The following is a 57671-nucleotide window of genomic DNA, read 5'->3' on the forward strand; positions in this document are numbered from 1 at the left end:
AAACTAAGCTACAACACTTCCATTTTTAACTTTAGTTTCTGGATTTAAAAGAATGACGTCTTTGCCATTAACTGCTCCAAGAACCAAACATTCACTCATAAATTTAGCAATTTGTTTTTCAGGAAAGTTTACAATAGCTACAATCTGTCTTTGAAGCAAATCTTCTTTATTATAAAGCGATGTAATTTGTGCTGAAGATTTTTTAATTCCTAAATCTCCAAAATCTATGGTTAATTGATAGGCGGGATTCCGAGCTTCAGGAAAATCGTTAACCTCAATAATTGTTCCTACGCGTAAATCTACCTTGGTAAAATCTTCAAAAGTAATTGTGCTATCCATTTTTTAAAAATACAAATTTTAACGAACTTTGATAAAAATAATAACTATGGCGCGTACACCCTCAAATATGCTTCCTTTAGGAACTAATGCACCGGATTTTTCACTTATTGATACTGTTTCAGAATCTAGACTTAACTTAAATGATTTAAAAGGTGAAAAGGGCACCGTAATCATGTTTATATGTAACCACTGCCCTTTTGTAATTCATGTGAATTCTAAATTGGTTTCAATCGCAAAAGACTATCAGTCTAAAGGAATTTCTTTTATTGCTATTTCAAGTAATGATGTGATTAATTACCCACAAGATTCGCCTGAAAAAATGAAAATTCATGCTAGAAATGAAAGTTATTCTTTCCCCTATTTATATGACGAAACACAAGAAGTAGCAAAAGCTTATGATGCTGCTTGCACGCCAGATTTTTATGTTTTTAATACAGAATTGAAGCTTTGCTACAGAGGTCAATTAGATAATTCAAGACCAGGCAATGGGATTCCAGTCACTGGAAAAGATTTAAAAAATGCTTTGGATTGTTTAATTGAAAATAAAGAAAGCACACAATTACAAAAACCGAGTATAGGGTGCAATATAAAGTGGAAAGATTAAGTTAGTTTTAATTGCCAAATACCAACATTCTGCCACTCACCAAACTTCTTCCCCACTTCTTTTAGGTTTGCTACTTGCTCAAAGCCTAATTTTTTGTGGAGTTTTATACTTGCCTCATTTGGTATGGTTAAAACACCTAAAATCGTATGTAGGTCGGTTTCTTTAAGTATTCTAATTAATTCAGTATAGAGTTTTGTGCCAATTTGCTTACCATGTGCTTCATGCTTTACGTAAACAGTAGATTCCGCAACATAATTGTAAGCCGCTCTAGGTCTAAATCTACTTCCATAGGCGTATCCTAGTATCTCATTATTTTCCTCGTAAACGATATAAGGATAATTAGGAATAATTTGATTTAACTTATTAGTAAAAGTTTCAAGAGACAAAGGTTCAATATCAAAATTAGCAGTTGTATTTATAACATAATAATTATAAATATCAAGTAATTCTTGAGCGTCATTTATATGAACTGGTCTTATCATTTACTTCCAACCTTTGCGTATCATTAGATTTTCAATATGTGCATAATGATGATTACTATGCCATGCATAATTACCAACGTTATAATTTAATTTTACTTCACTATTTGATTCTGGGTGAATAAAATGCTTATTAAAATCATCAACAGACATAGTCTTTAATAAATAAACAAGTTTATAATGAATAACCCTTAGATGATTTAAAGACATTTCTATTGGGGCATTATAATCTTGAAGTTCTGCCCAATCTGCTTCATTATAAGCCTTAATAAGAGGCTTGTCTTCTGTTAACGCCCATTTAAAACGCGTGTAACTATGATGATGGCTATCTGATACATGATGCACCACTTGTCTGATAGTCCACCCATTTGGCCTATATGGTGTGTTTAATTGCTGATCGGTTAAATCCTCTACAAGATTTTCTAACCGATTTGGGAAATGCTCCAAAATGGATATCCAACCATTAATATGATCTTGAGAAATATTATTTGGACAATCAAATTGTCCGATTGGGTATTTAAGTTTTTCTAGTTCTTGATTTGTCATGCATAAATATAAAAAAAGCACTTCGAATGAAGTGCTTAAAATATGATTATATGAATAAGATACTTCGACTGCGCTCAGTATAAGTGACTCACACAATTTCGAGAAAATTCGGGATTGGTTCTTAACATGTCCTTTAAACCATATAAAAATACTTCGGCTACGCTCAGCATAAGTGATTCACGAACTTTTAATGAATAAAAAGTTGTTCACTACATGGTTCTTTAAACCATTAAAAGATACTTCGACTGTGCTCAGTATAAGTGATTCACACAATTTTTAAATAAAAATTGGTTCACTACTTACTTTACATTCATTAATTCTACATCAAAAATCAATGTAGCATCTGGTGGAATAACGCCTCCAGCACCTGCACTTCCATAAGCTAAATGACTAGGGATAACAAAACGTGCCTTGTCACCTACTTTAAGTAAACCAATACCTTCATCCCATCCAGGAATAACTTGACCTACACCTAAAGGAAAATCAATTGGTTCATTTCTTTTATATGAAGAATCGAAAACAGTTCCATCTGAAAGTTGACCTTTGTAATGTACAGACACCGTTTTACCTTTTTCTGCTTCGTTACCATCTCCTTTTTGTAAAATTTGGTAGCGCAAACCACTGTCCGTTTTACTAAAACCAGCAGCAATTTTATCAAGCTCTGCTTCTGCTTTTGCTTTTTCTTCTGCTAATCTTTTTTCTCTTGAGCCTTCAAAAGTTCTAAAAGATTCAATAGCATTGAAAGCTTCCGCTTCTTCGCCAACTCTTACAATTTCTAAACTTTCTATTTTATCTCCTTGAGCAATAGTATCAACTATATCTTGTCCCTCTTTAACTTTACCAAACACAGTATGTTTATTATCTAACCAAGATGTTTCAATATGTGTTATAAAAAACTGACTCCCATTTGTTCCAGGGCCTGCATTTGCCATTGACAAAACGCCTGGACCATCATGTTTTAAATCTGGATGAAATTCATCATCAAATTTATACCCTGGGTTTCCAGCGCCTGAACCTTGTGGGCATCCACCTTGAATCATAAAATCTGGAATCACTCTATGAAATTTTAAACCATCATAATAGGGTGTTCCTTGAGGTTTTACAGAGTTCTCTAAATTACCTTCAGCTAAAGCGACAAAGTTGCCAACTGTTCCTGGTGTTTTTTGATATTCTAAAGTGACTAAAATCTCTCCTTTAGTTGTATTAAATTTTGCGTATAAACCGTCTTGCATTGTTCTAATTTTTAAGAAAGTGCAAAGATAGAAAACTAAGTTAGAAGTATATAGGATGCATTAAAAGTATTTATTAAAATTTAATATATTTAAATAATCAAAAAAGCATGGAACAAATTGTAATTAAAAAAGCGACAGTAAAAGATGTAATTTCCTTAGCGCTATTGGCACGAGTGACATTTAGAGAAGCTTTCGGTCATTTATTTACTGATAATCAAAACCTAATTGATTATTTTGCAAAGTCCTTTTCTATACAAGCATTGACTAAGAAATTAAAGGATGAAAATAATATTTATTGGATTGCCTACATAGATGACCTTCCTGTGGGATATGCTAAATTAATTAAGAATTCCCCATCTAAATTTATTAGTGATAAAAAAGTCTCAGAGCTACAGCGTATTTATGTTCTCAATGATTTTTTAAACAGAAAAATTGGGCACTTACTACAGAACAAGGTTTTTGAAGAGGTAAAAGGAATTAACTCAAATTATTTATGGTTATCGGTTTATGTTGATAACACCAAAGCTATACGATTTTATAAGCGCTATTGTTATGAGGAATTAGGCAGTCACACCTTTGGAATTTTAAATCAGTATTTTGAATTTTCTGTTATGAGCAAAGCTTTTAATTAGCTACTTCACTAATAAATTTAATTCGGTATAAACGAAGTTCTTCATCGTCATAATCCCCGTCAAACTCTTCAATAGCATCATCAATCGAATCCGTTTCAGATTCCATAAAATATTCATGAATTTCTTCTTGCTGGTCTTCATCCAAAATATCGTTAAGCCAATAATCAATATTCAATTTTGTTCCAGAATACACAATAACTTCCATTTCTTTAATAAAATCTGTCATAGACATACCTTTGGATGATGAAATGTCGTCTAGTGGTAATTTTCTATCAATATTTTGGATAATATAAAGCTTTAACGAAGAATTGCTTCCGGTGGATTTTACTACCATATCATCTGGACGAATAATATCGTGCTCTATCACATAGTTAGCAATTAATGCCACAAAATCTTTACCATACTTTTTAGCTTTCCCATCGCCAACACCATGCACGTTACCTAATTCTGCAATTGTAATTGGGTATTTTAAAGACATATCTTCTAAAGATGGATCTTGGAATATAACAAATGGTGGTACTCCCAATTTTTTAGCGTTTCGCTTTCTCAAATCTTTTAGCATACCCATTAAAACTTCATCGGCCACTGCTCCACCTCCTTTTTGTGCAGTAATAATACTACCGTCTTCTTGGGCACCTTCAAAAATATGATCCTCTGTCATCATAAAAGACTTTGGTTTCGTAATAAAGTCGCGACCAGAATCATGTAGTTTTATAACGCCATAGGTTTCAATATCTTTTCTTAAATAGCCTGCGACTAATACTTGTCTTAATAAGGCCATCCAATATTTGTTGTCTTTATACTTTCCTTTACCAAAAAAGGGTTGCTCGTTGGTTTTGTGCGAATTTATTAATGCGTTTTCTTTTCCAACTATGACATTAACCAAATCTTTAGATTTGTATTTTTCATTGGTATTATCAATAGTTTCTAATAAAATTTTCACCTCATCTTTGGCTTCATGTTGCTTTTTAGGATGTCTTACATTATCATCCATTTCGCCTCCCTCACCTGTTTTAGTATCGAACTCTTCACCGAAATAATGAAGGATAAATTTTCTTCGTGAAATAGATGTTTCTGCAAATGCGACAACCTCTTGTAATAAGGCTTGTCCTATCTCCTGTTCGGCCACAGGCTTACCAGACATGAACTTCTCTAACTTTTCGATATCTTTATAAGCATAAAAGGCCAAACAATGTCCTTCACCTCCATCTCGTCCAGCACGACCGGTTTCTTGATAATAACTTTCTATACTTTTTGGGATGTCATGATGGATAACAAAACGCACATCTGGTTTGTCAATACCCATACCAAATGCTATGGTAGCAACAACCACATCAACATCTTCCATTAAAAACTTGTCTTGATAGCTCGATCTTGATTTAGCATCTAAACCCGCATGATACGGCACTGCTTTAACACCATTTACTTGCAATACTTGCGCAAGTTCTTCAACGCGTTTTCTACTTAAGCAATAAACAATTCCCGATTTACCATCATTTTGCTTTATAAAACGAATAATGTCGGCATCCACATCTTTAGTTTTAGGGCGTACCTCATAATACAAATTAGGTCTATTAAAAGAAGCTTTAAATGTTTTAGCATTACCAATACCCAAGTTCTTAATAATATCTTCTTGTACTTTTGGCGTTGCAGTAGCTGTTAATCCAATAATTGGAATATTATCGCCAATCCTACCTATTATATTACGTAAGTTTCTATATTCTGGTCTAAAGTCATGCCCCCATTCACTAATACAATGCGCTTCATCTATGGCCATAAAGGAAACTTTAACAGATCTTAAGAACTCTACATTTTCTTCTTTTGTTAAAGACTCTGGTGCTACATAAAGTAATTTGGTAACCTTATTAACAATATCCTCTTTTACGCGTTTAACCTCTGTTTTATTGAGCGAAGAATTTAATACATGTGCCACGCCTTCTTCGTCAGAAATACCACGAATGGCATCAACTTGATTCTTCATTAACGCTATTAAAGGGGATACTACTATTGCTGTACCCTCTTGCATCAATGCGGGGAGTTGGTAACAAAGTGATTTACCACCACCAGTAGGCATTATTACAAATGTATGATTCCCTGATAGTAAACTCTTAATTACACCTTCTTGAAGTCCTTTGAATTTATTAAACCCAAAATATTTTTTTAGTGAAGCGTGTAAGTCACTTTTTGCCGTCAACATGAAATACAAATAATGAATTTATGTGTTTAAATATCAATTAAACACCCAAATGCTATTAATTAATTTAGTAATCTTATTAGAGAACCCTCGTTTTTTTTTCGTTAGTTTTGTAACGAAATTTTTTAAATCAAATAAGTTTTTATTTGACTAACATTAAAGATAACAAAATCTTTAAAAGCATCAACCAAAAAAATAATAAATTTTGAACTACAAAGATTCTATTATTCATACGGCCAAACAAACTATTGAAACGGAAAGTCAAGCTATTTCAAATTTGTCTCACCTTCTTACTGATGATTTTTCCGATGCAGTAGAATTAATTTATAAATCGAAAGGGCGGGTTATAATTACCGGAATTGGTAAAAGTGCCATTATCGCTAACAAAATTGTTGCGACTTTAAATTCTACTGGTACGCCATCTGTATTTATGCATGCAGCAGATGCAATTCATGGGGATTTAGGACTCATTCTAAAAGATGATGTCGTTATATGTATATCAAAAAGTGGCAATACGCCTGAAATAAAAGTATTAGTACCTTTAATTAAAAGCGCAAAAAATACGATGATTGCCATTACTGGTAATAAAGATTCTTTTCTGGGTCAGAACGCAAATTATGTTTTAAATACGTATGTTGAGAAAGAAGCATGTCCGAACAATTTAGCACCTACTACAAGTACAACTGCACAATTAGTTATGGGTGATGCGCTTGCAGTTTGTTTGTTAGAGCTACGAGGTTTTTCTAGCAACGACTTTGCTAAATACCATCCCGGAGGCTCATTAGGGAAAAAATTATATTTAAGAGTACAAGATATTTCGTCTGTAAATGAAAAACCAAGAGTTACCAGCAACACTGGCATAAAAGATGTGATTGTTGAAATTTCAGAAAAAATGTTGGGTGTTACAGCAGTCATCGAAAATGACAAAGTAATAGGTATAATTACAGATGGAGATTTAAGGCGTATGCTTTCTAAAGTTGATGATTTTGCTTCATTAACTGCTAAAGATATTATGAGTAAAAACCCTAAACTTATTGAGGCAGAGGCTATGGCAGTTGATGCACTTGAGGTTATGGAGAATAATGGTATTTCACAACTGCTTGTAGAACATCATGGGAAATATGCTGGAGTGGTGCATTTACATGATTTAATAAAAGAAGGAATAATATAATGGCTAGAAAGAACATTAATGAGATGTCTTTTTTAGATCATCTTGAGGATTTACGCTGGCATTTAATAAGAATTATTACGGCGGTTGTTGTTGTTGCAACTATTGCTTTTATTTTTAGCAGATTTATTTTCAACACAATTATTTTTGCTCCATTAGACATGAGTTTCCCAACTTATGATTTCTTATGTAATGCAGCTAAATTTATAGGACTTAACACAACGTTTTGCGCGGAAAAAATGCCAATGATTATACAAAATCGGACGATGGCTGGACAGTTTTCGGCCGATATATGGACAGCCATTTTAGCAGGTTTTGTTATTTCATTCCCCTATGTTATTTATCAATTATGGAAGTTTATCAGTCCAGGTTTGCATAGTAACGAACGTAAACATTCAAGAGGTTTTATAATCATATCATCACTTTTATTTTTTATAGGAGTTTTATTTGGGTACTATATTGTTACACCGCTTTCTCTAAATTTTTTAGCGAACTATAGTATATCTGATATAGTTGACAATCAAATCGATATAAGCTCATATATCGCCTTAGTACGTTCTTCTGCTTTGGCATCAGGTTTAATTTTTGAGTTACCTATAATTATCTATTTTTTAACTAAAATAGGCTTGGTAACGCCTGAAACACTTAGAAAATATAGGAAATATGCCCTTGTAATAGTTCTTATACTTTCAGCAATAATTACACCGCCAGATATCGCAAGTCAGGTAATAGTAGCGATTCCTATTTTAATATTATATCAAGTAAGTATTTACATTTCTAAAGTTGTAATTAGAAATCAAAAAAGAAAAGAAAATGTCTGATATTGTTAAAGAGTTTAATGATTATCGAGAAAGAATGAACGATAAAATTCTTTCAGATAACAATAAAGTAATAAAACGTATTTTTAATTTAGATACTAACGCATTTTCCGAAGGCGCTTTAGATGTTAAAACAAAAGAATTGCTTGGTTTGGTAGCGTCTACTGTATTGCGCTGTGATGATTGTGTAAAATATCATTTAGAAACGAGTTATAAAGAAGGTTTGACAAAAGAAGAAGTCGTTGAAGCCTTAAGTATTGCGACCTTGGTTGGCGGCACTATAGTCATTCCACATTTGCGACGTGCTTATGAGTTTTGGGATGCTTTAGAATCTCAAAGTTAAACAAAACATAAATTCAAATAACGCCTAACAAAGTCTATATGATTTTACTATTTTTAGCGTTCATTATACGAGTATGATTTTAAGAGCCGAAAATTTAATGAAGTCCTATAGCGGACGAAAAGTTGTAAAAGATGTTTCACTTGAGGTAAAGCAAGGTGAAATTGTTGGTCTATTAGGCCCAAATGGGGCTGGAAAAACAACCTCTTTTTATATGATTGTTGGCTTAATAAAACCTAATGGCGGACATATTTTTTTGGACAACCAAGAGATTACTAAATACCCTATGTACAAACGTGCTCAAAACGGGATAGGCTATTTGGCACAGGAAGCTTCGGTTTTTAGAAAATTAAGCATTGAAGACAATATATTAAGTGTGTTACAACTTACCAAGCTTAGCAAGAAGCAGCAACACGATAAAATGGAATCACTCATTGAAGAATTTGGATTAGGTCATATTCGAAAAAACAGAGGCGATTTACTATCTGGTGGTGAGCGTCGTCGTACAGAAATTGCACGCGCACTGGCTACCGATCCAAGTTTTATTTTATTAGATGAACCTTTTGCTGGTGTAGACCCTGTAGCAGTTGAAGATATTCAGCGTATTGTAGCACAACTTACTAAAAAAAATATAGGTATTCTTATTACGGACCATAATGTACAAGAAACATTAGCTATTACTGATAGAACTTATTTAATGTTTGAAGGCGGTATTTTAAAACATGGTATCCCTGAAGACCTTGCTAATGATGACATGGTGCGTAAAGTGTATTTAGGTCAAAACTTCGAGTTACGCAAAAAGAAGATACGGGATTAGGTTGTTTGCTGTTATAAAAATAAAAATCTTTATCATTCATACCTGCGCAGGAATGGCAAAAGATTAGAATTTTGAATTACTTAAAACACTATTTAAATAAATTTGCTACTACTATTAATTATCCTTAACCTCTTGTTCCTGCTCTTTCAATAATTTCTTTTGATAACGACCTTGTACAAGGTCTGTTATGACTAAAATGGCAATCACAAAATAGAATGTTGTTTTACTCATATGCTCTACATGATTTCCAAAGAGTTCTAAATGCGCCAGTTCACCACCTTCGGTCACCAACATAATTCCAACAATAAAAAGTATAAACAGACCCAAAACTTCATACATTCTATTTTTTGCTAAGAAATCTGAAACTTTATCGGCTAGCCAAATCATCATCACACCACTAGCAATAATGGCTACTGCCATCACCCATATAACATCTGTTAAGGCTATAGCACTTAAAATGGAATCGAATGAAAACACAACATTCATTATTACAATCATAGTTATCACTTTTCCCACAGAGCTTTTAGAACCATCCTCTATATTATGTCCTATATCGTGAATGGCAATCATATGCCAAATTTCTTTCATTGCTGTGTAAATAATAAATGCGCCTCCACCAAGCACAATTAAACTGTGAATGTTAAACTGTCCAACTAAAACATCTTCAAAATCAAATCCAAAAATAGGATCTTGAAATAAATCAATAACCTGCAATAAAACAACTAAAAGTATAATCCGAAGTGCAATGGCTAAAAGAATCCCGATTTTACGCACGTAGGCTTGTTTTTCTTTTGGAGCACGCTTACTTTCCAATGAAATGTATAATAAATTATCGAACCCTAAAACAGCTTGTAAAAGCACTAACATAAGTAGTGTAAAAATATTTTCAACCATTGTAATAAATTATTTGGATGTTAAGTTATCTAAAATTGACATGATAATATACAGTAGAATAATAATTGGAATTGCGGCAAATTGAACAACTGCTAAAAGCACTATGCATAATATGATAAAAATATACCTTGTAGCATTACTTTTAAAATCCCAACTTTTAAATTTTAGTGCAAATAGTTTAATGCTAGAATTAAGCAAATAGCAACTCAATAAAGTTAAACCAATTAAAAACCATTTATTAAGTATAATGGCATTAATAGTATCACTATCCTGAAACTCCATTATTAACGGCAATGACAATATTAATAAAGCATTTGCAGGTGTTGGAAGTCCTTTAAAATAAGTTTGCTGCTCTGCATCTATATTAAATTTTGCTAATCTATAGGCCGATGCCAAGGTTATTGTTAAGCCAATTAATGGTATTGCAAGCAGTTCGAAATTACCCGATAAATATAACTCTCCCCAATCCGACTCCACTAATTCTAAAAGTTTATACATAATAATGCCAGGAACCAATCCGCTAGTAACCATGTCTGCTAAAGAATCTAATTGAACCCCCAGTTCGCTTTGAACATTCAGTTTTCTGGCTGCAAAACCATCAAAGAAATCGAAAAAAATACCAAGAAAAACAAAAAATGCTGCAGTAACAAAATTGTTGTTTACAGCATAAATGGTCGCGATACATCCGCAAAACAAGTTTAAAAGCGTTAAGGCATTTGGTATGTAACGAGTCATAAAAGGTTCTAATTATTTATGTAAAAATAACAAACTATTCACGTCTTAAACAAGCCTCAGACAATATCTATTATAAATTCCAGTTTATAGACTATAAAATCAAGGATTTAAAGCGATGCTACCATTTTATATAATTTACCTGATGTGTATTTGATTAAAATTTGTCAATTCGAGTGAATTTAACAGATTTTCAATCGTTAAATTCACTCGAACTGACATTCTTTGGTTATAAAATTCAAATTGCACAATAGGTATTATGATTAAATTGGTATTATGTGCATCTTTGTAAAAAAATTGCGATTGAAAGTTTACATAACCACAATACTTTGTGTTCTATCACTCACACTATGTGCGCAAACCACTAGAAAATACTCTAATGAGTTCATGAATATTGGTGTTGATGCTGCTGCATTAGGGATGAGTAGTGCTGTAACATCCCATACTTCCGATGTGAATTCCGGGTATTGGAATCCAGCTGGTCTTTTAAAAATTGAAGACAATCAATTGGCACTAATGCACTCTAGTTACTTTGCTAATATTGCAAACTACGATTATGCTGCATTCGCCATGCCTTTAGATGATAGAAGTGCAGTAGGCGTCTCATTAATTCGTTTTGCTGTGGATGATATTTTAAATACAACACAGTTAATTGATGAACAAGGAAATATTAACTACGACCGAATTAGTCTATTCTCTACCGCCGATTATGGACTTACATTTTCTTACGCTAGATCACTTCCAGTTGATGGTTTAAATTATGGCGTTAATGCCAAAGTAATAAGACGTATTATTGGTGATTTTGCATCTTCTTGGGGTTTTGGACTGGATGTTGGAGTCCAGTTTGAAACGAATAACGATTGGAAATTCGGATTAATGGCTCGTGATATTACAACTACATTTAATGCCTGGGCTATCGATGAAGATGAATTTGCGAAAATTCGCGATGCTGTGGCAGGACAAAATCAAGAATTACCAGAAACTACCGAAATCACGATTCCGAAACTTCAATTAGGTATTTCGAAGCTCACGACTTTTCATTACGATTATACACTCTTAACTGCAGTAAATTTAAATGTTCGATTTGAAGAAAATAACGATGTTTTTTCATCTTCATTTGCGAGTATAAATCCAGCATTAGGATTTGAATTCGGCTATGTTGACATGGTTTATTTACGCGCTGGGATGGGTAATTTTCAAAATGAATTACAAATTGATAATACCGAACAGTTAACATTTCAACCTAGTTTTGGTGTTGGTTTTAAATACAATGGTGTTCAAATTGATTATGCCTTTACAGACATTGGTGACCAAAGTGTGGCATTGTATTCTAATGTATTTTCTCTAAAACTAGATTTCAGTATCTTTAGATGATGAATTCCTTTAAACTTTTTTAATTTGAAGCAAATTAGCATCAAACTATTGGGTCTCGATACGATACCGATATTCATCGAAATCACTCGACCTGACAACAACTCTTTCAAAAATTGTCAATTCGAGTGGTTTTTCGCAGAAAAACTGTATCGAGAAACTTTTTCTTTTAAAGGTTTAAATTATTTCTACAGAAAACTACTCGTTATTGCTCTCTTACTACTAACCTTGACAGTTAATGGACAATCAAAAAACCTATCTCCCGAAACCGACATAAGTGTATTAACAATAGGCCCTGGTGTTTCTCTTAATGATGCATTTGGACATAACGCTTTTAGAATTAAAGACCCTATAAAAGGCACCGATTTAGTTTTTAACTATGGGGTTTACGATTTTGATACGCCTAATTTCTATCTCAAATTTGCACAAGGCAAGCTGAATTATCTAATTGGCTTAAATTATTATGAAGACTTTTATGAAAGCTATGTTTCGCAAAATCGAACCATTAAAGAACAGGTTTTAAATCTATCTGCAGCTGAAAAGCAAAAGCTCTTTGACTATTTATTAAATAATATAAAACCAGAAAACAGAGCTTATTTATACGATTTCTTTTATGATAATTGTGCAACAAGAATAAGGGATGTTTTAGAATCTGTAACAGAAAAAGGTATTGTATTTAAAAAGCCTGAAAATTTTAAACCTGAAAATTTTAGGACGCTAATTCATAGTAAAGTAGACAGAAACTCTTGGGGGTCATTTGGTATTGACATCGCCCTCGGTTCAGTTATAGATAAAGAAGCCTCTCCAAGAGAGCACATGTTCTTACCTGATAATATTTTTGCTTTTTTTGAAAGCGCTACAGTCAAAGATTCAGGTAAAAAATTAGTTAAAAACACGAATACTTTATTTCAAAAAATAGAGCAACATACATCTTTTAATTTCTTTTCAAGTCCTCTTTTTATATTGGGGATTATTGGTTTCTTAATCCTTTTTATAACCTATAAAGATTTCAAAAACAATAATCCAAGTCGTTGGTTAGATGTCTTTATTTTTGGACTTACCGGAATTATTGGTGTATTTATTCTATTGCTTTGGTTTGCAACAGATCATCATGGAACGCATCAAAATTACAACTTGCTTTGGGCCTTTGCATTGAATCTATTTGTTATCCCACAGCTTTTCAAAAAAGAAACATCTAACTGGTTTATAAAATATCTCAAATTTCTTGTTATTTTACTTTGCCTTTTAACTTTGCATTGGATTATTGGAGTCCAAGTTTTTGCCGTTGCACTAATTCCTTTACTTGTTGCGCTAGCGATTCGCTATTTGTATTTAATTCTAAATTTTAAGAAATTTATGTCAGTTTGAGTGCCAAATCTGTGATTTGGTGTATCGAAAACAAATGAATTTCCTAGTTAAAACACTTCTCGATACTAAATTCTTTTAGTCCCCGATAGCCATCGGGATCACTCGAAGTGACGTTAGAATTATTCACGTAATTTAGTCATAATCAGTAACCAATAACCAATAACCAATAACCAAGTTTAAACTATTGTCCTCTAAAAAAGACCACCGTACTCATCGTTTTTATTAAGATATTGAAATCTAGAAAGAAACTACGATGCTTTATATAATACAAATCGTATTGAAGCTTAAGCAAACTATCATCTACCGTTGCAGCATAACGTGTTTTTACCTGCGCCCATCCAGTTAACCCGGGTTTAATTATATGGCGCGTTTCATAAAACGGCAACAATTGGGATAACTCACGAACAAAATGAGGACGTTCTGGACGAGGCCCAATCATGCTCATTTCGCCAAGAAGAATATTTAAAAACTGAGGGATTTCATCCAGTCTGGTATGTCTTAAAAATTTCCCAAAAACTGTTATACGAGAGTCATTCTTAACTGCCCAAACAGCTCCTTTCTGCTCTGCATTTTCAATCATTGTTCGGAATTTAATCATCCTAAATACATCACCATTTTTACCAATTCTATCTTGAGTAAAAAACAAAGGCCCACGGTTACCAAAAAGGTTACCAATTACAATTAATGGTAGAAAGATGATTCCAAATAACACACCAACTATTGCAATTAGCATATCAAATAGGCGATGAAAAAACAGGTATAATTTGTTCTGATTACTGCGGCTAAAAGGGAAATATTTATAAAAATCTTTTCCAACAAATTGCACCGGAACTCTTTGCGTCATATCCTCATATACTTGGGTATACTCTTTAATTGGGAAGCCTGTTTCTAAAAGTGTAATAAGTTTACGGTAAATATCAGAAGTAATATTTTCAGAATTATAGGTTGCTACGACTATTTCCTTAATTTGTTCTTCTTCAATAACTTTATGAATTTCACTAGGCTTGTATTCTGGAATACCAAAAAATCTTATGCCTTCAGGAGCTTCAGCTTCAGCTTCACAATTTATAAAACCAACTATCTTATAATTGGGATCGGAATCCTTAAAAGCATTTATAATAGTCTCAATATTCGATATTTCTCCTACAATAAGTACTTTTTTGTAAAATCTGGGCGAAACCACAAAACCTAAATACGTAAAACGCCATATAAATAAGGCTGCTAATATGGAAAAATAAAAGTAGAGAATCTGTAACCTATTATCTGGCAAAAAAGGTGTAAAGAATGGTGTTAGAAAATAAAATAGTACTGTAACAGAAACCGTAAGTACGATGTTAGAAGTGACTTGATCCGTTCTACTTGACTTTTGCAAGTCGTAAAGCTCGAATACGGTACCAAAAATTGATATATAAAGTATCAATACAAAAACCCATGTCCAATTTTCCTTATCAATTTTAAAATAATCGAAGTGAAAAACAGTTCCCACCAAGTATAAAACCCCTAGAATAAATAAAATATCAAAAATTCTAAGTAGGACTTTCCGTTCAGAAATATTAAAATGAATACTTTGATTAGACATGTAAGACAGGGTTAATAGCAAGTATAAATATAAGACCTTAATTTGAATAGACAATATTTAACTTAAAACTCTCATCCATTGTTCTTTGACATTAGTCCAGTCGAATTGTTCAACTTTTTTCCTTGCTTTATGTGTCATTTCTAACGTTTTGCCTGAACTTTCTATCATAGTTTTAATAGCACTTACAAACGCTTCTTCACTATTTGGCTCAACTAATAAACCATCAACACCATTTTCAATTAAAAATGGCATTCCTCCAATATTAGTTGAAACAACGGGTAAACCAAGTGCCATAGCTTCAATAACACTAACAGGCATATTATCGAAATTGGTGGTATTGATAAATATATTATAGTCTGTGGAAAGTCTAATCCATTCCTCCTTTGATAGTTTCCCAGTAAATTTAACAGGTGCATTAATATTACTAGCTAAATCTTTAACCTCTTTTAAAGTGCTATCACTATCTGGTCCAACCATGCATAAAGAAGTATTATAACCTTCATCAATTAAAGTTCTTAAAATTCTAACAGCTAATTTAGGATTGTAAATTTTCGAAAAAGATCGCACCCATAATAGCCTAATAGTTTCAAAATTCCTTTCTTTATAGGGGTAGTTTTTAATTTCTATTGTATTCGGAATGTGGACTATATTATCATAACCACCGTTTTTAAAACTGTGCTTTAAAAAATTAGAGGGCGCTACATTTTTATAAGCATTATTAAAAATAAGCTTACTTAGTTTTGGATTATTATTAAGGCGGTCTGGTAAGTTACCTCCATGTAAAATAGGGATGTATTTCAATTTTAAAAACCTGCATAATTGAGACACAAAAAACGCGTAATAAAAATTCTGAGTGCTATAGGTGTCTATTAGAACAAAATCAACTTTATTTCTTTGCCTGAAACAGGCTAGGAGCATATCTATGAGACGAAAAAACTTATTCTTTTTACTAGAAGCATAAAAAACTTTGAGTGAATCTTGTTCTAATAAGTTTCCAAGAACTTCTATATAAGCACTGTTCTTAGCTTTAAGTTTGTTTCCTATATAAAGAATGGATAGCATAAAAATTAAAATAGTACAATAGCTGCATTATCTATCATAGGCCAAATCACGTTTGCAATCATTTAAGGGAAACAAATAATAATAGCTCTTTCTCCGAATATAAAGCCAAAAGTGAATCATAAAAATAGGAATATAAGATTGAAATCTATCTAAATAGGTGTCATAAGTCTTATTACTATAATTACAAATTAAAAATGGCGCTCTAGACTGCTCTAAATAATAATAGTTTATGAGATCTTTATCAACTTCATTTGATTTTAAAAACGATTCAAATTTTAAATTATGCCCTTGGGTATTAATATCAAACAATTCTAAAACCGATAATGGCACATCAGACATTTCAGAATAAAACATTAACGTTTTCGCTACGTCAATGAGAATCCATTTTTTTAGTTCTTTCGAATAAAACTCATTAAAAGCATGCCCACCAAACTCACCGTTATAAGGAAATGATGTTATTCCCCATTCTTTAACTTTAATGTCATTAATAACACAAAAATTATTAAAAACCTGAGTTACATCACTACATACACCACCTTCTCCTTTAAGCATTTTTTCCAATGCTTTATCAGATGATAAACTTAATCCAGAACCTCCTTTAATATTATTTCTTAACCACTTTGATAAAACAATGACTCTTTCTAAGTCGGTTGAAGGATTGTTTTCTTTAAATATTTCATTATTAATATCATAAAAATACTTTGGAAGAGATTCCTTATTATTAAGAATATTGTAGTTATAGTTTTCAACCTCGTCAATGGTAGCATTTTGAGAGAGCAACTTAAATCTTATATAGTACAAAAAGGGATGTCTTTTTATAATCCAAACTATTTTTTTTATAAACTTCAAAATTCTTTTTTAATAGGCAATAGTAAAAGTAGGAAATTAATCTCAACTTCTATAGTATACTAGATTCATTTAAATTTTTAATAGCAAGTTGTTTTGGATGACTTTGCTTAAATATAGTTTTTTGGTTTATCTTTTTGGATTTTCTGTTTGAACTAATCGATTTTAAATAATGCTTTTCAGGAACTACATTTAGTAATGCAAAGCCATATAATAGTGCAGGAGCTGCTATTCTAATTCCTGAATGATTAATCGTAGCAAACCAAAAAGCTAAAAAAGCATAAAAATAATAGTTCCTTTTATTAGAAGATCGATATGCCAAAGGTTTAGTTATTAAAATCATGATAATAATAATCCCTAAAAATCCGTGTTCAGAGAGTAAACGTCCTAACTCATTGTGAGATGGTAATTGCGTTCCGCTATTCTCAACCCGTTTATCTTTAACACGACTTGCACCTATGCCCAAAAAAGGACTGCTCAAAAACCCTTCTATCTCTTCTTGCAATAACGCTATACGACCAGTACTAATATCACCTTTCTCCCTCCCTTGAGAATCTTTATTCGTATATCGTTTATCAATAAGCCCATCTGTTTGACTAGAACTTATGGTCCAAGCAACCATACTAGTTATTATTAATAAAAAAAATGAAATAATAATTTGATTTTTCATTCTATTTGAAGTTCTAAAAAACAGAGTAGACAGTAATGCAAATACTACTATAATCGCCGTAAAAACACCGCCTCGACTAAAGGTAACAATGGCTCGAAAGGTCATTGCTCCTAGTATTAACGTGTTTAAAATTTTTAAAAATAAAGTAGGTGATTTCATAAATAACCTCACAGCGATAGTGAACATACCTAGTCCTAAGGCTGTTGATACTTGATTAGGCCCAAAGCCACCAGACATGGCAGCATTAGAAGCAGTTCCAGATAACGTATCTTTAATACTTGGATTATATAAAAACAAATATGTTGTCATTGCTATAGATGGCAATGCTAAATACATTATAATATCCAAAATTTGTCTATTTGTAACTTTTCTATCATAACAAAACAAAGCTGCAATTCCCAAACATACAGGACCGCTTAAAACAAAAGCTATATTTGTCCTGAAATTGGCAAAAAAACTTAGGGTGTTTGAAGCTACTAATATAGATGGCACCAATAAAATTAAATAAAAAAAATAAGGGTACCCTTTTCCATTTAATCCCTTATAAAACATGCCAATTAACATAAATAAAATAACCAAATACTTAGAAGCTTCATAAGCAATCCCTCCTTTTGTCATTCTAAAAAGGACCTCTGCTCCAGCAAAATAGGCACAAGCTAAAAACACATTTTGAATTTTTTTGTTTTCAGGGGCTAGTATTATTTTTACAATAAAAAAGACCATAACAAGTAAAAAATAAACCTTACTCATGGGCCTATTCAAATGAAATAAAAATCCAAGTGCAATGTGGAACAACACTAAAAGCACATAATGGTCGGGTTTTTGGACTTTTATTCTGGGACTCAAAAGATTAAATATTTAAAATATGATTCTTAATTCGGCTATTATAATGAGAAAATGTGAACTTTCCAACCACATCATCAAAAGCACTTAACAATTCCCTGTGTTTAAACTGATCTATCTTAAGGGTGTTATTGAGTTGCACTACCAAATTCTCAATGGTCACAGGGTCTAACAAGACACCTAGTTTTTCATTCTTTATATAATGACCAATTGCCGAAATATCTGATACTAATGGTATGCATCCAAAATTCATTGCTTCTGCAATAACTTTAGGAAATCCTTCTGAGGCTGTTGTGGGTAATAAGAATACTTCAGATTTTCTATAGATCTCAAAAACCTCCTTTCTAGCTAATGCGCCATGAAACACAAAATTAACATTGCTTTTATTCGCTAATGCCTTAAAATAGCTCGCTTCATGACCCTCACCCACTAAATGAACGGTTCCTACTCGAATTTTATCTTCTATATTATTAAAAGCCTTAATAATACGCTCTACGCCTTTTTCCCTTTCCAGGCGTCCGACAAAGCAAAAAGACATTTTTTTGCTAAGCACTTTCTCCAGTCTTATCTTTTTACCTAGCCTGATATCAGCTTCTGTTAAACAAGGGTTTTCAAAACTTAAATGATGCTTAGGTTGCTGATTCCAATAGCCATTTATAGTTACTATCTTATTTTGTTTTATTAAAAACCATCGCTGGAAACGATATCCTATTGGTGCATTTTCTTGATTCCAATTGCCTGCATATTTATACCAGCCTTTTTTCTTTATAAATAACGAGAGATGAGGTATTAAAAACACCCCTATTCCTGTAGGAGCGCGTAATTGAAAACAGTCGGCTTTTTTTAAGGTATTTGAAACAATAGATACTATAGAGGGGGCTTTTAAAAGGATATTTAATTTATCAGAAAAACTTTTTCCTCCAACCGCAGGTATTGGAACAAAATGTATGCGATCGGATATGTATGGTAATACACTCTTGGGAGCTGGTTTATCATGAAACATGGCAATATGATAAATCTCATCAAAAATGTCTAATAAATGATTAATTTCATTCACGGTCGCTCCCCATCCAACAATCGTTCCATCGGCATTTTTATAATGTTCGGTATGCGATATAATGGCTAGTTTCAAAAATTTATAGGTTTTAAATTATATAGATTCAATGGCATGAATATATTGATTAATAATGGCATCCCAAGTATGAAGTCCAGCCCATTTTTTCGATTCTAAACGAAAATGGCCTTTCTGTTCTAATAGCACATCAATAGCACTTGCAAATGCTTCATTATCATTATGTTCTATTATTAAACCCGATTTACCGTCTAGAATCGCATCCTCGATGCCACTGTTTTTAGCGCCAATTGCAGGAACCCCTAAAGCATTTCCTTCAATAATAGCAATACCAAAACCTTCTACATCGCCAGTTTTAGTCTCAGAACTTAACATCACATTAATATGACTGCTTCCCACTAAGGTCTTTAACTTGTCAAAGGAAACTTCTCCGTGAATAATTACGTGCTTTTCAACATTTAATTTCTTAGCCAATTCCATACATTGCTCCGATTTCGTATCTATCCCTACACAATGATATTGAATGTCAGGATACTTTTTTAGTAAAAGAGGCAAATTAGAAATCACGTGATGTTGTCCTTTTCTTTCAGAAATACGGCCGACAGTAATAAGTCTTGGATAACCAATAGTCGAACTAACAAAGGGCTTTTCTAATTTCCAAAGATTAGCATTATAACCATTATGAATTACTTCTACATTTTTTAGATTAAGATACCTAATTAACCCTTTTGTATAATTAGAAACAGCAATTAATTTATCAAACCGCCTTAAAGCACCATTAGTTATGCGTTTCAAAAAACTAGACTTTAAATTAACTTCGGAACCATGAATAACACCAATATATTTTTTGGTGTATAAGAAACTAAAGAAACCGACACTCCATAAAGAAAATTTACCTGTAGCTATAATAATATCATGGCTAGGTATTCGTTTTTTTAATAATTGAAGCCTTCTGTAATACATCATAGAACGATTCTTTTTTACCGATATTCGTTCCACTTTAAAAGGCAATGTTTTATCAAAATGAGCTTCGTCAGCTCCCAAATTAGACCTTGAATCGGATATAACCATAATACTATAATCATGTTTATATAAATGCAACGCTAGATTATGAGCATGATTACCTATCCCTCCTGGTTGTGGTGGAAACTCTGAAGTAACTATAAGAACTCGTTTTTTTTTCGAAGTCATTATAAGGTCTCAATTAAAGGTCCCGTTTTTATTTTTATTGAGGCTAAATTCCATGATTTAACAACTTGATATAAAACGAATGGGAGTAAAAATATAGAAACAAAAACGCCTAGTGCCAACATTGCTTTATTCTTTTTAAATTGATAAGGCATTATAGATAATGGAACTAAACGAATGAGGGCATATTTTGACAACTTATTTCCAAAATAGTTTCTAAAAAAATATAGCACACTGGGTATGGGTCTAGGAGATAGTAATTTTCGAGTTCTAAAAGCATCCCAACTACCCATTTCTCTTAAACCTCCAGTACCTACTTTTAAATGCAGTCGCTTAGCATATGGGTTTGAAACATTCAAAAAATTATTTAAATAGACACGCATCCCAAATTCACCATCACCCATGCGTTGCTTTTCAAATTGCCTATCATACAAACCAATCTTTTCAAACACGTCTTTTCTAATCATAACATTACCAGTATCTAACTGATCACTAATTTTAAAATATGAATAATGAGCTGGCACTTCAGCACCTAAGGTAGAAATAGACACCCCAGAAGACACATCGGCTTTAAAAAAATCTAAACATTTTAAATGATTTGTTATCCAATTAGAGTCAACACGACTATCATCATCAAAAAAGAGTAGATAATCGCTGTCGCTTTGTTTTATGGCATTATTTCGCGCCAACCACAAAGCCATCTCTTTCTGATAAGTCACTTTTAAATCTAAATTAAAAATACTGTAAAATGATTCATTATACGCTTCTGATTGATCTACGACAATAACTTCAAAATGCTTGTAATCCTGACTTTCTAGGTCTCTGAGTACATCTTTTAGATAGGTATAGCGGTTAAGCGTTGGAATAATAACACTTACTTTAGGCGTGGTTTCTATTAATGAAGACGTGAATTTTTCAAAACTAGGATATGCAATAGGTTTTTTTAAATATGCAACTCGCTTTATCTTTCGTGTTTTAATCCAAGCATCAATATTTTTAAAAGGGTTTTTAAAACTAACCAGTTGAAGCATTAATACATAAAACACCCATGCTGGATGAAAATATTTCCGAATAAATCGATATTCATCAACTATTGGCAACGGCATAATGTTTTTTATAGTATCCATATCTCCTATATATCCTTTTTGAATAGCTTGCCATGATGCGTCGTATTCAATTCCTAGCTTTGTAGAAAACCCATTATCAATATCAAGGTCCTTTAAAATAACTTCTGGTAGTTCTGATAGTTTAGGATAGATATAACGTCCATTATGTCTAGGGATAATAAAATAATGAGTCGGCTGAATATATTTTAAGAATCTAAATAGCATACTCTTAATCTTGGGGAATACAAAAAATATTAGGAGGTAAAGTAGCACCCTGCCCATATTCCTTAAGTTTCATATCCAATATTTTATAGTTTCTTTTCATGAAAAACTCGATAATTTTAAAATCATCATTCGTTTCGACAATAAAAATAGGTTTTAATTTTTCAATGGTACGGATGCACCCGTTCAAAATATCCAACTCGATACCATCAACATCAATTTTAACTAGATCACATCTTTTAAGACTATTTTTTTGAAAATAAGTATCTATCGAAATCATTTCAATGGATACCGATTCCTTAGAAGCATTCGTTTTTAAAGTATTAGATGTCGTATTACTTAAATATAACTCAATTGTTTTATCTTCAGAACCAACTGCGTAATTTTCTAATGTAATGACAGAGGTTAACTCATTCTTGTTACTTGATTTTAAAAAAGTTTTATAAACATTTGGACTAGGCTCAAAGGCAAAAATACGTCCCTTGTTTTTACATATAGAATGCGCCCAAACCAAGCTTAAAAACCCAAAGTTCGCCCCAATATCTAATACAACACAATCATTTTGATACCCTTTATATTTATTTATAAGCGCTATCGAATTATTTAATAAGGTATTTTCTATACCTTTTTTTTTCGCCTTGGCAACATTTTGAGGGTCACTATAAAACCAAAAATCTATAAGGTAATTTCCATAAACCCTTTGTATCTGCCCTAAAGCCTCGACATAATTCGCTTTATGACGTAACAACAGATCACGTAATGGTTTTAAAAATTTTGATTGTCCTAAATATCTTTTAAATGACGCAGGAACTATACTATAAATTTTAACTAAAATCTGATTCAGCATGGGGCTAGTCTTTAACTTTTATTGCTACTTTTCAATCAACGCTTGCAATTCCTGAGCAAACAACTCACTCGCTTTTATATTACCCTGTTTGTTAACATGAATATCATCGTAAAAGTAAAGATTGTTTTCAAATATATTGGAATGATTAACAACTGCTTGCTTTGTTATAAAATCAACCACCGTACGCTTTCTATCAGGTGGCAAGTAATAAATAAGTTTCACATTATTTTTATAACACAAATCTTCAATTTTTTTTAAATAAGTATTCTTAAAGCTTATGGACTTATCTTTTTTCTCGATAACCTCTGAAGCAAGAGAGGCAGCTGTATATGTATAATTCCCCTTATCATCAAAACGATTTCGCTTATTGGGGTTAATGACGCTTATTAATGATGGAAAAAATAATTCCGCATTATAATATGAGACTCCTAGAAACGGCATCCATTTAGAGTTTTTTAAAACATTCGCCCCTGTTTTAGGTGGCAAATTATTATAATAATCAAATACATAATCTTTTTGAACATACATTAAAAATCTATAATCATTATCTCCCTGATAATTAATGTCATTATCAACCGCATCTAGCACAGGCACAACCACACAATATTTTGTTGTTTTTCCAGTAGCCATAAAATGCCGTAACATCAAGTAGTGATTAGATAAACCTGTATCATCTACAGCTAAATTAATCCCTTTCTTTCCACTTACTGAATCAATAATTTTAGTGTTTAAAGTTGTTAAACCAGTACTCGCGCCTAATACCACATAATCAAAAGCCTTAGTTTTTACCTTATTAATCAAAAATGTTGGTTTGTAAAACGAGCCTTGTCGCAACATACAAAGACTAGAAGCAGAAATAAGATTCACTAAAAGCAAAACTCCAACAACCAATAGCGCTATGTATTTAATAAAACGTTTCATGTTAAAATTGAAAATATATAAAATCTGATGGATTCTTAAACACGCCTAAAAACAAAATACATATTAGTAAACAAATCACCCAAAATAGGTTTAAGTTAACCTCGCTATTTAGTTTTTTAAAAGCTTTAAATTCGAGAAAGAACATTATGCTTACACTTAATAAAATGATTAAACTAAAAAGCATGGTCTTAGAAGAATTATAAAACACCTTACACGTATAACCTTCTAATTTAAAAATATTGTTCAAATAATCTAAAGCTATTGTCATGGTATCGGCTCTAAAAAATACCCATGCTAAAGTTACCAACAGGAAGGTACCAATTGTAGACAGTAAATGTTTGGTTTTAAATTGATTACCCCAATGATACACTTTGTTTTTATTTAATAAAAGTAACGGTAAAAATAAAGAAGCATGAATACCTCCCCATACGATAAAGGTCCAGTTCGCTCCGTGCCAAAATCCGCTAACTAAAAATATGATGAATACATTTCTTATTTGATTGCTTTTACTTCCTCTTGAACCACCAAGTGGAATGTATAAATAATCCCGAAACCAAGTTGATAAACTAATGTGCCAACGTCTCCAAAACTCGGCTATATTTCGAGAAAAATAAGGGAATTTAAAATTGGTCATTAAATCGAATCCAAATAAACGCCCGACACCTATTGCTATATCGGAATAACCTGAAAAATCGCCATAAATTTGAAAACCAAATAAGAGCACCCCAAGAAACAATTCTAAAGAATTAAAGCTCGATGGGTTATCAAAAATTTGATTTACAAAAAAGGCGCAATTATCGGCAACCACTACTTTTTTAAAGAGCCCCCAAATGATTAAATGAATCCCACTTTTTGCGAATTCAAAATCAAACTGCCGTATTTTATTAAACTGGGGTAACAATCGTTTTGCACGTTCAATTGGGCCAGCAACCAGCTGTGGAAAAAATGATACATAGGTAGCAAACTGAATAAATTGTTTAGTAGGGGCTATTTCTTTCTTATATACATCAATAGTATAGCTAAGAGTTTGGAAGGTATAAAAGGAGATTCCTACTGGCAATATAATTTGCAAGCTACTATAAGACATGTGCATTCCAAGTAATGTCCAAGCATCTACCCAACTATCTATAAAAAAATTATAATATTTAAAAAACCCTAAGAGCCCCAGATTAAAAACAAGACTCATAATTAATAGTAACCTACGCTTAATTTTATCTCCAGATTTTTCAAGCAAGATACCTATGGCATAATCAACCACGGTACTGGCAAGTATTAAAGCCAAAAATCGATAATCCCACCAACCATAAAAAACATAGCTTATAGTTAGTAAAAAAATATTCTGTAATTGCAGCGATTTTTTAAAAACAAACCAATAGAATACAAATACCGTAGGCAAGAATATTAAGAATGGTAAGGAATTAAAAAGCATAATTAAGTTACATTATAGAAATCAATAAAAGCCTCTTGTTGCTGTTCTAAATTAAATTCTGCTTTTACTCGTCTCATGGCATTATGAATCAAATCATTTTTTTTAACAACTGGCCAATCAATAACATGAGTCAGTTGTTTAGCTAACTTCTCTGGATTTCTTTTGGGAACTACCCAGCCCGTTTGCTCATGAATCACATTTTCTGGGAGCCCCTCAGCATCAGACACCACGCACAATAAGCCCATTGCCTGTGCTTCTAAAACAGCGTTACAAAATCCTTCCGAAATACTATATTGAATATATAAATCATGATTATTCAATAACGATTTAATTTCTGCGCGCGACTTTTTACCAACCAAGTGCACTTCTTCGGTTAGATTTAAACTATAAATTACATAGCTTAAGGCTTCAAACTGTTCGCCTTCACCCACAATAGTATAATTAAATAGCACGCCTTGCTCTTTCAATAATTTCAATGCCCTCAAGGTATCTATCAAACCTTTTTTCCAATGTAAACGTGCTACAGTAAGTATAGATATTGGGGTATTAAAACTTGTTTCACCACTTGCTTTTTTTACAAAATAGTTGGTATCGATGGCTGGAGTTATTTTTTGAAAAGGGACTGAAATAGGCAACCCGTTTTCAATGGCCAACTTATACAAATCATTGGATATGGTATGAACCTTATTTACTTTTTTCCAAAGTAAATCATAACAATTAGGGTACTTTATTGGGTATATTGCCATATCAAATCCTCGTAAACTTACGGCCATTTTAGCACCTATACTTTCAGCAACATGTTCTTTATTAATGGCCATGGTAGCAAATCCAAAATGTAACCAATCCATTTTTTTACTTAATATATGTGCGTTATTATAGACTTTCTTTAGCGCAGCTACAATTCTAACACCTGTTTGTTTTTCAAGCCTTAAAAACTTTAACACAGATCGTGGGTAAAACAATAATTTAAAAAAAACATACAGAAACCAAGCTAGTTGCTTGACTAAATTTCTTTTATAAATAGGATATGCTTTTTTTACTGGGCAAACATTAAATTCACTAGGATTTGATTGTACAAATAGAACAACCTCATATCCTTTAGTTTGTAAACCTTTAATTTTAGACATGAAAAATGTCTCCGAATATTTTGGAGGACTAGATAATACGATACCTATTTTTAGTTTTTCATTCAAAGGAAATTCTATTCAATTAATTTATACAAGGCCTCAATTCATAAATAAACTTAAGTTAATATTTATTTTTTTTAACTTCAGAGCGTTCTTCTCTATTATATGCCAAGAGATAAATCCTAGAACAAAAGAAAGCAGTAAACTAATGCACATTAATTCCAAATAATCTAATTTAAAAAAATGCTGTAATGTTTGTTGAACTGGAAATCCATAAATATACATTCCATAGGAAACATCTCCTATACATTTTCCAGTTTTATTAATAAAGGTCGTAGATTTAATACCGATAAGAATAATTGTTAGTGGCAAAAAAATAAATTTATAAATATGAAATTGATAAAATATTAAAGAACAAATTATCCCAAATAAAGAAAAATATAGTAATTGTTTTATAAACCTGAATTTTTGAATATTAAATACTGCCAATAAGGCTCCAACGATAAAATATGTTCCTAAATTTAAAAACATTCCGCTATTAAGATAAAAAGAATAATTCCCTAGTTGTTGACGAAATAGAATATTCCCAAAAAGAAAAAATATCATTAACAACAACAACAAAAATATTTTCTTATAAATCACATTTCCTTTAAAAAAAATGAAGCCCGATAACAATATGTACAAAGTAAATTCATATGGAATTGTCCATAAACTCCCATTAATTGCATTTTTATAATAATTTTTTTCAAAAACTCCTTGTATTGAGTATTGCAAATTGTATAATGACATATTGTTGGGGATATATGTCCAAACCCCTTTATTTTCTAAATAAGCTATGTTATCATTTTCATAAATCAAAGGAGCGAGTAAAACAGTTAAAAATAAAACTACAAAAAGACCTGGGAATAATCTTAGAAATCGTTTCCAGTAATATTGTATAAAGCCTGTGCTTCTCTCTACACTTTGGTATATTAGAAAACCACTAATTGCAAAAAAACCTCTAACTCCTATGTAAGAAAAGCTCGTTTGACCATTTGTTAATTGACATACCCAATCACATTCCACTATCCCTGATAAGGGATAGGAATGAGTAATTATAACAAAAGCAGCAAACAATAATCTTAAAAAATCAAAATTATTATTCCTATGGACGTAATTCTTCAATTAAATATAAAACTTAAATTATTAATATTTTTGTTTGTTTTTTATCCATTTACCAATCCTCTTACTTACTTCTTTACTCGATTCTTTATACAAATGATTGCCATCAGTATATACATAATCATTATTATATGGTGTTAAGTCAAGGTAACCATCACTAGCCTGAATAACTTTTTGAATTTTAAAATTAAAATCTGGAATTAGTGCAGAATCTACCTGCATCATTTTTGGATGCACAGGCAATCGTACTACATATACTTCGCCATGCTTTTTTAAAGTTTTAACTGTTTTTAATAAAACATCATTTCTTTTTTCTGAAAAATTAAATATTTTAAGTTTTTCTTTATATACCAGAGTCTTTTTTTTAATGTACTTATTGTTAGATTCTGGGTCTATTTTTACATTCACTTCTAACCAACCATCATTATGAAGTCTTGTATTTTGTTTTTCATCAAAAAGGTGAATAAATTGTTTATTATAATTATCCAATAAATATGGAATATTTGGGTTTAGATTCATAAACCTTAATTTACCTAAAAATCTGTTATTTTCTCGAAACTTATTTTCGTTATTTGAATCCGAGTTATTTGATGAAATGCACCAAGGATCAACTGCTAAAATATAAATCCCTTTTTTAGAATCAGCTTTAAGTTTTTTTAAAATACTGTTATAATAAGTAGCTCCATATGGGCTATGTATATTAGTAAAAGAAAAATTATAAATATCTCCCCTTCCCAATTCTCTATTTAATACGGAGGGCATAATGCCCTGTGCTGCTCTTGAAGTACCTAAGACTAATGAACTTTGTTTTGGTGATGTAAACCTTAGATAGAATGGATCTGTATATCCATCTGCCTGTTTGAAAACAAATAAAACAAATAAACCGAACGTTATTAAAAAAAGGCTAGATTTAAGAATAAATTTCTTCATAATTTAAAACTGAAAATAAATAAATTCTTGTTCTTTTCCAGAATATAAAAATATAAGCATCGCTATTGCATAATATATAAAGCGCCTTACCCAATTAGGATAATTAAACCATAAGGTTTCTAATGCGTGTAATCGTTTTCTTCCTAACCATTCTATGCTAATAAAAAATGTCAATAGTAAAAATAAGAATGTTGGTCTAAATTTTGGTCTTGAAAATATAGAGGTATCAAAAATGTTAATTATATAGTCACAAGCCATTGATAAAGTTTCCGCTCTAAAAAACACCCAAGCTAAAAGCGTTAGGGCAAATGTGCATATAACCTTTAAAGTTTCTTTAAAACTTGGTAATATACTGTTTTCAGCAATTATGGTGGTATACTTACGATTCTTATTAAATAATAACAATGGCAAAAAATAAAGTGCATTAATAAAACCCCAAGCTATAAACGTCCAGTTAGCGCCATGCCAAAATCCACTAACTAAAAAAATGATAAACACATTTTTAACTTTTTGCCATTTATTGCCTCTTGAACCTCCAAGGGGTATATATAAATAATCTCTAAACCAGGTACTCAAGGAGATATGCCAGCGTCGCCAAAACTCAGCTATATCTCTAGAAAAATATGGAAACGCGAAATTTTGTTTTAAATTAAAGCCAAAAAGTCTAGACGTTCCAATAGCTATGTCTGAATATCCCGAAAAATCACCATAAATTTGAAAGGCAAAAAACAAAGCGCCTAAAACCAATGTACTTGATGAATAATTTAAATATCCATCAAAAATAAGATCTACATATTTTGCACAATTATCTGCTATCACTATTTTTTTGAACAATCCCCAGAGAATTTGTCTTAAACCATCAACCGCTTTGTTATATTCAAAATTTCTAGATTTGGTAAATTGGGGCAATAAGTTTGAAGCCCGCTCTATAGGTCCAGCAACCAACTGTGGAAAAAATGCAACAAAAGCCGCAAATGAGCTTAAATCTTTTGTTACCGTTATTTTTTTCTTATAAACATCTATTGTATAGCTAAGTGTTTGAAAAGTATAGAAACTAATGCCAACAGGAAGTATTATTTTCAAGCTATTTGTTTCTATACTTGTACCAAAAAGTGAAAACGCTTCAACAAAATTATCTACAAAGAAATTATAGTACTTAAAGAATCCTAAAAGACCAATATTTAAACAAATGCTCACCCATAAAAGTGCCTTTCTCCTTATTAGTTTCAATTCTCGGTCTATCAAAAGAGCTAATCCATAATCAGCTAGTGAACTAATAATTATAAGTCCTAAAAAACGGTAATCCCACCAGGCATAAAAAATATAGCTAGCCAGAATAATAATTATATTCTGTAGTTTAATATTTGCACTTCCTACAGACCAATAAAGAAAAAAAACAATAGGCAAAAAAATAGCAAAATCAATGGAGTTGAAAAGCATATATTAAAATTGTTTTTTTAAAACTTTAAAGTATAATTTTTTACAATTATTAACTTCTCGCTCTAAACTATAATTATCAACAACATGTTTTCTTAGTCGTTGACCAAAATGCTTGTTTTGTTTAAAACTATAAGAAAGCATTTTGTTTAATGCTTTGGTTAAAGCATTTACATCACCTGCCTTAAATAGATGCTCTGGATACAATTTTAATTGATCCTTTATACCAGAAATATTTGATGCTAAAACATTTTTTTCAGCAGCCATAGCTTCTAACAAAGCGACAGGAGACCCTTCTTTTCTTCCTTCATTAAGAGTTGGCAACACAAAACACTCTGATATGTTTAAGTAGTCATTAATATTGGGATGTTTACCACAAAAAATAACGGCCTCGTTTAAATTAAGTGATTCTTTTAGTTTTTTCATTTCAAATCCATACGGACTATCATTATCCCCAACAATTAACAGTCTCCATTCGGGGTAATTACTATGCACATTTTTAAAAGCATCCAGCAGTATATCTATTCCCTTTACTGGAACCAAATTAGCCACACAAATTAATATTCGATGTGAATTCTTTTTTAATCCCCACCTTTCTAATAAGTTTACATCTGGATCTTGCGCTTTAAATTCATTTGTATCAACACCTCTAGGAATTAAAAATACGTTTTTTCTATTCTTAAAAAATGTTTTTATCATGTCCGTATTCTGAGCAGCTATTCCACTTGCAAAAAAAGTTCTTAAATACCAGCTGTTTTTAGAAGCACCTCCCCAGTTCATATTCTTTTTAGTATAAATCCAAGGAATACCTGCAATTTTTGCTGATAAAGCTTCTGAGTAATCTGCCGAATAATGAAAACTATGAATAATATCTGGGGCAATTGCCTTAAACCTTTTTGATATTTTAAAACAACCTTTTACACCCCTAAAATATGGCTTCATAGGAACCGTAAATTCAAAAACATGGATTGGTATATTACTAGATGCAACAACCTTAAAAAATGCCCCTTTATTATGCAGGCAGGCAATATGAACATCAAAAATCGATGGATCCAATTTTGATGCTACTTTAAACAGAGCTTTTCCGCTACCAGCAGTATCAAAATTTGGTATAGTAAATAATACTTTTATGCGTTTTGTTCTCGATACCATATTGCTAATGAATAAAGGGAAAATAGTAAGCGCTTATTTCCATTAACTCCTGATTGGTATTTATCCCAAATAGAAATCAAAGCGTGTTTTGATATAGAAAAAGCGTCAATAAAATTCTTATTAAAAATAGCCTCTTTAACTTCCAATTTTAAATCATTTCGTAACCAATCATCTAGAGGAATAGAAAACCCTCTCTTAAGCTCATTTATTGGAGCACTTGGAAAAATAGCTTTAAGCATCTCTTTTAAAATCCCTTTTTTCTTTCCTACTCCAAAACTAAGATCTGGATGAATTTTTAAACTGGCTTCAATAAACGATTTTTTTAGAAAAGGAACGCGCACCTCTACAGAATTCGCCATACTCATACGGTCTACTTTGGTCAAAGTTTTTTGCATCATTCCATAAAATTCGGCTTTACGCATACTATGTAATAAGTCTAATTCTTCTTGCGAATCTTCATAATCATAAATATGTAACTGCTTCTTTTTTGAATGCTTATAATTTGGAAATATTGCTTTTAAATCATAATCATTTACAACAGAATTTAAAAATTGATGCGCTTTAGACAAGCTTGGTTGTAAAAAATGCTCGTTAACATGCCTATTTCTAAAAATTACTTTGTCAATCAAATAGGAAATATATCTAAAAGGCTTTGGAATCCAGAGCCACTTTCTATTTTTTATCAAAGACTCAAATCGTTCATAACCAAAAAATAACTCATCACCACCATCTCCTGATAACATAACCGTACAATGTGATTTAGCATTTTTACATAACTTATAGGTTGGTATTAAGGAAGAATCGCCAAAGGGTTCATATAAATGGGGCATACTTTTGCGTAAAGATTCAAGAGCCACCTCTCCATTCATTTTTTGTAATTTAAAATCACAGCCAATTAATTTGGAATAGGTAGTAGCATCGTCAGATTCATCATAAATAGGGTCATGACTTCCAATTGAAAAGGCTTTTATATTTGGCTTGTGTAAATTAGAAAAATAGGTGATTAAAGGCGAGTCAATGCCTCCAGATAAAAAAGAACCTACAGAAACATCGGCTATTAATTCGTCCTTTACTGCATTATTTAGCGCTTCGTTTAATACATTAATGGCAGCTACATTATCTTTAATCAATTCCTCTTTTTTTAATTCTGGAAACTCCCAATAATATTTAGATGTTAGTTGTCCGTCTGAGTCAATTCGAACAATCTGTCCAGGCTCAACCTGATATGTGTTTTTAATTATACCATGAGGTGCTGGCATATAATGAAGTTTCATATATAAATAAGCTACTTCGATATTTATATTCAGGTTGTTATTTAAAGGATGTTTAGTTATCTGGTTATATTGACTGCCAAAAACTAACTGTTTATCGTTGTAGCTATAAAACAAGGGCTTAATACCTGCAAAATCCCGTACTAGGTACATAGCATTCTCTGCTTTACTATATAGAGCAAAAGCAAACATACCGTCCAAATCTTCAACCGTCCTATTTATACCAAAATGTTGAATATAATTTATTAACACTTCTGTATCTGAGCTAGAACGAAATATAAAACCTGCTTTTTCTAAAACTTGCTTTAATTCTTTATAATTATAAATTTCTCCATTAAATACAACTATAAACTCACTATTCTCAGACGCCATGGGTTGATTCCCCAAAGGACTCAGATCTAAAATAGAGAGGCGTCTAAATCCCATTTGGCAATTATCACCATTGCTCCAATACCCTTTCATATCAGGGCCTCTGTGATAATTCTTATCATTTTCCTTTAAAAACGACGCCTTATCAGTTAATCCTTTTTTATTAAAAAACTCACCATAAATCCCACACATACTTACTTAGATTTTAGGTTGTTCCACTTTTTTTTATACCGTCCCCTCAAATTTTTTATAAATCGTTTATCATCAGGGTGTATAATTATATATTTTATAGATTTTAAAAGAAAATCGATTCCTTTTGCTTGATTAATTTCTAATAGGCATTGGGTTGCTAAAGCATAATTATAATCATGCTTAGTAATAATATCAGGGTATTCATAGGCAAAAGACCGAATCAGTTCTCTAGCTGCTAAAAACTGTGTATTTTTATTATTAGTAATGGAATCCCTATCTCTACGCCTATCCATTTTCACCAGTACTTTTTGAATACCATAAATATTTGAAATGAGTGAAAATCTTAAAATATAAGACCAATCGACACTAACACTCGGGTAATGTTTAGAAAAATATAGCCCATGTTTAATATGTATTGATTTTCTGAACATCATACAGCTATTTACAACCTTAATTTGCTCCCTATAGGTATATAAAAACATAGGTTTCCCTATGGGATACTGTCCTCCGGCAACAAGAATTCCTGGAAATTTTAAAACAATTTTTTGACCATCATTAAATTCAGAAATCCCAGACACCAGTCCAACTTCTTTATTTGAATCGAGAAAATCTACTTGTAATTTCAATCTGTCGGGGTAATAAAAATCATCCTGTTCTGCTACTGCCATATAAATTCCTGAAGCATGCGCTACGAGCTTATTCATAGTAGGACCAATACCTAAATTGAATTTATTTTCAATGATGATTAACTTCTTAAATTTATCTGTATAATTATCTAGTATCTGCTTTGAACCATCTTTCGTACCATCAATACATGCAACGACTTCAAAATCCTTAAATGTTTGTGCTACCAAACTATCTAATGTCAATTTTAAAGTTTGTTCACCATTATAAACTGGCAATAATACCGATACTTTCATGTTTCCGCTAATTTAACCACGTTTTCCCAAGACTTAAAATCTGTTAAATTTAAATGGGTTTTCTTATTGCTATTAAAAATTGAATATTCATAATACGGATTTGCTATGAGAGTTTTTATATTATTAAACTGTAAATGTTGCTTTTTAGAAAATACACCAACGCCCCAGTCTGTATCAAAACAAATAGAATATAAATCTTGTTTATGCCTAAACTTATAAAACCCCTTCCAGGTGGTACCATTCCAAAATGTTCCAGCTGGGGAATTTATGTAATTATAATTTTCCCTTTGATGAAATTCGCTAGCAGGATTACAATCGTGTACTATAATAAACCCTTCATCAGTAATATAATGCAAGCTGTTTAAAATATCTTTTTCCACCTGAAAAGAACGATGTAGTCCATCAATAAATATAACATCGAATTTTATATTTGGTGACATGGACAAATCACCTTGAGATAAACGCTTAAAAAATGTATCTGAATCCATTTTAAAATCAACTGGATTATCTTTAAACTCTACTCCAGGATCAACTGAATATTTATTTTTACATAGAATTTCTGTGAAGTTTTTTTTAGGATCGCGAACTCCAATTTCTAGATAGTTTTTTGCCTGCACTAAAGTTGATAAACAATTAATAATTGCCGTTCTTTTAGGTTGTTTTAATGTTTCTAACTTCGTTAATTCTTGGGTCGATTTATAAAGCGGATCATCAAGTATGCCTACCCCCTTTTTTAGAGCTGTATAATATTTACCAAGTACTCCTTTAATACGCATAATAATTAGTGGTAGAATTTAGTTTTCCACAAAGAAAGGGTTAATAACATACTAATTGGATGTGAATAATACACGGAATCTTCAGTTTTAAATTTATTATAAAATTCTGAAATGAGTTCTTTAGAGATAAAATCTAAAAAAGTTGAATCAAAAATATATTGCTTAAGAAGGGCATCATTTTGCTTTCCTAGAAATTGTAATTCCCAATTACGTTGAATATATTTCTTCCCAAAACTCGTTTTAAGCAACCTACTAATTTTATTAATTATCCTATATGGCAAATTATAAGGTGCTTTATTAAAATTATAATTCAATAAATTAAATGGACGGTGCTCTTGCCATATAATTGAAGCTAATCTAGGAGATGCTTCCTTTATATACGCTATTTGTAATTGCCTATTTGCTAAATATTCTTCTGGAACAGTACAAATAAACTGGCACATTTTATCGTCATAATATGGTAATGTAATTGTATGCTCTTTGCTGTAAACACTTAGGTTCGTCGACGTCCATCTAGGTGCCCAATATAACGACTTAAAGGCTCTTATTTTTGCACTCATATTATCTATTTCAATAGATTGGAGCAAGTCATGTATCCGCTGCGTTAAATACTCTTTAAAGTGACCTGGAATGTTCCATTGAAGCCAAAGTGATGAACCCAACTCCATACCTCCCTTTTTTACAATTTTTTTAATAATATACTGAGATAACTCATCTTCATCTGAAATATTCGGTTTAAGACTATCAAATAACACATCTCCCCAATGCCCTAAAGAAAACACCTCTCCCATTTCATTAAACTCATTAGAAATAGCCATTTGACGTTGATGTGTAAATTCAGAATAACATTGGTTTATGGATGCCAAATCATCAATACATGTCCATAAATAACCATCTTCAATTGTAAATTCTTTAAAACTAAAATTACAAGTTTTTGCAATTTTATTGGCAATGCTTGCCTCTGGGTATCCATTTTTAAAACTATAACTAAAACTAGAAACCTTTTTATTTAATCTACTAAGAGCTGCCGCCTGAGTTCTACTATCTAACCCACCAGATAACGGTAAAATAACTTGTTTATCTCTTACTTGTTCGTCTATAATGGTTTCAAATAAATTAGAAAACTCTCGAAGTGTTCTTTTAAAGCCTTTTTCTTCTGGTGAATAATGCCATTTAAACCATGCTTTACTATCAATTAAATAACCATTATCATCAATGGTATTAATGGTTGCTGGTTTTAAACATATTTCGTCCTTCCAATATGTATCTTGATCTAGAAAAAAACCGATAGCACTAAAAACACAGATAGCTTTTAAATTGGGCTCATGACGTTCGCCAATTTTAGCGAAACTAGATACTTTTGGTATAATAGGTACTGTTACAGTCTTCATAAAATCAAAGTACTAATATAACAATTACACCTGAAGATTAAATTTTATACTTCAAAAAATTATAATACTAAACTAGTTAAAAATCACTAAGTTCATAATTACATATGGAGGCATATAAATCTTTAAATTTATTAATGGATTTAGCAGAAGTAAAGCTTTCTTTAACAAATATATGTGCTTGATTTAAAATAGTTTGCAAATTACTTTCTGATAATTTGTCAATCTCCAAAACAGCTTTCACTATAGATTTAGAATCTAAAATAGGCACAAGCCATCCCGTTTCATTAGGTTTAACAACTTCTGCCATACCACCGCAATTAGTTGAAATAACTGGAATCCCTATTGCCATTGCTTCTAAAACAACATTTGCAATACCTTCTTCAAGACTAGGCAGTAATAACATATCATAGGTTTGCATGTAATCGAACAAAAACTCTTGAGTAATATTTGTTTTTATACTTATTTCATCTTTTAAACCTAAATCATGAATTTTATATAAAATAGATTCTGACACTTTATCTGATGCTATAATGGTATATTGGACTTTTAAACCTTGCCTTTTTAGTTGAAATACTGCATCTAAAGCATATTCATAACCTTTTTTCCAATGAAACCTACCCACAGAAATTATCCTAATCGCTTCTTTTGCTGACTTCCCTTTTGGCTTGAATTTATCAAAAATATATTGTGGTATTGGAGAATGTATAATTCTTATTTTAGAAGCTTGCGCATTATATTTTTGTGCTTCTTTCGATATGGCTAAAGAAACCGCGTGAAAACCATCCACACTAGGAAAATTTTTTCGATAATCTTCTGCCAAGTTTTTATCTGCAATAGGAGAATAATTAATATGCGCCCCTCTTAAACTTACTATTATTTTTACACCATATTCTGTTTGTAAAAACACCCAAGGTTTCAAATCTTTGGCCCATTGTATGTGAAAGACATCTGGTAAGTTTAAAACTGCTGGAATATAACTTGACCACTTTCTGTATTTAGAAATTAATTTGCCTTCATTCTTTATAACTTTAAAAAGTTTGAGATAGTGCTTAGGGTTCTTGAACATTAAATAAAAACTTCTAACTAGCGTTATAAAAAAATCATGTAACAGATTGCTATAATTATAAAAGCAACGTATGTTTTTAGATTTATAATCTACCTTCCCTAGTTTCTTTCCAAAGAGCAGCACGGTATGAGTCTCTCCTATTCCAATTATTAATCGCTCAATAAAAGTAGAACTCGGAATATCACCAGAATAAATAGCTATTTTCTTTTTTGAAGTCAAATTCGAGTTGATTATTTTCTTAATAAGAATATAGGTTCGTTTTTAAAAACTTGTTGTTTTTTGATTTTTTCCGGAATGGCATCTTGAAAATTCCAATCTTCAACCTTAAAGCCAACAGATTTAAAACGTTCAATATAATCTGCTCCATAAATACGCACGTGATCTGTTTGCCCAAAGTGTTCTAACCTATCTTTTGGATTTGTAATTGTATCATCTTCGTAAGTATGTGTTCTGTTTATATCATATGGCACTTGAATTATAGCCCAAGCATTCGGTTTTAACACTCTATAAAACTCTTTGAGAGCTTTAACATCTTCAACAACATGCTCTAAAACGTGTAAGCAAATAATAGCATCGAACCGTTCATTTTCAAAAGATAGAGCTGTAACATCCATTTCTTTTGTTTCTAAAGGATAACTATAGCCTTTGGTAAATTTATCAATTGGAAAATAGCTGATATTAGGTTTTTTTTGAAACAATTTAAATAAATAATGTTCTGGTGCCACATGTAACAAATTAAGTTCATTGTTTAGTAATTGTTTTTGGTTCATATAGTACCACAAAATGCGCGTTCTTTCTAAAGATCCACAATTTGGACAACAAGCATTAATTCTTTTTAAATGTGGAATAAATGTCGTGAAACCTTTATCGCAAATTGGGCAATACACATTTTTTCCATGTAGCAACTTTGCTAGGAGTTTTAATTTAATCTTTTTTTTAATCTTTTTAATAGCAGTCATTTAATCATCAAATTAATTTTTGTGCCATGGCCCATTTTTGCCATGCATATATATGCCAAACCCCCCATGCTTCATCGTGCTTACCATCAAAAAATTGTGTAACATATTCTAAAAGAGTCTCTTTGTTAATGTACATTTCACCATAAAAAGGCTTTTCAAAGATAGCATTTTCAACATCAGATTTTAAATGTGTTTTTAGCCATGAATCTATAGGTACTGAAAACCCCTTTTTCTCTTCTTCAATAATCTTAGAAGGGTAATACAAATTCATCATTTTTTTAAGAATATCTTTAAGTTTAAACTTATTGTTTTTTAAATCAGGAAGATGCTTCCATGCAAAATCAATGCTAGCTTTATCTAAAAACGGGACCCGAACTTCTAAGCTATTGGCCATACTCATTCTATCTACTTTAACCAATACACGCTGCATGTGGGCATAAAACTCATTGTATCTTAACCAATGTAAAAGTTTCTCTTTGGTTTGTTTGCTCTTTGGTATTTTGTAAAGGGCTTTTAACTCTTTAGAGAAATTTGTATCAGGAATAATAGCTTTTAAATTATTGTTTGAAATATGGAGTTGTTTAGCCAATACCCATTGATCAATATCTTTATAAAAAAAAGGCCCCCAGGTTTTAGTTAATTTCAATTTTATGGCTATTCTAATAAGTGGCTTTCTTATAGCATGTGGAATTTTAAACCAAAACCGATTCTTATAAACGCCTAACATTCTCGGATACCCAAAAAACAATTCATCACCACCATCTCCAGAAAGCATCACTGTATGTCTCGTTTTTGCTTTATTTGTTATAGCATAGGTTGGAATACTTGAATAATCACCAAATGGTTCGGAAAAATATTGGAAGTGATTATCTATACCTTTAATTAATGCGGCTTCATCTATAAATTCTATGTGGTGCTTTACTCCTATATGATTGGCATATGCTTTAGCTTTTTCACTTTCATCAAATTTTTTATCCTCAATACCAATAGTAAAAGTTTCAATATCTTGTTTTTGAGATTTAGCGACAGCAGCTATTAATGGACTATCTATACCTCCACTTAAAAAAGAAGCTATTGACACATCGCTTACCAACTGATTTTTGATAACGCTATGAAATAATAAATCATAGTTTTTAGTAGCATTTACATCTTTTAAACTGCTCCCTATTTTTAACTCTTTATCAAACCTAAGTAGTATTTTTTTTTGAATAGCCCCTTCATGTGAAATACTTATTAGTTCACCTGGATTAACTTGAAATATATTTTTATAAATGGTATTTGGTGAGTGCATGTACCCTAAACCAAAATATTCTTTCATGACTTCTTTTCTAATGCTAAGATGACTTCGAAACATTGGATGTTGGAATACCTGATCAAACTGAGAGGCACATACCACCCCCTTTTTTGAAACCCCATAAAACAATGGTTTTATTCCTGCAAAATCACGACTTAAAAAAAGTGTTTTCTCATCTATATCCATCACAGCTATAGCATACATCCCATTAAGCTTTTTTATGGCTTTTTCTACACCTAACTGGTCAATTAAATGGACTAAGACTTCTGTATCTGAAGTAGATTTTAAATTTTTTAATTGATAGGTTACTGCTAAGTCTTTATAATTATATATTTCTCCATTAAATACGAGAATATAACGCTTTGATGGACTTTCCATAGGCTGATTTCCATGATGTGACGTATCTAAAATTGATAATCTATTAAAACCTAATTGAAATAATTTTTGCGAAAGTATTAAAGTGCTATCTGGACCTCTATGCTTTGATAGTTTTAATAGCGAATCAAAGTCCGTCTTCGATGTCACAGCATTATCCTGAAACATAATTTCACCTAAAAGTCCGCACATATTTTTTGTTTTTAAAAGTACTTGGGATACTTTTTATAGTACCAAATCAATAAAATTTATATAATAAAAAGGCTTTTAGTTTATAACGCCATTTATGCGATGGATAAGCTAAAAATGTCTTTATTAAAAAATAATATTTAACACAGTAATTATTGTTTCTGCCAGCCCTTTTTAATCTTGATATATAATAATTAGAACTCAAACAAGAAACTTCTTTAGGCGTGAAGTTATCTATTTTAAGGTTTAATCGTTTTCTCCTTTTGTAAGCATCAATCATGGTTTTAAATCGCCAATACTCAGCTTTAAGCATATTTTTATTTTGAGAAATCCCACCTGAATGTTGTCTATAATTATACAAGTAGTCATTTAAAAAGAAATGATTTCCTGCCTCCTCAAGTTTGAAATATAAATCTTGATCGACCGCTCTTTTTAAATTGATATTTAATCCAATAGATTTATTATAAGCACTTTTTTTAAAAGAAGCAAATGCAGTAATAGCTCCTTGCCCATAAGTTAAGTATGACTTATTTTTTGGTATAACCCCTCCTCTTCTCCCATTTGCTAAAAAAGATAAATCTAGCTTTACTTTGTTATATTTAGAACTTGCAAAAACTATTTCACTATGTAATTTAAAAACATTTATCATAGCCATTAAAGCATGTGTACATATTGTGTCATCAGGATCTAAAAACCCTAAAACTTCACCATTTGCATTCTCTATACACTTGTGCTTAGAATAACCACATCCCTTATTATTTTTATTATGTAACAATTTAAAGCGAGAATCATTATTTATAACCTCTAGAATTATTTCCACCGAATTATCAGTAGATGCATCGTCGACAATAATAACTTCCCAATGTTTATAAGATTGTAACAATATGCTTTCGTAGCAATCTTTAAAAAAACATCCATTATTATAATTTGCAACTAAGATTGAAAATAATGGATTTGTTGTATTTAGAGTCATTAAACTAATATTGAGGTTTATTTCAAATCTTCTGCGCTAAAATACATTGATGCAAACCAAACCCAGATTTAGATAACAAAAAATTTCTAAATGTCTTTAATCCTAAAACCTTACATCCTCCAATAACAAATTTATGGTTAACAAGTTTAAAGTACCCTAGATTCCCAAAATTCATGATTATAGAATCATATTTTTTAATTTTAAAATACCTTGAAATCAAATTCTTGAAATCTTTTGGATTCAAAATCTTTTCAATAGGTTGGTTTGACCAATTCCCCCCTTTCATATGGTCAAAGACTTTTTTATTTGGAGTGGTCATAATAAGATATCCGCCTTTTTTTAAAACTCGAAAACAATTTTCAAGATACTTTTCTTGGTCTTCAATATGCTCAATAACTTCTTGAGAAATCACAACATCGTAAATAGCTTCCTCAAAATTATAATCTAGCGCACTCCCTTGAAAAAAATGCACATGTGGATGTTGTTGCTGTGCATATTTAACGGCTTCTTCAGAAAGTTCTACACCATCAGTGTCGGCAAATTCACCTAGAAATCCAGTAAAACGGCCATCTCCACATCCTAAATCTAAAACTCGAGGTGAATTATGTGCTCTTTTTATATCTACAAAGTACTCCAACACTTTTACTGCACGTCTTAGCTGCAAGCTATTTAGCTGTAATCGCTCTGCCCAAAGGTTATTATAATAAGAAACTTGGTCTTGAATTTTCATCAATATACTACTCTGATTTTAGAAGTTGTTTCACTTGTTTATATAACAAATATCTGGTTTTATACAATCTCAATTCCAATAATGCCTTATAAAAATTTTTTTTATACTTTTTTAAGATGGTCTGTTTTAACACTTCGGCCAATTCATTTGAAAAATGCTTTTTACACATCCAATAACTATGCACATCTAACATCATAGTTCTACTCCCTAAATCTCTAGTCCCTCCCGTAGGGGCTATCGTATGTAATAACTTAGCCTTGGCATTATACCAAATCGCAAAACCATGTTTATAAAGTTTTAAAGCCATTTCGCGATCTTCACCGGCTCCTGTGGGATCAAATCGTTCTTCAAACCCACCAACTTCTTTAAACGCTGATTTTAATATTGCCGAACAGCCTGCTGGAAATGCTAATGTAATTCTTGAATCCGCATTATTAGGATTAGTGGTGATAGCTTTAATGAAATTTTCATTTTTCATTTTTAAAAAAGGAGCTTCTTGCATTAAATAATTTCCTTCTGGATCACATATGGCTCCTGCTACTACATCAAAACGCTCATTAATAAGAGGAGCAGTAATTTCTCGAATAAAGTCTGGGTAAATTCTAACATCATCATCTAAGAACACCAAAATATCCCCTTTTGCATGTTTGACTCCAATATTTCTTGATACACAAGGGCCTAAACTCTTCGTTAAAATATGCCTACAGTTAACTATTTCTCGTGGATCTTTTGATTGGTCTACAACTATAATTTCAAAATTTGAAACATCTTGTACTAAAAGATCATTAACCAATAAGGTTACGTAATCAAATCTATCTCGAGTAGGTATAACAACACTTATAAACATCTTGAATTAAAAGTCTAAATAATGGGGGTTTTTATTAACATTTTTTAATCTGCTATTAGCAATCTGCGAAAATGCAGTTCCAAATATCTTATATTTTTTAATATAACCTTTTACACCTGACCAATTAAATTTTAAAAAATTCAAAACAATTAACTTTACGATATGATTTTTAATAGTGCTTTTATCTTTTTTAGTAAACGATTCATTAATGTTGGCGTGTTTTATTTGAAGTTGTTTTATTTCATTTAAATAATATGCATCAGAAAACAAGTAATTTTCAGGCTCTATTCTTTTAATACTATCATGGTATATGATTGATTGAGGCACAACCCCTATTTTAAAACTATGATATATTAATCTGTGGCAAAAATTATTGTCCTCTCCATAATGATGAAAAATAGGATCAAATCCTCCTATAGTTTCAAAAACATGTCTAGGAATAAACCAAGCAGCTGCATTTACAAAAGGGACTTCATATATATCTTGTTTAGTATTGTTAATGACATAATCGGAATAAAATTGAGCGTTTTTTTCGATGAACCTTGAAAAATAGTATTCTAGTTTATCGCCTTCCCAATTAAGTTGGACTGGACTTAAAATGCCATAATCTTTATGCTTTTGTGAAGCCTTCATTAAAGTAGATAAAGCATTTTTTTCAATATAAGTATCTTGATTTAACAGAAAAATACTGTCAGCACCATGCTTCAAAGCATAAGAAATACCAATATTATTAGCTTTTCCAAAACCTAAATTCTCCTTTTGTTTTAAAATCACAACTTTTGGAAAATTCGCTTCTATAATTTCAACAGAATCGTCTTGACTATTATTATCTACAATTAATACAGTACTTTTTAAGGCGCTAGTTATTAAACTTGACAAACATGTTTTTAACCATTTACTTCCATTATATGTTACTATAATTGTATAGACTTTATTCATTAATGCTTAAAAAACTTTGAGATTAACCTTACTAACAAACTATTTTTGTTAGCAATAACCCATTTTACTAGAGGTTTGTTTTGGTTACGTTCTAACTTTTGACGCTCTAATTCTATTTCAATGGGGTTGCCATATGTATTTATAAAGGTTTCGGCATTTTTATTAAAAATAGTTTGTAAACTTTCAGTATGTCTTATTCCTTTCTTCGATAAATCATTCATTAGAGACCCTTTTTCGCGCTGCCTATAATAGAACAAAGGTTCTGGTATTTTGTATACCTCCCCACCATTTTTTAATAAACGTAACCAAAAATCCCAATCTTCATATAAAATAGACTCATCATAACCTCCAATCATATCGTAATCACTTTTCTTATATATTGCACAAGAAAAAATCATATTTGACAATAACAGGTTTTTATATTTATATGGCTTTCTTTCAATAATACCAGAAAAAACTCCAAATGCTTCGGCCACACAATTAACAACTTTTAAGCTAGGGTTTTTAACTAAAATTGAAATAGCCTTATCCATAAACGACTTTTCTAATTTATCATCTGCATCTAAAGGTAAAATATAAATGCCTTTAGCATGTTTAACACCATAATTTCTTGCGCTGCTTAAACCTCCATTTAGCTTAGAAACATAAAAAAAACGCTTGTCTTGTTCTAAATAAGGTCGGATAACAGAATCTATATTATCTTTTGAACCGTCATTAACAACAATACACTCCCAATTAATATAAGTTTGGTTTAAAACAGATTCAATTGCGTCAGGCAAGAAGTGAGCATCATTGAATACCGGAATAATAACAGAGACTAAAGGTTTCATAGTAACTACTTAACTAATATCATTCTTTTTAGAGAATATATTTCTTTTCCCAAAGATAAAAATACATGATACACAATAAGCATTAAAGTTAGTTTTAATCCAAAAGTTTTAAAATATAATCTAATATATTTAAGATAGTTTTTTGGGCGTATCTTTCCTTTAATTAAATGACGTGAAAGCTTAAACAATCTTATAGCCATAAATTTTTTAGAAGATGCTTTTAAATTGTCAAAAACGTTACCATATGTTTCTAAGCCAACAATATATTTTCTTTCATATCCAATTAAGGGGGTTTTTTTTAGTTCCTCTTGAATTGATGTACTATGTTTTCTAATATTGCTCAGAATATCATTCAAAAAGGCTCCTGTTAAGTTTAAATGTGCTAACAACCTAATAAAAAAATTATATTCTTGACCTGAAAATAATTCCTCATTAAATCTTATGGATTCTATAGTATTCTTTCTAACCATAAAATCTGGGGTTAACCAATGTACTTTTTCTTGTATAAAATTATCTAAATTTAAGGAGTAGTTATTATTATATTTATAATAGTCAATTTCTTCGACATCACCATTTTGAAAAAACTTATTAGATTTTGATACAACAAAATCTAAGTCTGGTGATTTATTAAAAAAATCAATTTTAATTTTAATAAAATCAGTAGTCATAATATCATCACTATCAAACCAATTTATATATTCGCCATTAGCTTGTTCTAACCCAAAATTACGAGCTGCATTACCTCCTTTTTTCATACACTCTGGACGCTTAAAGACTTTAAATCTCGAGTCTTTTTTACTATAATTCTGTATTACTTGCAATGTATTATCTGTTGATCCATCATCAACTAAAATACATTCCCAAACTAAATACGATTGTGCCAAAATAGAATCGAGTGTTTCAGCTACAATACCTTCTCTGTTATAAACTGGAATAATTATAGATATTAATGGTTTACTCACGATACAATTCTATAAGTTTATCAATATGGGTCTGCATATTAAATGTTTGCTTAACAAAATCTCTTCCTTGTTTCCCCATAATCTGCCAGGTCTCTTTTTTATTAAACATACTATCTATGCCATCTATTAAAGCATCTAACTTATTTGGTGCCACAATAAGACCATTGGTCAGCATTTCGTTTACGGCTCCAACATTTGTAGCTAATATAGGTAACTCACAGCATTGGGCTTCTAATAAAACCGTTGGCAATACTTCTGCAACACTACTTAATAAGTAAAAGTCTGCATTTAACATAGCCTGTTTTACTTCTAATGTATTTTTATAACCTTCTAAACGAATATAATTAGCAGCTTGTAATGTGTTGACTAACTCTTGTAAAGTTTTCCTTAAAGAACCATCACCAATTATACTATAATATATTGTGTGCTCTGGATGCAAGTTATTATAGCTTGACACAGCTTTTATTGCTAGTTCAAACCCCTTCTCTTCTACTAATCTACCAACTGATAAAATTTGCACGTGGTTAGTAATCTTTTCGTATCCTGTTCTTTTATAAAAATTAGTATCTACTCCATTTGGCAAGTCCACTACTTTATCTTTATTCAAACCAAACTCTAATAAATAATTTTTACTATAATTAGAAATGGCAATTACTTTATCGCAATGGGCAAATAATTGCTTAAAATATCCCTCGGGTTTATTTATCCCAAGCCTGAGATCATAACCATGGAAACTAACAATTAATTTAATTGGCAATCCTAGTTCTTTAAATATACTTGCTTGTAAACCATTATTAGCATAGTGCGCATGAATAACCTGGATGTCATTTTTTAATAAAAAATGCACATAAAAAAATAACTGGTAGGCTTTCGGGAAATGATGTTGGTCATTATGACTTAATGCCTTTTTATAAAATTTGTGATTCTTATTAAAAAAACTCAAAAATAAAATCCAATTGACTAAAATTTTTCTTGCTCTCCAGGTTTTTGGTAAGATATTAGATTCATCAAAAGATCGCTTTAAAAGGTTATAGGATTCAAACCCCCTTATGGCTTCAAGTTGGTCTTGGTTTTTCCCCCGACTTGAAAATATAGTAACAGTTATATTTTTTTTTAATAAATGAACTACCTGATCTCTTATAAAAGTTTCAGAAACTGCTGGGAATTGATTTATCCAAAAAAGTACATTCATGAATTAGAAATTAAATAATAACATCTTTTTCTTAAACTATTTAAAGACCACCTTCTAAACTTATCAATTCTAAAAAATTTAAATACAAACCAAAGGTTTAATACCATACGATGCTTAAAACTCATAAACTTATGCTTACTTAATAGCCTAAAGAACTTAATAAATTGCACTAAGTTCTTTTGGTCAATTATACGTTGGTGCATAAAGTAAATAATATTGTACAAAAGTAATTCCTTTAATTCTTTATTATCAAGTCTGCTCGTCTCTAATAAAGAGGCAATACTATTATAATAAAATCGCGTATTTTTATATAGTTTTTTTAGGTAAGGTTTCTGGTTTAATAACTGTTGCTTTGCTTCTCTATCGTTTCTATAATAACAATCGGCTAACCCTCCTTCATTGGCTTTAAAATTGTATCCTAATATTAAGGCACGAATATGAAGTTCCGGATCCTCCCATAATTGCAACTGTTCGTTAAATCCATTTAATTCTCGTAATACAATTTTCCTCCATAAGGGGCTCGTTACCGAAAAGGGATGTTTTCCTTTTAAAAACAATTTCAAATACGCGTCTTCAGTCTCATGCTCGGGGTATTTATTATGATAGTCTTTTAAATTATCTAAACTACCTATAAACTCTTGCATATTAAACGTCCAAAAATCATAGTTTTCATACTGCGCAGCAAATTCCAATCTGTTTTTTAAACAATCTGGATGCAATAAATCGTCTGAATCTAAAAAAACAACAAACTCCCCACTTGCTTTATCTAATCCTATATTTCTGCATGTAGATACACCACTAGGTAATTTATGCTTTTTAAAATAATGCATGTTAGGGTGTGAATTTGAATACTGCCCCAAAACAGCTTCGGTATTATCTTGTGAGCCTTCATCAACTACGATACATTCCCAGTGCTTATAACTTTGAGCAATAACAGAATCTAAGGTTTCCCTTATTAGAGTCGCTCTGTTAAATGTTGGGATGATTATGGAGATTAAGCTTTCCTTCATTATTGAGTATTAATAAAACACGCTATTTAATTAATTTTTTAAAAGTCTTTTTCATCATAACTTTAAAACGCAAATACCAAATCCAAATAATTTGACACCAATCCCAATTAGTGTCTTTAGAGAGTAATAACGCATATTCATCTAAAATAGCTATACGTTGCTTACTAGTAAAATGCTTTATATATTTAAAAACTAAAAGATTAAAAAACTGATATCTAGCAACTTCTTTTTTTTCTAAATTATCTCGTTTACCAGAGATGCTCTTATTGGAGTATCTAATAGAGACTACAGCATCATTTATGGTATACATATTCTTAAAGTTTGAAAATTCCAACCATGCAAGGTCATCTGCATGCCATGCTAAAGGAAAGTCTTTAAATTTATGCTTTGTGTAAGCTTCTTTTTTAAAAACATGTTCACTTAATGACGCCCGCGTATATTTTCTTAATTTTCTATAAAAGGCATAGGTTACTGGTTCTATATTAGGGTGTTTAAAAACATCTGAAATAACTTTTTCCTCAGCATCCACAACTTGGGTAGCAAATCTTACAACTTGTATGGATTGTTCTTCTATGTTATCAAAATGCTTATAAAACTGGGCTACACAATTTATATCTAAAACATCATCGTCGCCCAATACCATCAACCAAGTTTCATCTTGTACCATATCGATACAACGTTCCCATTGCTTAACTAGAGAAGTGGCACCAATATTTTGTTCGAACCTTTTATAGTTAATGTTTAGCTTATCTCCATATACTTTTATTATAGACTCTGGATTTTCCGGACTTGCATCATCCCCTACATAAACATTAAATTGTGTATTAGTTTGGTTAACTAAAGATGCCAAAGTCTTTTCAAAAAATGCATGGTTATAATATGGAATGACAACGGCTAGCACTATATTAACTTAATATTTCTTTTGTTACCTCTAAATAGGCAGATTTCCATTTTTGACAAGGTTCTAAATGATTACCCTCAGCCCATTCATTCCATGCATTAATAAATAAAAAATTTTCCGAAGTTTCTTCCCAAGGATAATTATTCTTTATATAATTCAACCAAAATTTGTATTTCTCAGGGGTTGAATTATGCAAGATAAATGGTTTTATCTTTCTTCTTGCAGAGTTGTCCCACATAGGGGTGATTCCTGGATATACCTGCTCTTTAAATGCTTGGTTCATTTGAAGTTTTGCATATTCTTCATAATCATGAACATTGCGTTTATTAGTTTCATTTTTTCCAAGCTCAATTCCTATTTTTCTTAAAATTCGTTTTTTTAACTTTTCAATAAAAGAATTATTATCCTTAACTTCATTTTTAGGAACATTCATAAAGTTAGGCTCAAATTGGAAGGCAAAATCAAACCCTTTACTTGATGGTTTAAATTGATGTTCAAAATTTTGAGAAAAACCAATGTGTAAATCCGGAAATCCGGCTTTAATGGTTTCTTCTCTCCATATTGAAATTGTTTTTTCTATATCTGGAAAAAATTTTGGACGATATATTATAAATACAGGCTTTCCATCAACTTTAATATATCTATCATCTTTAAAATAAGATATTAAATGAAGTATATGCTCACGATCATCTTCTTCAGAATAGTTTTGCTCTAACAAAATATTATTGCTTCCACCGTCCCAAGTTCTAGTCCAATTTTCATTAGCCCAGCAAAGCATAAAAGGAAAATCTGGCTTACCACTTTCTATTACTTCATTAAATGGTCTTTCAAGAATCCTCCTACCATTAAACCAATAATGATAATAACAAAACCCATAAATACCATGTTCTTTCGCCAGCTCCACTTGTGCTATCCTAGCCTCTTCTAATCTTAAATCATAAAAACCTAAATCACGAGGAATATGAGGCTGATAATGCCCTTCGAATCTTGGTTTTGATTTGGTTACATTTGTCCATTCTGTAAACCCTTTTTCCCACCATTCGTCATTCTCTGGTATGGGATGATATTGTGGTAAGTAAATAGCGATAGGTTTAATTTTCATCTGGACATATCTTTTTTGCGACAATAATTTCTATAAATTCAGCTCGAATTCCATACTGTAAATTATCTATATGTACAATTTTACAATCTGCTCCTGTACAATCTTTTATATAATCCACAATATCATAACCCCAATGCATGGTTACTGGTGATCCTTTTTTATCAATAGGATTTCCGTGCCACTCCGGTTCGAACAGGAAATTAGGTAATCCATTTGCTCCTTTCGTAGCCCAACGCTGGGTTTTTTTATGTTTATTAACAATAGGAACACAAAAAATGTGTGCCCCACCAGGTTTTAAAGTTCTATGAATTTCTTTAAATGCTTTATCAGGTTCATAGACGTGCTCCATGACATCAGAAGTTATAACCAAATCAAAAACTTCATCTTTAAAAGTTTGGTTTTCTAAATCTTCATTCCTTATACCACCTTGAATTGTTCCAAGTTTTTTATCGACAAAAAAATGCGTTTCTATAAAATTTTTAACATGTTTTCGTAAAGTTACACTATGCCCTCTTTTTCCAGGTGATGACTCATGAATATACAATTCTTTCCAATTAGGATATTCTCTTTTAATGGTTAACATTAAAGCGCGTTCTCGCGGGATAGATTTACACTCACGGCATTCAAAATGATCGCGCAACCAAGAATTACGTGCAATAAAAAATACTTCCTGCTCGCAACAGGGGCAAAATCCTTTATGTTTAAAATAAAAATTTCTTAAACGATTTTCATATATGAATATTATTTTCTGTTTTAAATATTCTTTAAATTTTCCTACCATGTAATTAGCATGAATTCTTTTCTTGATAGCCCTAGGCAATTTCGTCCATGTATTATTTAAAGATAAAGCTTTAAAATCGTTATCATAAGGAATTAGACCTCGTTTACTTTTGTAAAGGTCCCATATGTTTTTATAAAACTCTTTTCTTTCAATAGCATTTAAATTGGAATTGCACACAACTTCCTTATCAATCTCTGATGAAATACCTACTTGTTGTTTTTCATGAAGTCTATATTGCATTAACGATTTTTCTATAAAAAAAAGACCATTTATTGCAGATGCGTGTAAACCAAGCCAAGCATCATGCCAATAACCCAAAGGAACTTTTATAGGTAAACTCTTTTTTTTAAGTGACTTATGCAAACAAATAGTGGCTCCAGTAATTTTATTATTATTATTTATTAAATCCTCAAAAGCTTTACTATTATTTTTCCAAAACAAACGCGCTTCCTCTTTAAAAGACCATTTATCCCATAGGGTAGCATGTAATTGCTTTGAGTTTTCATCTATAAGTTCTCCGTTGGAAAACAACAACTTACAATGCTTGTTTTTTTTAAAAAAGCCATGCATTATTTCAACCTTGTCTTTAAACCAAATATCGTCTTGATCTGACAGAAATATTAATTCGCCACTTGCTAAGGAGATTGCTTTTTCAAAATTTTTTATGGTTCCTAAATTAACTGGATTAACATATAATTTTATGACGCTTTCATATTTTGCTTGATAGCTTTTAATAATTTCAAGAGTCCCGTCTGTTGATCCGTCATCACAAATAATAATTTCACCGACTAAAACAGTTTGGTTAAATATACTATCTAGCTGTTGCTCTATATACTTCTCTCCATTATATGTACATAAGGCTACAGATATATCCATTTATATTTTCTTTTTTACAAATTTTATGACTTTTTGCGTAAAAGACTCATTAAATTTAATTTTTAATTTATCATAATCCTCTTTCAATATTTCATACTCGTTATATTGCTTCTCATAATTTTTTAATAACTCTTCAAATTCTTGACTATATAAAGCATAGTGCTTTTTATGTATATAATTTATATTATCATTCAACATTTCTTCATTGAAGCTCTTTATCATAGAATTATGCGTAATACGATAATCGAATGTCGTTTCTTGTAAGTAAAAAAACTTATAATTAGAAGATGCTACACGTAACCAAAAATCCCAGTCTTCATGCCCTTGATGAGGCATATTTTCATCAAAAAAACCTATCTCATCAAATAACTCCTTTTTTATAATGGCACAAGCATCAATATAATTATGCTTTAATAGTTTATGTAAATTAAATGCTCCTACCTTCCAAAAACTTTGTTTTTCACCAAAGCATTGGGCATCACCATATACAACCCCAAGTGCAACATTTTCATTAAATTTTTTTATGGCGTTGTTTATAAATTGATGTCTTATTTTATTATCGGAGTCTAAAGGCAAAATATACTCGCCAAGTGCCTTTTTAATTCCAAAATTCCTGGCAGACCCTAACCCCCCATTTTCTTTTTTAAAATATTTAAAACGCTTGTCTTTCTTTACCCACTTTAAAGCTACCTCCTCTAAATTATCTGGTGAACCATCGTTAATTATTAGGGCTTCCCATTGTTGAAACTCTTGGTTTAATATAGACTTTAAAGTGTCCTCTAGAGTAGCTTCTGAATTATAACATGGTACTACAATGCTTATAACTGGAGTCATAAATACTAATAAACTTAATTAAGTCTAAGATATATAGAATAAATGCGTTGCAAAAATTTGTTCTTAGAAAATTTCTCTGTTACAATTTCATTTATCTTTTCATCAATTTTACTTGTAACAACAAGTTGTTCTTCTTTATTAAGATGTCTGTAAATAATTTTATAAAACTTTAAATAGGTTTTCCTTTCTTTTATTTTACCTAAGCCAGAATAAACACCCTTACTATGTATTCTATAAACACTCATAACCTCATTTATGCAATGTATTTTTTGTTCTTGTGCCATTAATTTATACAAGCCTAAATCACCGAACGGTAATTCAAAAAACCACTTAGGAAAAATAAACGCCTTAGGCTTTCTAAACATTACCCCTGCTGTAGCAATAAAATTATAATACCTTAATAACTCAACATAATTAAACGACTTATTTTCAAATTCTTTTGGTATTGAATGTAACTCCAACTTATTATTTCTTAACAAGTTTGAGCGGTTAAAACATATATTAACACCAATATTCGTTTCCAAAAAATCTACTTGTTTTTGCAGTTTTAGCGGGTCTGTCCAATAGTCGTCTCCTTCGCATAAAGCAATATATGCACCTTGTGAAGCCTTTAAATTTTCAATTACATTAAAACGTCCAGTAGCCTTCCCATTAATATATATAACATCTTTTCTAGAGCGTAAAAACAATTTTATTTTATCTGGATAGTTATTTGCATATTCTATACAAATTACACGAGTGCCATCATCGCTTTCGTCTTCTCCCAAAATAATTTCAACAGGAAATGTTGTCTGTTGCATTAAAACACCTTCTAAGCATTGTTTAATATAATCTACATGCTGATAGGTTTGTATACATACGGATACGAGGGGCTGCTGCATCTTAAATTTTTATTTTGAAAACCTTTGCAATTGGTGCTTTAGTAATTCTGCTTCATCTTGACTTAGTTTTACAATATTACTCGATTGAAATCTAATTGTTTTAATATTATCTGTATCAAACTCTAAAGCATTTTGATTAGCAAGATAATTATATTTACTAATTATTTTTTTTAAAAACGTTGATGGATTTGAGCAAAAATCGTCGTAATTAATATTTAAAACATTTGCCTCTGGAACATGCTGTAATCCTTCTTCTATAGCCTTTTCGGTATAAACTACTTGACCCGCAACTTGTGTAATTGGATTGCTCTTTTTTAAAGCATTGTATTCTGGTGGTTTAAAAGAATACCACTTGTTTCGATCATTAAAATATTTATCTCTAGCAAAGAGCAAAGATTGGGCATTATAAAATGTATCTCTTTTTAAGTTTATAAAAAGAAATTTATTATTTAAACTATACAAATAAGGAATGTTCCAATTTAGTATCATACCCTTAAGTACTAGAGGTTTTTTGGTTAACCCCTCAAAAGCATAAAGTTGATTTATAAAACCTTCTCCATTTACTAAGCTAAGATTAGATTCTGATATTTGTTGGTAATCATCTTCAAATTTGAAGTACTGCCGCCAAAAATACCAAAATTCACTCGGGCTTAAAGCACCTAAAGTTTTTCCTAATGATGAATTATAATGTTCTTCATCTTTTTTAAAACCTATTTGATTTAATGGGTCATACTCTAAAAGTGCTTGTTGAGCACGTATTCCAATGTAAGGGTTTGAATAAAATCTGGCTATTAAATTTGATGGATAAGAGAATATTCCTAAAGATGCAAACCATTGTAACATTAATGTAGACCCAGAACGTGCACACCCCATTATTAAAATAATTGGTGCTTTTTGAGAAGATGCGAAATCTGGTGTGGGAGTAACACCTAAATGTTTGTTTAAATCTAAAATTGCTTCTTCAAGACGGTTGTCTTTTTTAAAATAAGCAGTTCTATTTTTATTTTTACCCATGTCTGCCATAGCCCTTAAATCATCTTTTTAATTGCATTTACAACTCTCATTAAATCTCTTTTATTATATCTATGGTCTATTGGCAATGGCAGTAATTCTAAACTTAATCTACATTCAAATTTATACCCTTCTGTGATATTTCTATTATTAACATCTGTCCAATAAGATGGTATAAATATGTTTTCTTTGAAAAGCTCTTGTTTATCAACTGGATTATTTAATAGTAATGGAAAACAAAAACAATCTGAAACTTCATTACTTATCTCAATTTTATTAAAGCCTTTAAAGCTATTATTAAAGAAATTAAAATTTTCATTTCTTATCCTCCTTACCTCATCATAATTAATGGTTTTCAAAATTTTCTCTGAAACCTTCGAGATTAAATTAACACTCGAATTAAGCGAGTTTTCATATGAAATAAACTCTTTAAAAGCTTGGTTCTGCTTTCCTAGAAGTCTATTTAAATTATGATCTAAAGAAACATTTACCTTTCTATCAAAATTTGTTTTAATTTTTAATTTAGGCGTATATAAAAATGCGCCATCAGGTACTCCAAAATATTTCCTAGCAGTAGTAAAGGAGATATTATTTTGATACCCCTTTATAAAAAAAGCATGAGAATTATCAATAATGAGTTGACTTGAATAAACCTCTATTAGCTGGTTAACATAGGATGATTTAATCCCAAAAAAATTACAATATACAATTGCTTCTGTTTCTTTCAGACCAATATCACCATCAATCTCTAAGCCCTTATTAATACTATAAAATTCATAAGGTATATTATATAGATTAAGAGGTTCTAATAAAGCATCACAACAATAAAAAGGCAAATAAATTTTGCTGTATTTTTTATTTTGTAAAACTAGATTCAGACAAGCTCTACCCGTTGAAAGCTTAATCGCCTCATCATGAAACAAAGAACTACCTGAAGCTATTTCTAATTCAAAAAAACCTCCTATATGCTTACTATTTAAGTTCATAATTAAGCAACATATTGCTAATATCTCTATTAGAATTAAACATTAAAACATCCAATATAGATAAATTTGGAATGAAAACATCACTAAATTGCTTATACCTAATTTCATTACACTTTAAAAGTTTTAGTGCAACATCTTGGTTTTTAAAATCTTCATGATTATAAAGATCTAAACCACCAATCGGGTTATAGTACTCTTTCGAATCTAAAAGTTTACATATAGAAATTACCTTTTTTTGCGATTTTAAATTATGATCAATTTTTAAGCTAGAAGATTTAATAATTTTGGTTTTTATCCCTAGAATATCATTTATAAGTAAAATAGAACTAAATATAAAGTCAAACAAATTATTATTTTCCTGTTTGAAAATTAAATTTATTAAATCTTGGCGTTCTTTATAAAAAGGAGCTTTAACATAATCATTTTTTATTTTTCTTAGTATTTTTTCTCGTACTATAATAGACTCATCTCCTAAATACCTTTGATTTATATCTAAAAAATCGGAATCTTTTTTTAAGGGTAAAGTAAATAAACAATCTTTTCCGTTACTTAACATTCTATTCCTATGAATCCATCCTTTTTTGGAAAATTGAATATTATCATAAACAATAAATAAATCTACAGCATTAATTAATTGAAAATACCCTATGTAGGGCATAAAGTATGGCTGCATGATTGCTAATTTCATAGTCTATTTGTTATTATCTCACATATATCAATAACATTTTTTAATAGTAGACTATCATGTAAAGGCAAACACAAAACTCTTTTTGTAATATCCTCAGAAACAGGCATTTGAACATAATCTAAATAATCCAAATTATTTAAACTTGGGTAAAAATAGCGCCTGGGATACACTTGCTTTTCTTCTAAACCTTTCTTTACCTTAATTAGCTCAACTTCCGAGTTAAATATAACTGGATAATAAGAATAGTTCCAATGTGTTGCTCCTCTAATCCTTAAAGTTTTTAACTCTATATCTTTTAAAATATCATCGTAATATGTTACTGTTTGTTTTCTCTGTTTCAAAATGGTCTCCATATACGGTATGACTGCTAAACCTAAAGCTGCCTGAGGCTCACTCATTTTAGCGTTAATGCCACACCCTTGAAAAGCTTCTTGACCTTGATGCCCAAAATTATGTAGATTAAAAGCTTTTTCCAGTAAATCTTTATTCTTAGAAAATAATGCACCTCCTTCACCAGTATGAAATAACTTGGTGGCATGGAAACTACAAGTACTAATGTCTCCATAATTGAAAATAGATTGGCCTTTATACTGTACGCCAAAACAATGGGCAGCGTCATAAATAATTTTTAGATTATGTTTTTTCGCTATTGCTTCAATCTCCTCTACAGCGCATGGATTCCCAAATACATGTGTTGCCAAAATAGCCGTTGTTTTTGGTGTGATGGCAGCTTCTATTTTAGTCTCATCTATGGTTAAATACTCTGGATGTATATCTACAAAGACAGGTTTACAACCTTCCCATACTATACTAGAGGTTGTTGCTACATAACTAAAAGGTGTAGTTATAATTTCGCCTTTTAAACCTAAGGCTTTTATAGCAATTTGCAAGGGCAATGTACCATTGGTCATTGCCAGCATATTAGGCACATTCAAATAGGCTTTTAAACTAGCTTCCAATTCTTTCACCAAAACACCTCGATTGGTTACCCACCCAATGTCCCATGCCTTTTTTAGAATAGCTTGATACTCTTCCTGCGGCGGTAAAAAAGTTTTAGTAACGTTTATCATCTATAATTTTTATCTAATACTCCTCCCTTTTTTATAAATGCAAACTCACATAGCCACAAAACTCGATTTGAAAAAGGTCTATTAATGTCTGTAATATCAAATAATTTATACCCTTTTAAATCAAGGTAATCTATTACTCTTAAAGCAGTGTTTTCTAATCTATCATTAACAATTGCTACTTCCACTAATATTATTTCAGCAGTTTCCAGCAATTTTCCAGCACCATCTAAAACCTTTAAATCTAACCCTTCTGCATCTATTTTTAAAATATCTGGATCATTTAAAACTTTTTCTTTTGCAAAGGAATCTAATCTAACAATTGGTAATTCAATTTGTGTAAACCCTCTTGAGATAGCTTCTTCCTTGGTTAAAGCATAAGTACAACTATCATCTCTTTCATGAATTGTGAAATTTAAAACATCATTCTTGTCTCCTAAACCAATGGAATAAAGATTAACATTATTGTAGTTTTTCAAAAGGCATTCAATATCCTTTTTAAGATTGACCTGAGGCTCAAACAAATAGTATGTGGCATCAGGGAAATGTTTCAAACATTCATAAGTCCAGCCACCCCTATTAGCTCCAATATCGTAAATGGTTTTGGGAATATATTCTTGATTTTTTATTAGACTATAAAAACTCTCAAGTAAATTGGTTTTAGAATATTCATTGGATTTATTATTCTCCAATCCGCTTTGAATTAATGCACTGTAATAATGTTTATTTAAAACTTTATAACCAAAACTATCAAATATGGTTTTAAGAATATTTTTTAATTTATTTTTCATCTGTAACAAAATTCCATTAATATTTATAACAATATTAAAACTACTTAAAACCATATATTAATTTCATACCTAATTCGTTTTTTAACACTCGCTTTGAGGTCATAAAAAATTACGGTTTAGGTTTATCACTAATTAATTATTTAATTACTTTTTTTATAATTTCAATACCGGGTAGCATATTTAATATTCTTACTACTTTATTAACTTTTTTATTAGTAATACTTGATGACATTTTAAGTTCATCAACTTTAGTAGATAAATCTATTACTTGTTGAGATAAACCATCCACATATAGAGATAAATCCTTTAAATCGGAATAGCATATGCTTATATCTGCATTCA

General features: G+C 31.0%; 56 protein-coding genes (1 of these 56 only partly in view). 8 read left to right on the plus strand and 48 right to left on the minus strand.

The features are described from left to right. Nucleotides 1–3: 3 nt before the first annotated feature. Complete coding sequence (locus AC2D6V_RS00270; protein WP_484646044.1) at nt 4–339, minus strand: tRNA-binding protein; 336 nt, start codon at nt 337–339, stop codon at nt 4–6. Between the two features lie 46 nt (nt 340–385). Between AC2D6V_RS00270 and AC2D6V_RS00275 the strand changes: the two genes are divergently transcribed. Further along, nucleotides 386–943: a thioredoxin family protein gene (locus tag AC2D6V_RS00275; RefSeq protein WP_484646045.1), complete on the plus strand. Its 558-nt coding sequence runs from the start codon at nt 386–388 to the stop codon at nt 941–943. Here AC2D6V_RS00275 and AC2D6V_RS00280 read toward each other — a convergent pair. The 3 genes from AC2D6V_RS00280 to AC2D6V_RS00290 all read right to left on the minus strand — a co-directional run bounded on the left by AC2D6V_RS00280 (nt 940) and on the right by AC2D6V_RS00290 (nt 3200). After that, complete coding sequence (locus AC2D6V_RS00280; RefSeq protein ID WP_484646046.1) at nt 940–1425, minus strand: GNAT family N-acetyltransferase; 486 nt, start codon at nt 1423–1425, stop codon at nt 940–942. The genes AC2D6V_RS00275 and AC2D6V_RS00280 overlap by 4 nt on opposite strands. Next, complete coding sequence (locus AC2D6V_RS00285; protein WP_484646047.1) at nt 1426–1968, minus strand: YfiT family bacillithiol transferase; 543 nt, start codon at nt 1966–1968, stop codon at nt 1426–1428. It abuts the gene before it with no gap. Nucleotides 1969–2267: 299 nt separating this feature from the next. Continuing rightward, nucleotides 2268–3200 carry a peptidylprolyl isomerase gene (locus AC2D6V_RS00290; protein ID WP_484646048.1) on the minus strand — a complete coding sequence of 311 codons (933 nt, stop codon included), beginning with the start codon at nt 3198–3200 and terminating at the stop codon, nt 2268–2270. A gap of 107 nt (nt 3201–3307) precedes the next feature. On the opposite strand from AC2D6V_RS00290, the gene AC2D6V_RS00295 reads away from it, so the two are divergent. Next, nucleotides 3308–3832, plus strand: a complete 525-nt coding sequence (locus AC2D6V_RS00295; protein ID WP_484646049.1) for a GNAT family N-acetyltransferase — start codon at nt 3308–3310, stop codon at nt 3830–3832. Here the strand turns inward: AC2D6V_RS00295 and AC2D6V_RS00300 are convergent. After that, nucleotides 3825–6029, minus strand: a complete 2205-nt coding sequence (locus AC2D6V_RS00300) for a RecQ family ATP-dependent DNA helicase (protein WP_484646050.1) — start codon at nt 6027–6029, stop codon at nt 3825–3827. The genes AC2D6V_RS00295 and AC2D6V_RS00300 overlap by 8 nt on opposite strands. Nucleotides 6030–6231: 202 nt before the next feature. Here AC2D6V_RS00300 and AC2D6V_RS00305 point away from each other — a divergent pair, with 202 nt between their 5' ends. The 4 genes from AC2D6V_RS00305 to lptB all read left to right on the plus strand — a co-directional run bounded on the left by AC2D6V_RS00305 (nt 6232) and on the right by lptB (nt 9169). Continuing rightward, nucleotides 6232–7197: a KpsF/GutQ family sugar-phosphate isomerase gene (locus AC2D6V_RS00305; protein WP_484646051.1), complete on the plus strand. Its 966-nt coding sequence runs from the start codon at nt 6232–6234 to the stop codon at nt 7195–7197. Further along, nucleotides 7197–8015 carry a twin-arginine translocase subunit TatC gene (tatC, locus tag AC2D6V_RS00310; RefSeq protein WP_484646052.1) on the plus strand — a complete coding sequence of 273 codons (819 nt, stop codon included), beginning with the start codon at nt 7197–7199 and terminating at the stop codon, nt 8013–8015. Before AC2D6V_RS00305 ends, tatC begins: the two co-directional genes overlap by 1 nt. Then, nucleotides 8008–8355 (plus strand): carboxymuconolactone decarboxylase family protein, encoded by a 348-nt coding sequence (locus AC2D6V_RS00315; RefSeq protein WP_484646053.1) that lies wholly within the window; start codon nt 8008–8010, stop codon nt 8353–8355. Before tatC ends, AC2D6V_RS00315 begins: the two co-directional genes overlap by 8 nt. Nucleotides 8356–8428: 73 nt before the next feature. Further along, nucleotides 8429–9169: an LPS export ABC transporter ATP-binding protein gene (gene lptB / locus AC2D6V_RS00320; protein ID WP_484646054.1), complete on the plus strand. Its 741-nt coding sequence runs from the start codon at nt 8429–8431 to the stop codon at nt 9167–9169. 114 nt (nt 9170–9283) lie between these two features. Here the strand turns inward: lptB and AC2D6V_RS00325 are convergent, their stop codons facing one another. After that, on the minus strand, nt 9284–10063 hold the full coding sequence (locus AC2D6V_RS00325; RefSeq protein WP_484646055.1) for a TerC family protein: 780 nt from the start codon (nt 10061–10063) through the stop codon (nt 9284–9286). A 9-nt stretch (nt 10064–10072) separates the two neighbouring features. Next, nucleotides 10073–10798 (minus strand): CDP-alcohol phosphatidyltransferase family protein, encoded by a 726-nt coding sequence (locus AC2D6V_RS00330; RefSeq protein WP_484646056.1) that lies wholly within the window; start codon nt 10796–10798, stop codon nt 10073–10075. A gap of 300 nt (nt 10799–11098) precedes the next feature. On the opposite strand from AC2D6V_RS00330, the gene AC2D6V_RS00335 reads away from it, so the two are divergent. Next, complete coding sequence (locus AC2D6V_RS00335; protein ID WP_484646057.1) at nt 11099–12169, plus strand: putative type IX sorting system protein PorV2; 1071 nt, start codon at nt 11099–11101, stop codon at nt 12167–12169. A 24-nt stretch (nt 12170–12193) separates the two neighbouring features. After that, nucleotides 12194–13534 carry a lipoprotein N-acyltransferase Lnb domain-containing protein gene (locus AC2D6V_RS00340; RefSeq protein WP_484646058.1) on the plus strand — a complete coding sequence of 447 codons (1341 nt, stop codon included), beginning with the start codon at nt 12194–12196 and terminating at the stop codon, nt 13532–13534. Nucleotides 13535–13715: 181 nt separating this feature from the next. Here the strand turns inward: AC2D6V_RS00340 and AC2D6V_RS00345 are convergent, their stop codons facing one another. The 41 genes from AC2D6V_RS00345 to AC2D6V_RS00545 form a co-directional block, all read right to left on the minus strand. Next, the gene (locus tag AC2D6V_RS00345; protein WP_484646059.1) at nt 13716–15113 is read right to left on the minus strand and encodes a sugar transferase; all 1398 of its coding nucleotides are present in this window, start codon (nt 15111–15113) and stop codon (nt 13716–13718) included. A gap of 57 nt (nt 15114–15170) precedes the next feature. Continuing rightward, nucleotides 15171–16175, minus strand: a complete 1005-nt coding sequence (locus tag AC2D6V_RS00350) for a glycosyltransferase family 4 protein (RefSeq protein WP_484646060.1) — start codon at nt 16173–16175, stop codon at nt 15171–15173. A gap of 27 nt (nt 16176–16202) precedes the next feature. Next, entirely contained in the window at nt 16203–17024 is an 822-nt protein-coding gene (locus AC2D6V_RS00355) for a transglutaminase domain-containing protein (RefSeq protein WP_484646061.1), read from the minus strand. Nucleotides 17025–17073: 49 nt separating this feature from the next. After that, on the minus strand, nt 17074–18441 hold the full coding sequence (locus AC2D6V_RS00360) for an O-antigen ligase family protein (protein ID WP_484646062.1): 1368 nt from the start codon (nt 18439–18441) through the stop codon (nt 17074–17076). 100 nt (nt 18442–18541) lie between these two features. Continuing rightward, on the minus strand, nt 18542–19666 hold the full coding sequence (locus AC2D6V_RS00365; RefSeq protein ID WP_484646063.1) for a glycosyltransferase: 1125 nt from the start codon (nt 19664–19666) through the stop codon (nt 18542–18544). 18 nt (nt 19667–19684) lie between these two features. Next, nucleotides 19685–20797 (minus strand): glycosyltransferase family 4 protein, encoded by a 1113-nt coding sequence (locus tag AC2D6V_RS00370; protein WP_484646064.1) that lies wholly within the window; start codon nt 20795–20797, stop codon nt 19685–19687. Continuing rightward, nucleotides 20797–22125 (minus strand): glycosyltransferase family 2 protein, encoded by a 1329-nt coding sequence (locus AC2D6V_RS00375; protein ID WP_484646065.1) that lies wholly within the window; start codon nt 22123–22125, stop codon nt 20797–20799. Before AC2D6V_RS00375 ends, AC2D6V_RS00370 begins: the two co-directional genes overlap by 1 nt. A gap of 4 nt (nt 22126–22129) precedes the next feature. Further along, entirely contained in the window at nt 22130–22969 is an 840-nt protein-coding gene (locus tag AC2D6V_RS00380) for an FkbM family methyltransferase (protein WP_484646066.1), read from the minus strand. 24 nt (nt 22970–22993) lie between these two features. Beyond that, nucleotides 22994–23890: a hypothetical protein gene (locus AC2D6V_RS00385; RefSeq protein WP_484646067.1), complete on the minus strand. Its 897-nt coding sequence runs from the start codon at nt 23888–23890 to the stop codon at nt 22994–22996. Nucleotide 23891: 1 nt separating this feature from the next. Continuing rightward, nucleotides 23892–25319 carry an MBOAT family O-acyltransferase gene (locus AC2D6V_RS00390; protein WP_484646068.1) on the minus strand — a complete coding sequence of 476 codons (1428 nt, stop codon included), beginning with the start codon at nt 25317–25319 and terminating at the stop codon, nt 23892–23894. Nucleotides 25320–25321: 2 nt separating this feature from the next. Then, nucleotides 25322–26446 (minus strand): glycosyltransferase family 4 protein, encoded by a 1125-nt coding sequence (locus AC2D6V_RS00395; protein ID WP_484646069.1) that lies wholly within the window; start codon nt 26444–26446, stop codon nt 25322–25324. Between the two features lie 99 nt (nt 26447–26545). Then, nucleotides 26546–27610: an acyltransferase family protein gene (locus AC2D6V_RS00400; protein ID WP_484646071.1), complete on the minus strand. Its 1065-nt coding sequence runs from the start codon at nt 27608–27610 to the stop codon at nt 26546–26548. A 21-nt stretch (nt 27611–27631) separates the two neighbouring features. Further along, complete coding sequence (locus tag AC2D6V_RS00405) at nt 27632–28537, minus strand: hypothetical protein (protein ID WP_484646072.1); 906 nt, start codon at nt 28535–28537, stop codon at nt 27632–27634. A 3-nt stretch (nt 28538–28540) separates the two neighbouring features. After that, nucleotides 28541–29977, minus strand: coding sequence for an MBOAT family O-acyltransferase (locus tag AC2D6V_RS00410; protein ID WP_484646073.1), 1437 nt, complete (start codon nt 29975–29977; stop codon nt 28541–28543). A gap of 3 nt (nt 29978–29980) precedes the next feature. After that, nucleotides 29981–31126 (minus strand): glycosyltransferase, encoded by a 1146-nt coding sequence (locus AC2D6V_RS00415; RefSeq protein WP_484646074.1) that lies wholly within the window; start codon nt 31124–31126, stop codon nt 29981–29983. Beyond that, the gene (gene asnB / locus AC2D6V_RS00420; protein ID WP_484646075.1) at nt 31102–32958 is read right to left on the minus strand and encodes an asparagine synthase (glutamine-hydrolyzing); all 1857 of its coding nucleotides are present in this window, start codon (nt 32956–32958) and stop codon (nt 31102–31104) included. The genes AC2D6V_RS00415 and asnB (AC2D6V_RS00420) overlap by 25 nt, the downstream gene beginning before the upstream one ends. 2 nt (nt 32959–32960) lie before the next feature. Beyond that, nucleotides 32961–33878 carry a glycosyltransferase family 2 protein gene (locus AC2D6V_RS00425; RefSeq protein WP_484646076.1) on the minus strand — a complete coding sequence of 306 codons (918 nt, stop codon included), beginning with the start codon at nt 33876–33878 and terminating at the stop codon, nt 32961–32963. Further along, on the minus strand, nt 33875–34654 hold the full coding sequence (locus AC2D6V_RS00430) for a class I SAM-dependent methyltransferase (protein ID WP_484646077.1): 780 nt from the start codon (nt 34652–34654) through the stop codon (nt 33875–33877). Before AC2D6V_RS00430 ends, AC2D6V_RS00425 begins: the two co-directional genes overlap by 4 nt. Nucleotides 34655–34659: 5 nt before the next feature. Beyond that, nucleotides 34660–36045: an asparagine synthase-related protein gene (locus AC2D6V_RS00435; protein WP_484646078.1), complete on the minus strand. Its 1386-nt coding sequence runs from the start codon at nt 36043–36045 to the stop codon at nt 34660–34662. Between the two features lie 76 nt (nt 36046–36121). Continuing rightward, entirely contained in the window at nt 36122–37330 is a 1209-nt protein-coding gene (locus AC2D6V_RS00440; RefSeq protein WP_484646079.1) for a glycosyltransferase family 4 protein, read from the minus strand. 11 nt (nt 37331–37341) lie between these two features. Next, entirely contained in the window at nt 37342–38070 is a 729-nt protein-coding gene (locus AC2D6V_RS00445) for a class I SAM-dependent methyltransferase (protein WP_484646080.1), read from the minus strand. 7 nt (nt 38071–38077) lie between these two features. Further along, nucleotides 38078–39931, minus strand: a complete 1854-nt coding sequence (gene asnB / locus AC2D6V_RS00450; RefSeq protein WP_484646081.1) for an asparagine synthase (glutamine-hydrolyzing) — start codon at nt 39929–39931, stop codon at nt 38078–38080. A gap of 46 nt (nt 39932–39977) precedes the next feature. Continuing rightward, entirely contained in the window at nt 39978–40901 is a 924-nt protein-coding gene (locus tag AC2D6V_RS00455; RefSeq protein WP_484646082.1) for a glycosyltransferase family 2 protein, read from the minus strand. Between the two features lie 22 nt (nt 40902–40923). Then, nucleotides 40924–41631, minus strand: coding sequence for a class I SAM-dependent methyltransferase (locus AC2D6V_RS00460; RefSeq protein WP_484646083.1), 708 nt, complete (start codon nt 41629–41631; stop codon nt 40924–40926). Between the two features lie 7 nt (nt 41632–41638). After that, nucleotides 41639–42478 carry a glycosyltransferase family 2 protein gene (locus AC2D6V_RS00465; RefSeq protein ID WP_484646084.1) on the minus strand — a complete coding sequence of 280 codons (840 nt, stop codon included), beginning with the start codon at nt 42476–42478 and terminating at the stop codon, nt 41639–41641. A gap of 6 nt (nt 42479–42484) precedes the next feature. Further along, nucleotides 42485–43417 (minus strand): glycosyltransferase family 2 protein, encoded by a 933-nt coding sequence (locus tag AC2D6V_RS00470; protein WP_484646085.1) that lies wholly within the window; start codon nt 43415–43417, stop codon nt 42485–42487. Next, on the minus strand, nt 43417–44247 hold the full coding sequence (locus AC2D6V_RS00475; RefSeq protein ID WP_484646086.1) for a glycosyltransferase family 2 protein: 831 nt from the start codon (nt 44245–44247) through the stop codon (nt 43417–43419). The genes AC2D6V_RS00470 and AC2D6V_RS00475 overlap by 1 nt, the downstream gene beginning before the upstream one ends. A gap of 5 nt (nt 44248–44252) precedes the next feature. Further along, on the minus strand, nt 44253–45209 hold the full coding sequence (locus AC2D6V_RS00480) for a glycosyltransferase family 2 protein (protein WP_484646087.1): 957 nt from the start codon (nt 45207–45209) through the stop codon (nt 44253–44255). After that, the gene (locus AC2D6V_RS00485; RefSeq protein ID WP_484646088.1) at nt 45202–46401 is read right to left on the minus strand and encodes a glycosyltransferase; all 1200 of its coding nucleotides are present in this window, start codon (nt 46399–46401) and stop codon (nt 45202–45204) included. Before AC2D6V_RS00485 ends, AC2D6V_RS00480 begins: the two co-directional genes overlap by 8 nt. Then, nucleotides 46398–47411, minus strand: a complete 1014-nt coding sequence (locus AC2D6V_RS00490) for a glycosyltransferase family 2 protein (RefSeq protein WP_484646089.1) — start codon at nt 47409–47411, stop codon at nt 46398–46400. Before AC2D6V_RS00490 ends, AC2D6V_RS00485 begins: the two co-directional genes overlap by 4 nt. 22 nt (nt 47412–47433) lie before the next feature. Further along, a complete protein-coding gene (locus AC2D6V_RS00495; RefSeq protein WP_484646090.1) occupies nt 47434–48312 on the minus strand; it encodes a glycosyltransferase family 2 protein in 879 nt (292 codons plus the stop codon). Between the two features lie 4 nt (nt 48313–48316). Then, nucleotides 48317–49414, minus strand: coding sequence for a glycosyltransferase WbsX family protein (locus AC2D6V_RS00500; RefSeq protein ID WP_484646091.1), 1098 nt, complete (start codon nt 49412–49414; stop codon nt 48317–48319). Next, entirely contained in the window at nt 49404–51071 is a 1668-nt protein-coding gene (locus AC2D6V_RS00505; RefSeq protein WP_484646092.1) for a glycosyltransferase, read from the minus strand. Before AC2D6V_RS00505 ends, AC2D6V_RS00500 begins: the two co-directional genes overlap by 11 nt. Further along, entirely contained in the window at nt 51072–51905 is an 834-nt protein-coding gene (locus AC2D6V_RS00510) for a glycosyltransferase family 2 protein (RefSeq protein WP_484646093.1), read from the minus strand. It abuts the gene before it with no gap. A 14-nt stretch (nt 51906–51919) separates the two neighbouring features. After that, nucleotides 51920–52786 (minus strand): glycosyltransferase family 2 protein, encoded by an 867-nt coding sequence (locus tag AC2D6V_RS00515; protein WP_484646094.1) that lies wholly within the window; start codon nt 52784–52786, stop codon nt 51920–51922. A 9-nt stretch (nt 52787–52795) separates the two neighbouring features. Next, nucleotides 52796–53809, minus strand: a complete 1014-nt coding sequence (locus AC2D6V_RS00520) for a sulfotransferase (protein ID WP_484646095.1) — start codon at nt 53807–53809, stop codon at nt 52796–52798. A 5-nt stretch (nt 53810–53814) separates the two neighbouring features. Then, nucleotides 53815–54783: a hypothetical protein gene (locus tag AC2D6V_RS00525; protein WP_484646096.1), complete on the minus strand. Its 969-nt coding sequence runs from the start codon at nt 54781–54783 to the stop codon at nt 53815–53817. Next, entirely contained in the window at nt 54770–55471 is a 702-nt protein-coding gene (locus tag AC2D6V_RS00530; protein ID WP_484646097.1) for a WbqC family protein, read from the minus strand. Before AC2D6V_RS00530 ends, AC2D6V_RS00525 begins: the two co-directional genes overlap by 14 nt. Then, complete coding sequence (locus tag AC2D6V_RS00535; RefSeq protein ID WP_484646098.1) at nt 55468–56541, minus strand: DegT/DnrJ/EryC1/StrS family aminotransferase; 1074 nt, start codon at nt 56539–56541, stop codon at nt 55468–55470. The genes AC2D6V_RS00530 and AC2D6V_RS00535 overlap by 4 nt, the downstream gene beginning before the upstream one ends. Then, nucleotides 56538–57329 carry an FkbM family methyltransferase gene (locus AC2D6V_RS00540; protein ID WP_484646099.1) on the minus strand — a complete coding sequence of 264 codons (792 nt, stop codon included), beginning with the start codon at nt 57327–57329 and terminating at the stop codon, nt 56538–56540. Before AC2D6V_RS00540 ends, AC2D6V_RS00535 begins: the two co-directional genes overlap by 4 nt. 136 nt (nt 57330–57465) lie before the next feature. Then, nucleotides 57466–57671, minus strand: the 3' portion of a protein-coding gene (locus AC2D6V_RS00545) for a polysaccharide pyruvyl transferase family protein (protein ID WP_484646100.1). 1105 nt of this gene lie beyond the right edge of the window; only the last 206 of its 1311 coding nucleotides appear in the window; its start codon lies beyond the right edge, outside the window; it ends in the stop codon at nt 57466–57468.

It is taken from the genome of Algibacter sp. YIN40, from assembly GCF_057219435.1.

Excerpts from the sequence above, each read along its gene's own strand:
- AC2D6V_RS00285 (WP_484646047.1), bottom strand. The coding sequence starts at position 1,968 with ATGACAAATCAAGAACTAGAAAAACTTAAATACCCAATCGGACAATTT.
- AC2D6V_RS00405 (WP_484646072.1), bottom strand. The coding sequence starts at position 28,537 with ATGAAGAAATTTATTCTTAAATCTAGCCTTTTTTTAATAACGTTCGGT.
- AC2D6V_RS00370 (WP_484646064.1), bottom strand. The coding sequence starts at position 20,797 with ATGACTTCGAAAAAAAAACGAGTTCTTATAGTTACTTCAGAGTTTCCA.
- AC2D6V_RS00280 (WP_484646046.1), bottom strand. The coding sequence starts at position 1,425 with ATGATAAGACCAGTTCATATAAATGACGCTCAAGAATTACTTGATATT.
- AC2D6V_RS00325 (WP_484646055.1), bottom strand. The coding sequence starts at position 10,063 with ATGGTTGAAAATATTTTTACACTACTTATGTTAGTGCTTTTACAAGCT.
- AC2D6V_RS00275 (WP_484646045.1), top strand. The coding sequence starts at position 386 with ATGGCGCGTACACCCTCAAATATGCTTCCTTTAGGAACTAATGCACCG.
- AC2D6V_RS00505 (WP_484646092.1), bottom strand. The coding sequence starts at position 51,071 with ATGGATATATCTGTAGCCTTATGTACATATAATGGAGAGAAGTATATA.
- asnB (WP_484646075.1), bottom strand. The coding sequence starts at position 32,958 with ATGTGTGGGATTTATGGTGAGTTTTTTAATAAAAAAGGATTAACTGAT.
- lptB (WP_484646054.1), top strand. The coding sequence starts at position 8,429 with ATGATTTTAAGAGCCGAAAATTTAATGAAGTCCTATAGCGGACGAAAA.
- AC2D6V_RS00490 (WP_484646089.1), bottom strand. The coding sequence starts at position 47,411 with ATGAAGGAAAGCTTAATCTCCATAATCATCCCAACATTTAACAGAGCG.
- AC2D6V_RS00435 (WP_484646078.1), bottom strand. The coding sequence starts at position 36,045 with ATGAAGACTGTAACAGTACCTATTATACCAAAAGTATCTAGTTTCGCT.
- AC2D6V_RS00530 (WP_484646097.1), bottom strand. The coding sequence starts at position 55,471 with ATGAAATTAGCAATCATGCAGCCATACTTTATGCCCTACATAGGGTAT.
- AC2D6V_RS00455 (WP_484646082.1), bottom strand. The coding sequence starts at position 40,901 with ATGACTCTAAATACAACAAATCCATTATTTTCAATCTTAGTTGCAAAT.
- AC2D6V_RS00385 (WP_484646067.1), bottom strand. The coding sequence starts at position 23,890 with ATGAAACGTTTTATTAAATACATAGCGCTATTGGTTGTTGGAGTTTTG.
- AC2D6V_RS00465 (WP_484646084.1), bottom strand. The coding sequence starts at position 42,478 with ATGTTTATAAGTGTTGTTATACCTACTCGAGATAGATTTGATTACGTA.
- AC2D6V_RS00375 (WP_484646065.1), bottom strand. The coding sequence starts at position 22,125 with ATGCTATTTAGATTCTTAAAATATATTCAGCCGACTCATTATTTTATT.
- AC2D6V_RS00510 (WP_484646093.1), bottom strand. The coding sequence starts at position 51,905 with ATGACTCCAGTTATAAGCATTGTAGTACCATGTTATAATTCAGAAGCT.
- AC2D6V_RS00515 (WP_484646094.1), bottom strand. The coding sequence starts at position 52,786 with ATGCAGCAGCCCCTCGTATCCGTATGTATACAAACCTATCAGCATGTA.
- AC2D6V_RS00410 (WP_484646073.1), bottom strand. The coding sequence starts at position 29,977 with ATGCTTTTCAACTCCATTGATTTTGCTATTTTTTTGCCTATTGTTTTT.
- tatC (WP_484646052.1), top strand. The coding sequence starts at position 7,197 with ATGGCTAGAAAGAACATTAATGAGATGTCTTTTTTAGATCATCTTGAG.
- AC2D6V_RS00460 (WP_484646083.1), bottom strand. The coding sequence starts at position 41,631 with ATGAAAATTCAAGACCAAGTTTCTTATTATAATAACCTTTGGGCAGAG.
- AC2D6V_RS00270 (WP_484646044.1), bottom strand. The coding sequence starts at position 339 with ATGGATAGCACAATTACTTTTGAAGATTTTACCAAGGTAGATTTACGC.
- AC2D6V_RS00540 (WP_484646099.1), bottom strand. The coding sequence starts at position 57,329 with ATGAAAAATAAATTAAAAAATATTCTTAAAACCATATTTGATAGTTTT.
- AC2D6V_RS00525 (WP_484646096.1), bottom strand. The coding sequence starts at position 54,783 with ATGAACTTAAATAGTAAGCATATAGGAGGTTTTTTTGAATTAGAAATA.
- AC2D6V_RS00535 (WP_484646098.1), bottom strand. The coding sequence starts at position 56,541 with ATGATAAACGTTACTAAAACTTTTTTACCGCCGCAGGAAGAGTATCAA.
- AC2D6V_RS00415 (WP_484646074.1), bottom strand. The coding sequence starts at position 31,126 with ATGGTATCGAGAACAAAACGCATAAAAGTATTATTTACTATACCAAAT.
- AC2D6V_RS00345 (WP_484646059.1), bottom strand. The coding sequence starts at position 15,113 with ATGTCTAATCAAAGTATTCATTTTAATATTTCTGAACGGAAAGTCCTA.
- AC2D6V_RS00380 (WP_484646066.1), bottom strand. The coding sequence starts at position 22,969 with ATGCTGAATCAGATTTTAGTTAAAATTTATAGTATAGTTCCTGCGTCA.
- AC2D6V_RS00295 (WP_484646049.1), top strand. The coding sequence starts at position 3,308 with ATGGAACAAATTGTAATTAAAAAAGCGACAGTAAAAGATGTAATTTCC.
- AC2D6V_RS00475 (WP_484646086.1), bottom strand. The coding sequence starts at position 44,247 with ATGAAACCTTTAGTCTCTGTTATTATTCCGGTATTCAATGATGCTCAC.
- AC2D6V_RS00350 (WP_484646060.1), bottom strand. The coding sequence starts at position 16,175 with ATGCTATCCATTCTTTATATAGGAAACAAACTTAAAGCTAAGAACAGT.
- AC2D6V_RS00520 (WP_484646095.1), bottom strand. The coding sequence starts at position 53,809 with ATGGCAGACATGGGTAAAAATAAAAATAGAACTGCTTATTTTAAAAAA.
- AC2D6V_RS00315 (WP_484646053.1), top strand. The coding sequence starts at position 8,008 with ATGTCTGATATTGTTAAAGAGTTTAATGATTATCGAGAAAGAATGAAC.
- AC2D6V_RS00470 (WP_484646085.1), bottom strand. The coding sequence starts at position 43,417 with ATGAATAAAGTCTATACAATTATAGTAACATATAATGGAAGTAAATGG.
- AC2D6V_RS00500 (WP_484646091.1), bottom strand. The coding sequence starts at position 49,414 with ATGAAAATTAAACCTATCGCTATTTACTTACCACAATATCATCCCATA.
- AC2D6V_RS00395 (WP_484646069.1), bottom strand. The coding sequence starts at position 26,446 with ATGTCTAAAATTAAAGGTTTACAAACTAAAGGATATGAGGTTGTTCTA.
- AC2D6V_RS00485 (WP_484646088.1), bottom strand. The coding sequence starts at position 46,401 with ATGAATGTACTTTTTTGGATAAATCAATTCCCAGCAGTTTCTGAAACT.
- AC2D6V_RS00425 (WP_484646076.1), bottom strand. The coding sequence starts at position 33,878 with ATGAAAGTATCGGTATTATTGCCAGTTTATAATGGTGAACAAACTTTA.
- AC2D6V_RS00290 (WP_484646048.1), bottom strand. The coding sequence starts at position 3,200 with ATGCAAGACGGTTTATACGCAAAATTTAATACAACTAAAGGAGAGATT.
- AC2D6V_RS00330 (WP_484646056.1), bottom strand. The coding sequence starts at position 10,798 with ATGACTCGTTACATACCAAATGCCTTAACGCTTTTAAACTTGTTTTGC.
- AC2D6V_RS00445 (WP_484646080.1), bottom strand. The coding sequence starts at position 38,070 with ATGACTGCTATTAAAAAGATTAAAAAAAAGATTAAATTAAAACTCCTA.
- AC2D6V_RS00390 (WP_484646068.1), bottom strand. The coding sequence starts at position 25,319 with ATGCTTTTTAATTCCTTACCATTCTTAATATTCTTGCCTACGGTATTT.
- AC2D6V_RS00430 (WP_484646077.1), bottom strand. The coding sequence starts at position 34,654 with ATGCGTATTAAAGGAGTACTTGGTAAATATTATACAGCTCTAAAAAAG.
- AC2D6V_RS00300 (WP_484646050.1), bottom strand. The coding sequence starts at position 6,029 with ATGTTGACGGCAAAAAGTGACTTACACGCTTCACTAAAAAAATATTTT.
- asnB (WP_484646081.1), bottom strand. The coding sequence starts at position 39,931 with ATGTGCGGACTTTTAGGTGAAATTATGTTTCAGGATAATGCTGTGACA.
- AC2D6V_RS00360 (WP_484646062.1), bottom strand. The coding sequence starts at position 18,441 with ATGAGTAAGGTTTATTTTTTACTTGTTATGGTCTTTTTTATTGTAAAA.